The 54364-nt window shown below is 67.8% G+C and carries 60 protein-coding genes and 1 tRNA gene (1 of these 61 cut by a window edge); 34 read left to right on the top strand and 27 right to left on the bottom strand.

What is annotated here, in order from left to right; translation table 11 throughout:
* Together HMPREF0591_RS00655 and HMPREF0591_RS00650 are read right to left on the bottom strand one after the other, a co-directional pair.
* Positions 1–232: the beginning of an acyl-CoA dehydrogenase family protein gene (locus HMPREF0591_RS00655; RefSeq protein WP_007166444.1), read on the bottom strand. 866 nt of this gene lie to the left of the window's left edge; the window shows 232 of its 1098 coding nt (coding positions 1–232); the start codon lies at positions 230–232; its stop codon lies off the left edge, out of view.
* Positions 233–269: 37 nt separating this feature from the next.
* On the bottom strand, positions 270–1451 hold the full coding sequence (locus HMPREF0591_RS00650) for an acyl-CoA dehydrogenase (protein WP_007166443.1): 1182 nt from the start codon (positions 1449–1451) through the stop codon (positions 270–272).
* 201 nt (positions 1452–1652) lie between these two features.
* Between HMPREF0591_RS00650 and HMPREF0591_RS00645 the strand changes: the two genes are divergently transcribed.
* From HMPREF0591_RS00645 to HMPREF0591_RS00590, 12 genes are all read left to right on the top strand, one after another.
* Positions 1653–1844, top strand: a complete 192-nt coding sequence (locus tag HMPREF0591_RS00645; protein WP_007166442.1) for a ferredoxin — start codon at positions 1653–1655, stop codon at positions 1842–1844.
* Positions 1845–1879: 35 nt separating this feature from the next.
* A complete protein-coding gene (locus tag HMPREF0591_RS00640; protein WP_425270146.1) occupies positions 1880–2860 on the top strand; it encodes a 3-oxoacyl-ACP reductase in 981 nt (326 codons plus the stop codon).
* 234 nt (positions 2861–3094) lie between these two features.
* Positions 3095–3859 carry an MlaE family ABC transporter permease gene (locus HMPREF0591_RS00635; RefSeq protein ID WP_007166440.1) on the top strand — a complete coding sequence of 255 codons (765 nt, stop codon included), beginning with the start codon at positions 3095–3097 and terminating at the stop codon, positions 3857–3859.
* 7 nt (positions 3860–3866) lie between these two features.
* Entirely contained in the window at positions 3867–4709 is an 843-nt protein-coding gene (locus HMPREF0591_RS00630) for an MlaE family ABC transporter permease (protein ID WP_007166439.1), read from the top strand.
* 19 nt (positions 4710–4728) lie between these two features.
* A complete protein-coding gene (locus HMPREF0591_RS00625; protein ID WP_040620825.1) occupies positions 4729–5931 on the top strand; it encodes a virulence factor Mce family protein in 1203 nt (400 codons plus the stop codon).
* Entirely contained in the window at positions 5931–6983 is a 1053-nt protein-coding gene (locus HMPREF0591_RS00620; protein ID WP_007166437.1) for a virulence factor Mce family protein, read from the top strand. The genes HMPREF0591_RS00625 and HMPREF0591_RS00620 overlap by 1 nt, the downstream gene beginning before the upstream one ends.
* The gene (locus HMPREF0591_RS00615) at positions 6973–8037 is read left to right on the top strand and encodes a virulence factor Mce family protein (RefSeq protein ID WP_040620823.1); all 1065 of its coding nucleotides are present in this window, start codon (positions 6973–6975) and stop codon (positions 8035–8037) included. Before HMPREF0591_RS00620 ends, HMPREF0591_RS00615 begins: the two co-directional genes overlap by 11 nt.
* Positions 8034–9470 (top strand): virulence factor Mce family protein, encoded by a 1437-nt coding sequence (locus HMPREF0591_RS00610; RefSeq protein WP_007166435.1) that lies wholly within the window; start codon positions 8034–8036, stop codon positions 9468–9470. The genes HMPREF0591_RS00615 and HMPREF0591_RS00610 overlap by 4 nt, the downstream gene beginning before the upstream one ends.
* Positions 9471–10625, top strand: a complete 1155-nt coding sequence (locus HMPREF0591_RS00605) for a virulence factor Mce family protein (protein WP_040620820.1) — start codon at positions 9471–9473, stop codon at positions 10623–10625.
* Positions 10626–10637: 12 nt separating this feature from the next.
* Positions 10638–12362: a virulence factor Mce family protein gene (locus HMPREF0591_RS00600; RefSeq protein WP_007166433.1), complete on the top strand. Its 1725-nt coding sequence runs from the start codon at positions 10638–10640 to the stop codon at positions 12360–12362.
* Positions 12362–13057: a hypothetical protein gene (locus HMPREF0591_RS00595; RefSeq protein WP_040620818.1), complete on the top strand. Its 696-nt coding sequence runs from the start codon at positions 12362–12364 to the stop codon at positions 13055–13057. Before HMPREF0591_RS00600 ends, HMPREF0591_RS00595 begins: the two co-directional genes overlap by 1 nt.
* Entirely contained in the window at positions 13057–13548 is a 492-nt protein-coding gene (locus HMPREF0591_RS00590) for a hypothetical protein (protein ID WP_007166431.1), read from the top strand. Before HMPREF0591_RS00595 ends, HMPREF0591_RS00590 begins: the two co-directional genes overlap by 1 nt.
* 6 nt (positions 13549–13554) lie before the next feature.
* Here HMPREF0591_RS00590 and HMPREF0591_RS00585 read toward each other — a convergent pair whose 3' ends face one another.
* From HMPREF0591_RS00585 to HMPREF0591_RS31870, 3 genes are all read right to left on the bottom strand, one after another.
* Positions 13555–14133, bottom strand: coding sequence for a hypothetical protein (locus HMPREF0591_RS00585; RefSeq protein WP_007166430.1), 579 nt, complete (start codon positions 14131–14133; stop codon positions 13555–13557).
* Between the two features lie 68 nt (positions 14134–14201).
* Positions 14202–15683, bottom strand: a complete 1482-nt coding sequence (locus tag HMPREF0591_RS00580) for an alpha,alpha-trehalose-phosphate synthase (UDP-forming) (RefSeq protein WP_007166429.1) — start codon at positions 15681–15683, stop codon at positions 14202–14204.
* Positions 15684–15848, bottom strand: coding sequence for a hypothetical protein (locus HMPREF0591_RS31870; RefSeq protein ID WP_007166428.1), 165 nt, complete (start codon positions 15846–15848; stop codon positions 15684–15686).
* A gap of 16 nt (positions 15849–15864) precedes the next feature.
* Here HMPREF0591_RS31870 and HMPREF0591_RS00575 point away from each other — a divergent pair, with 16 nt between their 5' ends.
* From HMPREF0591_RS00575 to HMPREF0591_RS00560, 4 genes are all read left to right on the top strand, one after another.
* A complete protein-coding gene (locus tag HMPREF0591_RS00575) occupies positions 15865–16542 on the top strand; it encodes an ABC transporter ATP-binding protein (RefSeq protein ID WP_007166427.1) in 678 nt (225 codons plus the stop codon).
* On the top strand, positions 16542–17339 hold the full coding sequence (locus HMPREF0591_RS00570; RefSeq protein ID WP_007166426.1) for an ABC transporter permease: 798 nt from the start codon (positions 16542–16544) through the stop codon (positions 17337–17339). Before HMPREF0591_RS00575 ends, HMPREF0591_RS00570 begins: the two co-directional genes overlap by 1 nt.
* Before the next feature lie 64 nt (positions 17340–17403).
* Positions 17404–18327 carry an enoyl-CoA hydratase gene (locus HMPREF0591_RS00565; RefSeq protein WP_040620816.1) on the top strand — a complete coding sequence of 308 codons (924 nt, stop codon included), beginning with the start codon at positions 17404–17406 and terminating at the stop codon, positions 18325–18327.
* A gap of 206 nt (positions 18328–18533) precedes the next feature.
* On the top strand, positions 18534–19364 hold the full coding sequence (locus HMPREF0591_RS00560; RefSeq protein ID WP_007166424.1) for an SDR family oxidoreductase: 831 nt from the start codon (positions 18534–18536) through the stop codon (positions 19362–19364).
* Here the strand turns inward: HMPREF0591_RS00560 and HMPREF0591_RS00555 are convergent.
* The gene (locus tag HMPREF0591_RS00555; protein ID WP_007166423.1) at positions 19347–20240 is read right to left on the bottom strand and encodes an NAD(P)-dependent oxidoreductase; all 894 of its coding nucleotides are present in this window, start codon (positions 20238–20240) and stop codon (positions 19347–19349) included. The two genes, HMPREF0591_RS00560 and HMPREF0591_RS00555, sit on opposite strands and share 18 nt — an antisense overlap.
* 76 nt (positions 20241–20316) lie before the next feature.
* Here HMPREF0591_RS00555 and HMPREF0591_RS00550 point away from each other — a divergent pair, with 76 nt between their 5' ends.
* A complete protein-coding gene (locus HMPREF0591_RS00550) occupies positions 20317–21108 on the top strand; it encodes an SDR family NAD(P)-dependent oxidoreductase (RefSeq protein WP_007166422.1) in 792 nt (263 codons plus the stop codon).
* Positions 21109–21236: 128 nt separating this feature from the next.
* On the opposite strand, the gene HMPREF0591_RS00545 is transcribed toward HMPREF0591_RS00550, so the two are convergent.
* Together HMPREF0591_RS00545 and HMPREF0591_RS00540 are read right to left on the bottom strand one after the other, a co-directional pair.
* The gene (locus HMPREF0591_RS00545; RefSeq protein ID WP_085981505.1) at positions 21237–22793 is read right to left on the bottom strand and encodes an LCP family protein; all 1557 of its coding nucleotides are present in this window, start codon (positions 22791–22793) and stop codon (positions 21237–21239) included.
* A gap of 277 nt (positions 22794–23070) precedes the next feature.
* Positions 23071–23298 carry a hypothetical protein gene (locus HMPREF0591_RS00540; protein ID WP_007166420.1) on the bottom strand — a complete coding sequence of 76 codons (228 nt, stop codon included), beginning with the start codon at positions 23296–23298 and terminating at the stop codon, positions 23071–23073.
* A 105-nt stretch (positions 23299–23403) separates the two neighbouring features.
* Between HMPREF0591_RS00540 and HMPREF0591_RS00535 the strand changes: the two genes are divergently transcribed.
* Positions 23404–24552, top strand: coding sequence for a TDT family transporter (locus HMPREF0591_RS00535; RefSeq protein ID WP_007166419.1), 1149 nt, complete (start codon positions 23404–23406; stop codon positions 24550–24552).
* A 179-nt stretch (positions 24553–24731) separates the two neighbouring features.
* Entirely contained in the window at positions 24732–24908 is a 177-nt protein-coding gene (locus HMPREF0591_RS32845) for a hypothetical protein (protein ID WP_007166418.1), read from the top strand.
* Here the strand turns inward: HMPREF0591_RS32845 and HMPREF0591_RS00530 are convergent, their stop codons facing one another.
* Entirely contained in the window at positions 24909–26393 is a 1485-nt protein-coding gene (locus HMPREF0591_RS00530) for an amidase (protein ID WP_007166417.1), read from the bottom strand.
* A 62-nt stretch (positions 26394–26455) separates the two neighbouring features.
* Between HMPREF0591_RS00530 and HMPREF0591_RS00525 the strand changes: the two genes are divergently transcribed.
* The 5 genes from HMPREF0591_RS00525 (at position 26456) to HMPREF0591_RS00505 (ending at position 30039) form a co-directional block, all read left to right on the top strand.
* Positions 26456–27322, top strand: a complete 867-nt coding sequence (locus HMPREF0591_RS00525; RefSeq protein WP_208857741.1) for an alpha/beta fold hydrolase — start codon at positions 26456–26458, stop codon at positions 27320–27322.
* A gap of 170 nt (positions 27323–27492) precedes the next feature.
* Positions 27493–28140, top strand: a complete 648-nt coding sequence (locus HMPREF0591_RS00520; RefSeq protein WP_040620813.1) for a S1 family peptidase — start codon at positions 27493–27495, stop codon at positions 28138–28140.
* Positions 28141–28283: 143 nt separating this feature from the next.
* A complete protein-coding gene (locus tag HMPREF0591_RS00515; protein WP_007166414.1) occupies positions 28284–28751 on the top strand; it encodes a lipoprotein LpqH in 468 nt (155 codons plus the stop codon).
* A gap of 40 nt (positions 28752–28791) precedes the next feature.
* Positions 28792–29733 carry an MAP_0585 family protein gene (locus HMPREF0591_RS00510; protein ID WP_007166413.1) on the top strand — a complete coding sequence of 314 codons (942 nt, stop codon included), beginning with the start codon at positions 28792–28794 and terminating at the stop codon, positions 29731–29733.
* Positions 29734–29799: 66 nt separating this feature from the next.
* Positions 29800–30039, top strand: a complete 240-nt coding sequence (locus HMPREF0591_RS00505) for a hypothetical protein (RefSeq protein WP_007166412.1) — start codon at positions 29800–29802, stop codon at positions 30037–30039.
* 11 nt (positions 30040–30050) lie between these two features.
* On the opposite strand, the gene HMPREF0591_RS00500 is transcribed toward HMPREF0591_RS00505, so the two are convergent.
* Positions 30051–30959 (bottom strand): lytic transglycosylase domain-containing protein, encoded by a 909-nt coding sequence (locus tag HMPREF0591_RS00500; RefSeq protein ID WP_083212290.1) that lies wholly within the window; start codon positions 30957–30959, stop codon positions 30051–30053.
* 233 nt (positions 30960–31192) lie between these two features.
* Here HMPREF0591_RS00500 and HMPREF0591_RS00495 point away from each other — a divergent pair, with 233 nt between their 5' ends.
* Positions 31193–31483 (top strand): hypothetical protein, encoded by a 291-nt coding sequence (locus HMPREF0591_RS00495; RefSeq protein ID WP_040620811.1) that lies wholly within the window; start codon positions 31193–31195, stop codon positions 31481–31483.
* 38 nt (positions 31484–31521) lie between these two features.
* On the opposite strand, the gene HMPREF0591_RS32840 is transcribed toward HMPREF0591_RS00495, so the two are convergent.
* Both HMPREF0591_RS32840 and HMPREF0591_RS00490 read right to left on the bottom strand, forming a co-directional pair.
* The gene (locus HMPREF0591_RS32840; RefSeq protein ID WP_007166409.1) at positions 31522–31659 is read right to left on the bottom strand and encodes a hypothetical protein; all 138 of its coding nucleotides are present in this window, start codon (positions 31657–31659) and stop codon (positions 31522–31524) included.
* 298 nt (positions 31660–31957) lie between these two features.
* On the bottom strand, positions 31958–32161 hold the full coding sequence (locus tag HMPREF0591_RS00490) for a cold-shock protein (protein ID WP_007166408.1): 204 nt from the start codon (positions 32159–32161) through the stop codon (positions 31958–31960).
* Between the two features lie 339 nt (positions 32162–32500).
* On the opposite strand from HMPREF0591_RS00490, the gene HMPREF0591_RS00485 reads away from it, so the two are divergent.
* Positions 32501–33301, top strand: coding sequence for a DUF732 domain-containing protein (locus tag HMPREF0591_RS00485; RefSeq protein WP_007166407.1), 801 nt, complete (start codon positions 32501–32503; stop codon positions 33299–33301).
* Positions 33302–33350: 49 nt separating this feature from the next.
* Here HMPREF0591_RS00485 and HMPREF0591_RS00480 read toward each other — a convergent pair whose 3' ends face one another.
* The gene (locus HMPREF0591_RS00480; RefSeq protein ID WP_007166406.1) at positions 33351–34190 is read right to left on the bottom strand and encodes a DUF4383 domain-containing protein; all 840 of its coding nucleotides are present in this window, start codon (positions 34188–34190) and stop codon (positions 33351–33353) included.
* Between the two features lie 169 nt (positions 34191–34359).
* On the opposite strand from HMPREF0591_RS00480, the gene HMPREF0591_RS30605 reads away from it, so the two are divergent.
* A complete protein-coding gene (locus tag HMPREF0591_RS30605; protein WP_244268778.1) occupies positions 34360–34662 on the top strand; it encodes a hypothetical protein in 303 nt (100 codons plus the stop codon).
* Positions 34663–34680: 18 nt separating this feature from the next.
* Here the strand turns inward: HMPREF0591_RS30605 and HMPREF0591_RS00475 are convergent.
* A tRNA-Thr gene (locus HMPREF0591_RS00475) sits at positions 34681–34752 on the bottom strand.
* A 28-nt stretch (positions 34753–34780) separates the two neighbouring features.
* The gene (locus HMPREF0591_RS00470; protein WP_007166404.1) at positions 34781–35494 is read right to left on the bottom strand and encodes a hypothetical protein; all 714 of its coding nucleotides are present in this window, start codon (positions 35492–35494) and stop codon (positions 34781–34783) included.
* Positions 35495–35650: 156 nt separating this feature from the next.
* Between HMPREF0591_RS00470 and phoP the strand changes: the two genes are divergently transcribed.
* Positions 35651–36370, top strand: a complete 720-nt coding sequence (phoP, locus tag HMPREF0591_RS00465) for a two-component system response regulator PhoP (protein ID WP_007166403.1) — start codon at positions 35651–35653, stop codon at positions 36368–36370.
* Positions 36371–36411: 41 nt separating this feature from the next.
* Positions 36412–37854 carry a sensor histidine kinase gene (locus HMPREF0591_RS00460; RefSeq protein WP_007166402.1) on the top strand — a complete coding sequence of 481 codons (1443 nt, stop codon included), beginning with the start codon at positions 36412–36414 and terminating at the stop codon, positions 37852–37854.
* Here HMPREF0591_RS00460 and HMPREF0591_RS00455 read toward each other — a convergent pair.
* From HMPREF0591_RS00455 to HMPREF0591_RS00410, 10 genes are all read right to left on the bottom strand, one after another.
* On the bottom strand, positions 37842–38246 hold the full coding sequence (locus tag HMPREF0591_RS00455) for an HIT family protein (RefSeq protein ID WP_007166401.1): 405 nt from the start codon (positions 38244–38246) through the stop codon (positions 37842–37844). The genes HMPREF0591_RS00460 and HMPREF0591_RS00455 overlap by 13 nt on opposite strands.
* Positions 38247–38283: 37 nt before the next feature.
* Positions 38284–38703: a ketosteroid isomerase family protein gene (locus tag HMPREF0591_RS00450; RefSeq protein WP_007166400.1), complete on the bottom strand. Its 420-nt coding sequence runs from the start codon at positions 38701–38703 to the stop codon at positions 38284–38286.
* Between the two features lie 17 nt (positions 38704–38720).
* Positions 38721–40775, bottom strand: a complete 2055-nt coding sequence (locus HMPREF0591_RS00445) for an FAD-dependent oxidoreductase (protein ID WP_007166399.1) — start codon at positions 40773–40775, stop codon at positions 38721–38723.
* 21 nt (positions 40776–40796) lie between these two features.
* A complete protein-coding gene (locus HMPREF0591_RS00440; RefSeq protein WP_007166398.1) occupies positions 40797–41924 on the bottom strand; it encodes an NDMA-dependent alcohol dehydrogenase in 1128 nt (375 codons plus the stop codon).
* A 142-nt stretch (positions 41925–42066) separates the two neighbouring features.
* Positions 42067–42606, bottom strand: a complete 540-nt coding sequence (locus HMPREF0591_RS00435; protein WP_007166397.1) for a hypothetical protein — start codon at positions 42604–42606, stop codon at positions 42067–42069.
* Complete coding sequence (locus HMPREF0591_RS00430; protein WP_007166396.1) at positions 42606–42815, bottom strand: ferredoxin; 210 nt, start codon at positions 42813–42815, stop codon at positions 42606–42608. The genes HMPREF0591_RS00435 and HMPREF0591_RS00430 overlap by 1 nt, the downstream gene beginning before the upstream one ends.
* A 3-nt stretch (positions 42816–42818) precedes the next feature.
* On the bottom strand, positions 42819–44177 hold the full coding sequence (locus HMPREF0591_RS00425; protein WP_007166395.1) for a cytochrome P450: 1359 nt from the start codon (positions 44175–44177) through the stop codon (positions 42819–42821).
* Positions 44174–44998 carry an SDR family oxidoreductase gene (locus HMPREF0591_RS00420; RefSeq protein WP_007166394.1) on the bottom strand — a complete coding sequence of 275 codons (825 nt, stop codon included), beginning with the start codon at positions 44996–44998 and terminating at the stop codon, positions 44174–44176. The genes HMPREF0591_RS00425 and HMPREF0591_RS00420 overlap by 4 nt, the downstream gene beginning before the upstream one ends.
* The gene (locus tag HMPREF0591_RS00415) at positions 44999–46216 is read right to left on the bottom strand and encodes a cytochrome P450 (RefSeq protein WP_007166393.1); all 1218 of its coding nucleotides are present in this window, start codon (positions 46214–46216) and stop codon (positions 44999–45001) included.
* The gene (locus HMPREF0591_RS00410) at positions 46213–46851 is read right to left on the bottom strand and encodes a TetR/AcrR family transcriptional regulator (RefSeq protein ID WP_007166392.1); all 639 of its coding nucleotides are present in this window, start codon (positions 46849–46851) and stop codon (positions 46213–46215) included. The genes HMPREF0591_RS00415 and HMPREF0591_RS00410 overlap by 4 nt, the downstream gene beginning before the upstream one ends.
* Positions 46852–47061: 210 nt before the next feature.
* Here HMPREF0591_RS00410 and HMPREF0591_RS00405 point away from each other — a divergent pair, with 210 nt between their 5' ends.
* The 5 genes from HMPREF0591_RS00405 to purD all read left to right on the top strand — a co-directional run bounded on the left by HMPREF0591_RS00405 (position 47062) and on the right by purD (position 51953).
* Positions 47062–48528 (top strand): aldehyde dehydrogenase, encoded by a 1467-nt coding sequence (locus tag HMPREF0591_RS00405; RefSeq protein WP_007166391.1) that lies wholly within the window; start codon positions 47062–47064, stop codon positions 48526–48528.
* Between the two features lie 18 nt (positions 48529–48546).
* Positions 48547–49296 (top strand): SDR family oxidoreductase, encoded by a 750-nt coding sequence (locus tag HMPREF0591_RS00400; RefSeq protein WP_007166390.1) that lies wholly within the window; start codon positions 48547–48549, stop codon positions 49294–49296.
* On the top strand, positions 49293–50150 hold the full coding sequence (locus tag HMPREF0591_RS00395; protein ID WP_007166389.1) for an NAD(P)-dependent oxidoreductase: 858 nt from the start codon (positions 49293–49295) through the stop codon (positions 50148–50150). The genes HMPREF0591_RS00400 and HMPREF0591_RS00395 overlap by 4 nt, the downstream gene beginning before the upstream one ends.
* Positions 50150–50584, top strand: coding sequence for a carboxymuconolactone decarboxylase family protein (locus tag HMPREF0591_RS00390; protein ID WP_007166388.1), 435 nt, complete (start codon positions 50150–50152; stop codon positions 50582–50584). Before HMPREF0591_RS00395 ends, HMPREF0591_RS00390 begins: the two co-directional genes overlap by 1 nt.
* 100 nt (positions 50585–50684) lie before the next feature.
* Positions 50685–51953 (top strand): phosphoribosylamine--glycine ligase, encoded by a 1269-nt coding sequence (purD, locus tag HMPREF0591_RS00385; protein ID WP_007166387.1) that lies wholly within the window; start codon positions 50685–50687, stop codon positions 51951–51953.
* Here purD and HMPREF0591_RS00380 read toward each other — a convergent pair.
* Positions 51950–53533, bottom strand: a complete 1584-nt coding sequence (locus HMPREF0591_RS00380) for a gamma-glutamyltransferase family protein (RefSeq protein ID WP_040621563.1) — start codon at positions 53531–53533, stop codon at positions 51950–51952. The genes purD and HMPREF0591_RS00380 overlap by 4 nt on opposite strands.
* Positions 53534–53630: 97 nt before the next feature.
* On the bottom strand, positions 53631–54364 hold a 734-nt coding region (locus tag HMPREF0591_RS00375; RefSeq protein ID WP_007166385.1), incomplete at its 5' end, for an alpha/beta hydrolase-fold protein.

The raw sequence follows: 54364 nt of genomic DNA, 5'->3' as shown, positions 1-54364 counted from the left end.
GCGCCACCAGGATGGCCACCTGCTCGAGCACCCCGAACCCGTCACCGCCCACCGCGGTCGCCGACGCGCTGGACAGGATGCCGGCGTCGATCAGCTTGGCCCACAGGTCGCGGTCGAACCGTTGCTCGAGCTTGTCGAGCTCACGCTGGTGCTCGGGTGTGCACACCGAGTTCACGATGGTGTCGACGAGGCCGCCGAGGTCGTTTGCCGCTTCGGTTGTTGAAAAGTCCATCGATGTTCGTCCTTAGGGGGAGTGGCTTCAGCGATACTCAGCGGTTCCGGGGCAGACCCAGCGCGACCATGCCGATGATGTCGCGCTGCACCTCGTTGGTGCCGCCGCCGAAGGTCAGGATCAGGCACGCGCGGTGCATCCGCTCGACCCGCCCGCGCAGCAGCGCCCCCGGCGAATTCTGGCGCACCGTGGCCGCGGTCCCCAGCACCTCCATCAGCAGCCGGTAAGCCTCGGTGGCCAACTCGGTGCCGTACACCTTGGCCGCCGACGCGTCCGCCGGGTTGAGCGATTCGCCGTCCGACGACGCCAGCTCCCAGTTGATCAGCTTGAGCACCTCGGCCTTGGCGTGCACCCGGGCCAGGTTGATCTGCACCCATTCCCAGTCGATCAGCCGGGCGCCGCTGGAATCCTTGGTGTTCTGGGCCCACTCGCGAACCTCCTGCAGCGCGAGGAAGATCGGCTGCGCCGACACCAGGGCGACGCGTTCGTGGTTGAGCTGGTTGGTGACCAGCTTCCAGCCACCGTTCTCCTCACCGATCAGGCTGGTCACCGGGACCCGCACGTCGGAGTAATAGGTGGCGCTGGTGTCCACACCGGCCATGGTGTGCACCGGCGTCCACGAGAAGCCTTCGGCGGTCGTCGGCACGGTCAGCATCGAGATGCCGCGGTGCTTCTTGGCCTCGGGGTTGGTGCGCACCGCGAGCCAGACCCAGTCGGCGTAGGCGATCAGGCTGGTCCACATCTTCTGGCCGTTGATCACGTAGTCGTCGCCGTCGCGGACGGCGGTGGTGCGCAGGTTGGCCAGGTCCGTGCCGGCGCCGGGCTCGGAGTAGCCGATGGAGAAGTGCAGTTCGCCGGCGGCAATCTTGGGCAGGAAGAACTTCTTCTGTTCCTCGGTGCCGAACGCCATGATCGTCGGGGCCACGCTGTTGATCGTCAGGAACGGCACCGGCACGCCGGCGATGGCCGCCTCGTCGGTGAAGATCAGCGAATCCATCGGGGAGCGGTCCTGGCCGCCGTACTCCTTGGGCCAGTTCAGCGTCAGCCAGCCATCCTTGCCCATCTGCGCGACGGTGTCGCGGTACGCGGTGCCGGTCCCGACCTCGCCGTCGCCCGAGGAGGTCAGCGCCTCGCGGCGCTCCGGGGTCATGAGCTTGGTGAAGTACGACCGCAGTTCGCGACGCAGCTCCTCCTGTTCAGGGGTGTAACTGATGCGCATCCCAGCCGTCCTTTGTTAACGTGACTCGCCTCGATTAGCCGACGTTACTCGGCCGACGACTACCCGTTCATCTTCCCGGTTGTAACACGTTCTAGTCTGAGTTTCCAGCGACCGTTTTCCCAGCGGTATCCGGGACCTATGGTGGTCCTACATACTGATGGGGCGTGTCCTCGGGTGAAGGCCAGGTGCAAGGAGGGTGCTGTGCGGGTGATCGTCGACCACGACCGGTGTGAAGGTAACGCTGTGTGCATGGGAATCGCGCCGGATATCTTCGACCTGGACGACGAGGATTACGCCGTCGTTAAGCTCGACCCGATTCCCGCCGACCAGGAGCACCTGGCCGAGCAGGCGATCGCCGAATGCCCGCGCGCGGCGCTGCTGCGCGGCGACTAACCCGAGCCTGAACCGCGCCACCAGAAACTAGAGGTATTCATAAATTGACTAGGCCCAATGGCCCGACTCCTCCTCAGACCGCTGGGCGGTCTGCATCGTCGCCGGTCAGCAGCGCGAACGCGGCCGATCTCTCCGGAAAGGTCGCGGTGGTGACCGGTGCCGCCGCGGGGCTGGGGCGCGCCGAGGCTCTCGGCCTGGCCCGGGCCGGTGCCACCGTCGTCGTCAACGACATCGCGGCCGCACTGGATGCCTCCGACGTCATCGACGAAATCAACTCGGCCGGCTCGAAGGCCGTCGCGGTCGCCGGCGACATCAGCGAAAGCGCCACCGCCGACGAGTTGGTCGCCCAGGCCGACGGCCTGGGCGGGCTGGACATCGTGGTCAACAACGCGGGGATCACCCGAGACCGGATGCTGTTCAACATGTCCGACGAGGAATGGGACCTGGTCATCGCGGTGCACCTGCGCGGCCACTTTTTGCTGACCCGCAACGCGGCCACCTACTGGCGCTCGAAGGCCAAGGACGCGGGGGGAACCGTCTTCGGGCGCCTGGTCAACACCGCGTCGGAGGCGGGGCTGGTCGGCCCCGTGGGGCAGGCCAACTATGGCGCCGCCAAGGCCGGGATCATTTCGCTCACCCTGACCGCCGCCCGGGCGCTCGGCCGCTACGGCGTGTGCGCCAACGCGATCTGTCCGCGGGCAAGGACCGCTATGACGGCCGACGTGTTCGGCGCCGCCCCGGAAGTGGAGCCGGGCGGGATCGACCCGCTTTCGCCCGAGCACGTCGTCAGCTTGGTGAAGTTCCTGTCATCGCCGGCGGCCGCGGAAGTCAACGGTCAGGTGTTTATTGTTTACGGGCCGCGGGTGACACTGGTTTCGGCGCCGGCGGCCGAGCACCAATTCAGCGCCGAGGGGGCGGCCTGGGATCCCGCGCAACTGAGCGCGACGCTGCGCGAGTACTTTGCTGGGCGGGATCCGGAGCGGAACTTTTCCGCGGTCGGCCTGATGGAGCAATAGGCGTGTGAGGTTACTTTGTGGGGGGATTCGACGGGTAGAACCTGTGTCAGTTTGAGACATAACAACTGTGTTTGACCTGGCTAATTAACGTCTCGGACAAAGAAACGCTGTTCATTGACACCGTTAACTTGTTCTGAGTTAATTGATCCGGCTCACTGAGCCGCATGCGACGGAAGATACCGCGAAGGCGACGCACAGACTTCGCCGCGAGCAGCAAAAGGGGGGATTGCCGAGTTGAGAGAACAACTTGCGGTTCCCGCCCGCGCCGTCGGCGGGTTCTTCGAAATGATGATCGACACCGGCCGAGCGACTTTTCGTCGGCCGTTCCAATTGGGCGAGTTCCTGGAACAGACCTGGATGATCGCGCGGGTGTCGCTGGTCCCCACCCTGCTGGTGTCCATCCCCTTCACCGTGCTGGTGGCGTTCACCCTCAACATCCTGCTGCGCGAAATCGGTGCCGCCGACTTGTCCGGCGCGGGAACGGCGTTCGGGACCATCACCCAATTGGGTCCGGTGGTGACCGTGCTCGTCGTGGCGGGTGCCGGCGCCACCGCGATCTGCGCCGACCTCGGTGCGCGCACCATCCGCGAGGAGATCGACGCGATGCGCGTGCTCGGCATTGACCCGGTCCACCGGCTGGTGGTGCCGCGGGTGTTGGCCTCTACGGTCGTCGCGCTATTGCTCAACGGCCTGGTGTGCGCCATCGGGTTGTCTGGTGGCTACGTGTTCTCCGTCTTTCTGCAGGGCGTGAATCCGGGGGCGTTCATCAACGGGCTGACCGTCCTCACAGGGCTGCGCGAGCTGGTGCTCGCCGAGGTCAAGGCGCTGCTGTTTGGTGTGATGGCCGGGCTGGTCGGTTGCTACCGGGGGCTGACCGTCAAGGGTGGACCCAAGGGCGTCGGCAATGCGGTCAACGAAACCGTCGTCTACGCGTTCATCTGTCTGTTCGTCATCAACGTGGTGATGACCGCCATCGGCGTGCGGATCTCCGCGAAGTGAGCACTCGATGAGCTACGACGTCAACTATCGGCTGCGCAGCCTCGTCATGCGGTTGCAGGAGCCGGTCGACGACTTCGGTGAGCAGGCCTTGTTTTATGGCCAAACCGTGCGTCACGTCCCTCACGCGATCACCAAATACCGCAAAGAGACGATCCGGCTGATCGCCGAAATGACCATGGGCGCCGGGGCGCTCGTCATGATCGGCGGTACGGTGGGCGTCGCCGCCTTTCTTACACTGGCCTCGGGCGGAGTCATCGCGGTGCAGGGGTACTCCTCGCTGGGCAACATCGGCATCGAGGCGCTGACCGGCTTCCTGTCGGCATTTCTCAACGTCCGCGTTGTCGCGCCGGTGATCGCCGGAATCGCGTTGGCGGCCACCATCGGTGCCGGCGCCACCGCGCAGCTCGGCGCCATGCGGGTTTCCGAAGAGATCGACGCGGTCGAATGCATGGCGGTGGAATCGGTGTCTTACCTGGTGTCCACCCGACTGATCGCCGGACTGATCGCAATCATTCCGCTGTATTCGCTGTCGGTGCTCGCCGCGTTCTTTGCCGCCCGCTTCACCACGGTGTATATCAACGGGCAGTCCAAAGGTCTCTACGACCACTACTTCAATACCTTCCTCATCCCGTCGGACCTGCTGTGGTCGTTCCTGCAAGCGATCGTCATGTCCATCGCGGTGATGCTCGTCCATACCTATTACGGCTACAACGCCAGCGGCGGCCCGGTCGGCGTCGGCATCGCGGTCGGCCAGGCCGTGCGGACCTCGCTGATCGTCGTCGTCGTCATCACCCTGTTCATCTCACTCGCCGTCTACGGCGCGTCCGGTAACTTCAACCTCTCCGGGTAAGAGGAACGCTTAAAGGGACATGGCAGAAGCAGATTCGCGACGCACACACGTCCGGCTGGCAGCCGTGGTGCTAGCCGGCCTGATGGTGGCGTTCGCCGTTATCACTTACCTTTCTTACACAGCGGCTTTCGCGTCGATCGACAACGTCACCGTCTCGGCGCCCCGGGCCGGCCTGGTGATGGAGAAGGGCGCCAAGGTCAAATACCGCGGCATCCAGATCGGCAAGGTCGAGGCTATCGAGTACTCGGATGACCAGGCGCGGCTGACACTGGGCATCAACAGCGACGACATGCACTTCATCCCCTCCAACGCGACGGTGCATATCGGGGGGAACACCATCTTTGGTGCCAAGTCGGTGGAATTCCTCCCGCCGCAGTACCCTTCGCCGACCTCGCTACGCCCGGACGCGCACGTCACGGCCTCGGCGGTGCAGCTGGAAGTCAACACCTTGTTCCAGTCGCTGATGGACCTGCTGCACAAGATCGACCCCGTCGAGCTCAACGGCACGCTAAGTGCACTGTCCGAAGGTCTGCGTGGCCACGGCGACGACTTCGGCGGCATCTTGTCGGGCCTGAACACGTTGACGCGCCAGGCAAACCCGAAGCTACCCGCGCTGCAGGAGGACTTCCGCAAGGCGGCGGTCGCCACCAACATCTATGCCGACGCCGCGCCCAACCTCAACACCGTCCTCGACAACCTGCCGACGATCAGCAAGATTGTCGTCGATCAGCAGAACAACCTCAACGACACGTTGCTGGCGACGATCGGCCTGGCCAACAACGCCTACGAGACGTTGGCGCCGGCCGAACAGAATTTCATCGACGCCATCAATCGCCTGCGAGCCCCATTGAAGGTGGCCCATGACTACTCGCCCGAATTCGGTTGCTTGTTCAAGGGGGTGGCGCGAGGAGTGAAGGAGTTTGCTCCTTTGATCGGCACGGTAAAGGCCGGCCTGTTCACCTCATCGCTCTTCGTACTCGGCTCACCGTCGTATACGTACCCGGAATCTCTGCCGATCGTCAACGCCTCCGGTGGACCGAACTGTCGCGGTCTGCCCGACCTTCCGACGAAGCAGAACGGAGGCTCGTTTTATCGTTCGCCCTTTCTCGTCACCGATAACGCGAACGTCCCGTACGAGCCGTTCACGGAGGTGCAGGTCGACGCGCCGTCGACGCTGCAGTTCCTGTTCCACGGCGCCTTCGCGGAACGGGACGACTTCTGATGGCAGCCGGGAGCATGCCCTCGCACCGCTCGATGATGATCAAGGTCAGCATCTTCGCGGCTGCCATGCTGCTGGTGTCCGCCGCGCTTGTGGTGGTCTTCGGCGACTTCCGATTCGGTCCCGAAAATACTTACCACGCAACGTTTACCGATGTCTCAAGGCTGAAATCGGGCCAGAAGGTACGCATCGCCGGCGTGCCGGTCGGTGCGGTTTCCGGCGTTAAGCTTAACCCGGACAACACCATTGACGTGACGTTTGGGATCGACGAGCGCTACACGCTCTATTCGTCCACGCGGGCGGTGATCCGCTACGAAAACCTGGTCGGTGACCGGTATCTGGAGATCACCTCCGGCCCCGGTGAGTTGCGGAAGCTACCGCCGGGCGCGACCATCAACTCCCAACACACCCAGCCCGCACTGGATCTCGACGCGCTGCTGGGTGGCCTGCGCCCGGTCCTCAAGGGTCTGGACGCGGACAAGGTGAACACGATCAGCAGCGCCGTCATCGAATTACTGCAGGGCCAAGGGGGGGCGTTGTCCAATGTGTTGGCCGACGCCAGCGCGTTCTCCTCGGCGCTGGGCCAGCGCGACCAGCTCATCGGGGACGTGATCAACAACCTTAACACCGTGCTCAAGACCGTCGATCAGCGCAGCGCCCAGTTCTCGGCCAGCGTCGAACAGTTGCAGCAATTGATCAGCGGACTGGCCAAGAAAAAGGACGACATCGCCGGCGCCATCCCGCCGCTGGCCTCCACGACAACGGATCTGACCGAGCTGCTGAAGAATTCACGCCGGCCGCTGCAGGGTATCTTAGAAAACACCCGACCGCTGGCCACCGAACTGGACAACCGTAAAGCCGAGCTCAATAACGATATCGAGCAGCTGGGCGAAGACTATCTGCGATTAGCTGCGTTGGGGTCCTACGGTTCTTTCTTCAACATCTACTTCTGCTCGGTGACGATCAAGATCAACGGCCCAGCCGGGGGCGACATCTTAATTCCCTTCGGCGGCCCGGTCGATCCCAGCAAGGGGAGGTGCGCTTTTGTCAAGTGAGGCTGAACGAGTGCGCGATCCGCTGCGCACCGGCATCTTCGGCACGGTGCTGGTTGTGTGCGTCGTACTCATCGCATTCGGTTATGCGGCCCTACCGTTCTGGCCGCAGGGAAAGATCTACGACGCCTACTTCTCGGACGCCGGTGGCATCAACCCCGGCAACGCTGTGTACGTCTCGGGCCTGAAGGTCGGGAAGGTGACGTCGGTCGGGCTGGCCGGTGACAGCGCCAAGATCACCTTCAGCGTGGATCGCCACGTCGGCGTTGGTGATCAGTCGCTGGCCGCGATCCGCACCGACACCATCCTCGGTGAGCGTTCGATCTCGGTGACCCCGGCGGGCGGCGGGATGGGGACCACCATTCCGCTCAGCCGCACGACCACGCCGTACACCCTGGCCGGCGCGCTCGAGGATCTGGGTCAAAATGCGAACAACCTGAACAAGTCCCAGTTCGAGCAGGCCTTGGACGTGCTGACCGACACGCTGCATGACGCCACCCCCGAACTGCGCGGTGCGCTCGACGGTGTGACGACGCTGTCGCGCACGCTGAACCGCCGCGACGACGCGCTGCAAAGCCTCCTGGCACAGGCGAAGTCGGTCACCGGTGTGCTGGCCCAGCGCGCCGACCAAGTCAACAGGTTGGTCGACGACGGCAACCAACTGTTCGCCGCGCTCGACGAGCGCAGAGCCGCCCTCGGCCGGCTCATCTCGGGAATCCAAGGCCTATCGGCACAGATCTCCGGCTTCGTCGCCGACAACCGCAAGGAATTCGGCCCGTCGCTCAACAAGCTGAATCTGGTCCTCGACAACCTGAATGAACGCCGCGACTACATCACCGAGGCGCTAAAGCGCCTGCCGGCTTATGCAACGACACTGGGGGAGGTTGTGGGCTCGGGGCCGGGATTCAACGTAAACGTCTACGGTGTTCTACCCGCACCCCTGGTCGCTACAGTTTTCGACTTCTTCTATCAGCCCGGCAAGCTGCCGGCCAGCCTGGCCGACTATCTGCGCGGCCTCATCCAGGAGCGCTGGATCATCAGGCCGAAGTCGCCATGATCCGACGGATCGCCGCCAGCCGCGGGCTGCGCTACACCACCGCCATCGCGCTCGTCGCGGTGTTGGTGGGCGGCGTTTATGTGCTGTCGTCGACCGGCAATACGCGCAGCATCGTCGGCTACTTCACGTCCGCCGTCGGGCTCTATCCCGGTGACCAGGTCCGCGTTCTCGGCGTGCCGGTGGGTCAGGTCGACACGATCGAACCGCGGCCCTCCGACGTCAGGATCACCATGTCGGTGTCCAAGGACGTCAAGATCCCCAAGGACGCCAAGGCCATCATCATGTCGCCGAACCTGGTCGCGGCGCGCTTCATTCAGCTGACGCCGGCGTACACCGGCGGCGCGGTGCTGCCCGACGGCGGAAACATCGGCCTTGACCGGACCGGGGTTCCGGTCGAGTGGGACGAGGTCAAAGAATCGCTGACGCAACTGGCCGTGCAGCTCGGCCCCACCACCGGATCGATGCAGGGGCCACTGGGGCGGGCGATCAACCAGGCCGCGGACACCTTGAATGGCAACGGTGACTCTTTCCACAACGCGCTGCGGGAACTCTCGCAAGCCGCTGGGCGGCTGGGCGATTCGCGCAGTGACATCTTCGGCACGGTCAAAAACCTTCAGGTTCTGGTCAATGCGCTATCGGCAAGCAACGAACAGATCGTGCAGTTCGCCGGGAATGTCGCCTCGGTCTCCCAGGTGCTGGCCGACAGCTCGCGCCACCTCGACAACACCCTGGGCACGCTCAACCAGGCGTTGTCCGACATCCGCGGCTTCTTGCACGAGCACAACTCAACGATCATCGATACGGTGAATAACCTCAACGACTTTGCCAAGACTCTGAGCGACCAGAGCGACAACATCGAACAGGTGCTGCACGTTGCTGGCCCCGGCATCGCGAACTTCTACAACATCTACGACCCCGCGCAGGGCGCGCTCAACGGCCTGCTGTCCATCCCGGAATTCGCCAACCCGGTGCAGTTCATCTGCGGTGGATCCTTCGAAACCGCGGCCGGCCCGCGCGCGCCCGACTACTTCCGGCGCGCCGAGCTCTGCCGTGAGCGGCTCGGCCCGGTGCTGCGCCGGCTCACCGTGAACTACCCACCGATCATGTTCCATCCGCTCAACACGATCACCGCCTACAAAGGCCAGATCATCTATGACACTCCGGAGACGAAGGCGAAGTCGGAGACCCCAGTTCCGGATCTCACCTGGATTCCGGCCAACGGCGCCAAGACGCCGCCCGCCGCGCAGAACCCGGCGGACCTCCAGGCGCTGCTGGTTCCGACTGCCCCGCAGGCTGGCCCGACTCCCGGCCTCGCGCCGGCGCTGGGTAATGCCGGTCCGCCGCCCGGACCGGCCCCGGGCAGCGCCTTCCGGCCGCTACCCGGACCGGCGCCGGGCCCCGGGTCTGCACCGCCCAACCAAGGGGGCGGCTGAGTGAACCGAATATGGTTGCGTGGTGGTGCCTTGACGGTGGGCACCGTGCTGATGGCCGGTTGCCAGTACGGCGGTCTGAACTCGCTGTCGATGCCCGGTACGGCTGGCCATGGCGGCGGCGCCTACTCGATCACCGTCGACCTGCCCGACGTGGCAACCCTTCCCCAGAACTCGCCGGTCATGGTCGACGACGTCACCGTCGGCAGTGTCGCCGGCATTCAGGCGATGCAGCGCTCCGACGGATCCTTCTATGCGGCAGTCAAGTTGGCGCTGGACGAGAACGTCGTGCTGCCGGCCAATTCGACCGCTACCGTCGCGCAGACATCGCTCCTGGGTTCGATGCACATCGACCTGGCCCGGCCGAAGGACAAGCCGGCCGTCGGCCGGCTGACCGACGGGTCGAAGATCTCCGAGTCCCACACCGGCCGTTATCCCACCACCGAGGAAGTATTGTCGGCCCTCGGTGTCGTGGTGAACAAGGGCAATGTCGGTGCGCTGGAAGAGATCACCGACGAGACCTATCAGGCGGTCGCCGGGCGGCAGGACCAGTTCGTCGACCTGGTCCCGCGACTGGCGGAACTGACCGCGGGACTCAACCGACAAGTCAATGACATCATCGACGCGGTTGACGGATTGAACCGGTTCTCGGCGACCCTGGCGCACGATAGGGACAACCTGGGGCGCGCGCTAGACACTCTGCCCGAGGCGATTCGGGTCCTAAATAAGAATCGCGAGCACATTGTCGAGGCGTTCAACGCGCTTAAGAAGCTGGCTATGGTTACGTCGCGGGTGCTAGCGAAGACGAAGGTCGATTTCGCCGAGGATCTCAAAGGCCTTTATTCGGTCGTCAAGGCGCTCAATGACAGCCGAAGCGAATTCGTAACATCGCTGCAATTACTGCTTACCTTCCCATTCCCAAATTTCGGTATTAAGCAATCGGTGCGAGGCGATTACCTGAACGTGTTCACCACCTATGACCTTACGTTGCGGCGAATTGGAGAGACGTTCTTCACCACGGCCTACTTCGACCCGAACATGGCGCACATGAACGAGATCCTCAACCCCCCCGACTTTCTCGTGGGCGAACTCGCCAACCTGTCCGGACAGGCGGCCGACCCTTTCAAAATCCCGCCCGGCACGGCTTCGGGACAGTAGGGGCGGACGCACATGCACGACAAACTAACCAGAATCCAACTCTGGATATTCGCCGTGATTACCACGATCACCTTGACCGTGATGGCGATCTTCTACCTGCGACTGCCCGCCACGTTCGGCATCGGTACCTACGGCGTCAGCGCGGACTTCGTCGCCGGCGGCGGCCTGTACAAGAACGCCAACGTCACCTACCGGGGCGTCGCCGTCGGCCGGGTGGAATCGGTAGGCCTCAATCCCCATGGCGTCACCGCGGGAATGCGGCTGAACAGCGGCACCCCCATCCCGTCGAACGTCACCGCCACCGTCAAGAGCGTGTCGGCGGTCGGCGAGCAATACATCGACCTGGTGCCGCCGAGCGCACCGGCAACGACCAAGCTGCGCAACGGGTTTCGGATCGAGCGGCAGAACACCCGGATCGGCCAGGACGTCGCCGAGCTGTTGAAGCGGGCTGAGGCGCTGACCAACAGCCTGGGCGACACCCGCTTGCGCGAGGTGTTGCATGAGACGTTCATCGCGGCCAACGGGTCGGGACCGGAGCTGGCCCGGCTGTTCGAGTCCGCCCGGTTGCTGGTGGACGAGGCCAACGCCAATTATCCGGAGGTCTCCCAGCTGATCGACCAGGCCGGCCCGTTCCTGCAGTCGCAGATTCGCGCCGGCGCCGACATCAAGTCGCTGTCCGACGGGCTCGCGCGGTTCACCGCCGAGGTGCGCCAGGCCGATCCGCAACTCCGTGACACCCTGGCCACCGCGCCGGACGCGGCCGACGAGGCCAGCACCGCGTTCTCCGGCATTCGCCCGTCCTTCCCCGCGCTGGCGGCCAGCCTGGCCAACCTGGGCCGGGTGGGCGTGATCTATCACAAATCGATCGAGCAACTGCTGGTGGTGCTGCCCGCGCTTTTCGCCGCGATTATCACCTCGGCGGGAGGTGTGCCGCAGGACGAGGGCGCCAAGCTGGACTTCAAGCTCGACCTCAACGATCCGCCCCCGTGCGCCGTCGGTTTCCTCCCGCCGCCGTTGATGCGCACACCGGCCGATGTGTCGTTGCGGGAGCTGCCGAAAGACATGTACTGCAAGGTGGCGCAGAACGATCCGAGCACCGTGCGGGGCGCGCGCAACTATCCGTGCCAGGAGTTCCCCGGCAAACGGGCGCCCACCGTTCAGCTCTGCCGCGACCCGAAGGGCTACGTTCCCATTGGCCGCAACCCGTGGCGCGGTCCGCCGGTGCCCTACGACACCCCGGTGACCAACGGTTTGAACGTGTTGCCGCCCAACAAGTTCCCGTACATCCCGCCGGGTGCGGAACCGGACCCGGGCACTCCCATCGTGGGGCCACCGCCGCCCGGGGTGGTACCGGGGCCGGGGCCGCTGCCGAACAAGCAGCCGGCATACGATCCGCCGCCGCCGAACGACAACGGGCCGCCGCCGCCGTTCACGTCGTGGCAGCCGCCCGGGGTTCCGCCGGTGCCGCCGCAGCTGCCGTATCCCAAGTGGCTGCCGCCGCCGGCGCCGCCGGAAGGGATCAATCCTCCGCCGGCGGGTCCGGGGCCGGAGAAGCCGTGGGGGCCGCCGCCCGGTCCGCAGCCGCAGGCCAGCGGTCCGGCGTATGCCACCTACGACGAGAAAACCGGAGCATTCAAGGACCCGGCAGGTGGCACTGGTATTTTCGCGGCCGGTGCTAGCGGCGTATCCAGCGCCGAGAATTGGGTGGACCTGATGCTTGATCCGAGGCCGATGTAGTGCCAGAAGATCCAGCGACCAGTACCAGTACGCGCGTTCGTCGTCGGGCGTCCCGGGCGGCCGGTCCCGCGAAAGCCGAAGCGGCGCAGGCCGCCACGGTGCAGGTCGAAGCCGCGCCGACGCCGCCGGCGCAGGCCGCCAAGGCGCTGAAGTCGGTCAAGCCGCCGCCGCGGCGGCAGCCGAATCGCGCCCTGGTGGCCTGGATTTCGTTCGCCGCGGCGTTGCTGGCCATCGGCGCGCTGGCCGGTTGCCTGGCCGTGCTCGTCGTCCAGCAACGGCATGCGAACGCCCAGCAGGCCCGCGATCAGCGCTTCGTCGACACCGCCACCCAGACGGTGGTCAACATGTTCAGCTACAAGCAGGACAACATCGACGAAAGCGTGAACCGGTTCTTCAACGGCACCAGCGGGCCGCTGCACGCAATGCTCGGCGCCAACAACAACATCGAAAACCTCAAGGGCATCTTCCGCTCCACCGACGCGACGTCGGAAGCCGTCGTCAACGGCGCCGCCCTGGAGGGCATCGACGACGTCACCGACAACGCGTCGGTGCTCGTTTCGGTGCGCGTCACGGTCGCCGACATCGACGGGGTGAACAAGCCCTCCATGCCTTACCGCCTGCGGGTCATCGTGCACGAGGACGACCAGGGCCGGATGACGGGCTACGACCTGAAGTATCCCAACGGGGGCAATTGATGCGGTGGCGGCGCAGGCTGCTCGTCGTCACGGGCTGCCTCCTGGCTTTGGTGTTCATCGGGTTGTCCGCGGCGGGCGGCTGGTTCTACTGGGCGCGGGTGCAGGCCCGCGGGGAGCAGGCCGCCCGGGCGGTGCTGCCGGCCTTGGCTACCAAGGAGATTCCCCAGGTCTTCGCCTACGACTATCAGACGGTCGAGCGCAGCCTCAGCGACGCCTACCCGTTGTTGACCCCGGACTATCGCCAGGAGTTCCGTAAAAGCGCCAACGCGCAGATCATTCCGGAGGCGAAGAAGCGGGAGGTGGTCGTCCAAGCCAGCGTCGTCGGCGTGGGCGTCATGTCCGCCAAGCGCGATTCGGCATCGGTGATGGTCTACATGAACCGGACCGTGACCGACAAGTCGCGGCAGCCGCTCTACGACGGCAGCCGGCTGCGAGTGGACTTCAAGAAGATCGACAAACAGTGGCTGATCGCCTACATCACGCCGATCTAGCAAGTCCTAGTAACACATCGCAATGCCGTTGCAGTACAACGGGTAACGTTCGATCGGGCTGGGCGGTGGCCCGGCCAGCTGGAGCGAGAACGGTTGCTTCTTCATCTCCGGCTGCAGCCCGCAGACGGCGCCGTGCAGGCTGGTGTGGGTGCCGCTCATGTTCTCGTCGCTGAACGCGTAGGTGTCGGTGGACGGCGCGGTGCCGCCGCCGGGACACGAAACACCGTCCGACTTCTCCACTTTGAAGGTCCACAGCATGCTGGACATCCGGGCCCTGCCGCTGAAGTTCTGCAACTTGTCCGCCGGGGTGATCCGTTCGGGCGTCGAGCTCACGATGTTCAGGGCGCAGTTCATCGCGAAGACGATCGGGTCGGAATAGTCGTTCATGTTGCGGGTTCCCGACGGCTGGTCGCACAGCGCCGTGACCGTCCATGTCGCCCCGGACACACCGGCCTCGTTGTAGGTGTAGTTGCCGTCCGGCGGCGGACCGACGGCGTGCGCCGGGTCCCCGGAGTCCAGCGCGATCGCGACGGCGACTGCCGAGAAGATGCCGGCGCCAGCGGCCAGCCCGCGACGGAGCTTCATCGGACCCCTCCCTTCACGATGCATCGAGTATCACAGCGATTGCGCGCCAACACCATGGGTTCGGGGGCTTACCCGGCGTCCTGCGAACGCGGCTCCGCCAGAGCCTCCAGGAACGATCGCGCCCACCGGTCGACGTCGTGGGCGAGGACCTGGCGCCGCATCGCCCGCATCCGGCGCCGGCCCTCCTCGACGGGCTGGTTGAGCGCCGCTTCGATCGCGTCCTTGACGCCGTCGAGGTCGTGCGGGTTGACCAGATAGGCCTGCCGCAGTTCCGCGGCGGCGCCGGTGAATTCGGAGAGCACCAGCGCGCCGCCGAGGTCGCTGCGGCAGGCGACGTACTCCTTGGCCACCAGGTTCATGCCGTCGCGCAGGGGGGTGACCAGCATGACGTCGGCGGCGACGAAGTACGCGATCAACTCGTTGCGGGGGACCGGGCGGTGCAAGTAGTGCACGACCGGGTGGCCGACCTCCGCGTATTCGCCGTTGATGTGGCCCACCTGGCGCTCGATGTCGTTGCGCAGAATCTGGTAGCTCTCCACCCGTTCGCGGCTGGGCGTCGCGAGCTGGACCAGCACCGTGTCGTCGCGTTTCGCGCGCCCCTCGGCGAGCAGCTCCGAGAAGGCCTTCAGCCGCACGTCGATGCCCTTGGTGTAGTCGAGCCGGTCGACGCCGAGCAGCACCTTGCGGGGGTTGCCGAGCTCCGCACGGATCTCCCGGGCGCGCCGCCGCACGTCGCGGTCGCGAGCGGCGTGGTCGAGCGAGCCGGAGTCGATGGAGATCGGGAAGGCGCCCACCCGGACGACCCTGGATCCGAGATCGACTTCGCCGTACCGCGAGCGCACCCCGACCGATCCGCGGGATGTGTTGGCGCCGATCAGTCGGCGGGACAGGAACAGGAAGTTCTGGGCGCCCCCGGTCAGGTGGAAGCCGACCAGGTCGGCGCCGAGTAGGCCCTCGATGATCTCGGTGCGCCACGGCAACTGCATGAACAGCTCCACCGGCGGGAAGGGGATGTGCAGGAAGAAGCCGATCGTCAGGTCGGGCCGCAGCTCACGCAACATCTTGGGGACCAGTTGCAGCTGGTAGTCCTGCACCCACACGGTTGCGCCCCGGGCGGCGGCGCGGGACGTGGCCTCGGCGAAGCGCCGGTTGACCTCGACGTAGCGTTCCCACCATTCGCGGTGGTAGATCGGTTTGACGATGACGTCGTGGTACAGCGGCCAGAGCGTGGCGTTCGAGAACCCCTCGTAGTACTGGGCGATGTCGTCGGCGCTGAGCCGGACCGGGCGCAGCTCCAAGTCCTCCTGGACGATGGGCTCGTCATCGAACTCGGTCTCTTCTTCGGCGATCCCCGCCCATCCGACCCACGCGCCGCGCCGGCGGCGCAGCAGCGGCTCCAGCGCCGTCACGAGACCACCCGGACTGCGCTTCCACGACCTGGTGCCGTCGGGGAGCAGCTCCTGATCTACCGGCAGCCGGTTGGCGACCACCACGAAGTCGGAATGCCCGAACGTCGGCGTCTTCGAGTCGTGCCCGTTCCCGGGAGCCATTTACGCGTCGAGTTTTGCGGGCCCAATGCCGAGCATGGACAAGAAGACGCGGCACTCGTCGGCGTCGGTCGCATACGCCGCGACGACTCGCCTGGCCTGGCTGGCGGTGCTATCGGCGACCGGCTCGACGTCGCCGATCTCGCCAGGGTCAGATTTCGTAGCCATGACTTAACTGTAGGTGATGCACGATGGGCAGGTGGGTGAGGACTTGATGTTCGAGTTCCTCGACGTGGTCGTGGAGCGGGAGGGGGTGCGGGCGTTGGGGGGCCTGACGGCCGGCATTCCCGGGCGGGGCGTGACGGCCGTGTTCGGGCCGTCCGGATCGGGCAAATCGACCCTGCTTCGCCTGTGCAATCGCCTCGAGGTGCCGACGAGCGGCACGGTGCTGTTCCACGGCGAAGACGTCGCAGGCGTCGATCCGTTGTGGCTGCGACGCCGGGTGGGCATGTGTTTCCAGCGCCCGACACCGTTCCCGGGAACGGTGGCCGACAACCTGCGCGTGGCCGATCCCGACGCGTCCGACGCGCGGATGCGGGACACCCTGGCGAGGGTGGGGCTGACGGGGTCGTGGCTGGACCGCGACGCCACCGCGCTGTCGGGTGGGGAGGCGCAGCGCATGTGCCTGGCCCGCACGCTGATGGCCCAACCGCAGGTGCTGCTGCTCGACGAGCCGACCTCGGCCGTCGACGCCGAAGCCGCCCGCGTGATCGAGCGTGCGGTGCGTGACCTGGCCGCCGACGGCATCCCGGCGGTGTGGGTCACCCACGACGCGGCGCAGGTCGAGCGCGCCGCCGACCGGGTCCTGCGCATCGAGCGGGGCCGCAGCCTGGGGCTCGGCCCGGTCGGGTCGGTGGCGTGATGAACGGCCAGGTGGGCTGGCTGGGCCTGGCGGCGTCGCTGATCCTGGTGGCGTTCGCGGCGGCGGTGTCGCTGTGGCAGCGGTTGGGGCTGCAGGGGCAGCTGGTGTGGGCGGCGGCCCGCGCTCTGGTGCAGTTGCTGCTCGTCGGCGGCGCGCTGACGTTGCTGTTCGAGCCAGGCCGTTCCCTGTGGTGGTCGTGGGCCTGGGTGGCCGGGATGGTGGCGTACGCCGGGGACCTCGCCCGTCGCCGGGCGCCGGAGGTGCCGCGGCTGGGTCCGCTGGCGATCGCCGCGTTCGCCGCCGCGGCGGTCATCACCCTCGGCGTGATCTTCGGGCTGCGGGTGTTTCCCCTGCAGGCGCGGACGTTGGTGCCGGTGGCCGGGATGATGATCGGCAACTCGATGACCGCGACGGTTTTGGTGGCCCGGCGGCTGGTCGACGAGCTGCGCGACAAGCGCGACGAGGTGGAAGCCAGGCTCGCCCTCGGGCTGCCCTCCCGGCAGGCCGCGGCCCCCTACCTGCGGACCGCCTTGCGTTCGGCGATATCGCCGCAGATCGAGACCACCAAGGCCACCGGGTTGGTGTTCCTGCCGGGCGCCATGACGGGCCTCATCCTCGCCGGCGTCCCCCCGGTGCAGGCCGTGCTGGTCCAGGCCGTGGTGATGTTCCTGATCCTGGGTTCGGTCGCGGCCACCACGGTCATCGTCGCCCTGGGACTCGTCCGCCTGGCCTTCACCCGTGACCACCGCCTGCTGCCGCTCGGCGGGCGGCCGGGCGGCTCGGCCACCCACCGGTGACCCGCTTACACACTGGCCGTAATGTGTAAAGACGTCGGACCTGAAAACGAGTGAGGTGGGCCGAATGACACTCTCCGAGCAAGCCGGTTCCCAGACGGGTAACGCCGATGCTGAAGAGTTGGTGACCTATGAGACCCTCGACGAGGGCCGCATCGCGCGGATCTGGCTCAACCGGCCCGACGCCCACAACGCGCAAAGCCGCGGCCTGCTGGTCCAGCTCGACGAGGCGTTCCTGCGCGCCGAGGCCGACGACACCGTGCGCGTGGTGATCCTGGCGGCGCGGGGCCGCAACTTCTCCGCGGGTCACGACCTGGGTTCGGAGTTGGCGATCGCCGAGCGCAGCCAGCTGCCGAGCTTCCGCATCAACGGCGGGACCCGCGACCCGATCGCCGAGAAGATCTACCTGCAGGAGTGGCACTACTTCTTCCAGAACACTTGCCGCTGGCGGGATTTGCGGAAGATCACCATCGCCCAGGTTCAGGGCAACGCGATCTCGGCGGGCCTGATGCTGATCTGGGCGTGCGACCTGATCGTGGCCGCCGACAACGCGAAGTTCAGCGACGTGGTCGCGGTGCGTCTGGGGATGCCGGGCGTCGAATATTACGCTCACCCTTGGGAATTCGGTCCCCGCAAGGCCAAAGAGCTGCTGCTGACCGGCGATGCGCTCGACGCAGACGAGGCCTACCGGCTCGGCATGGTGTCCAAGGTGTTCCCGGTAGACGAGCTGGCCGAAAAGACACTGGAATTCGCCCGGCGCATCGCCGACCGTCCCACGATGGCGGCGCTGCTGGTCAAGGACTCGGTCAACGCCGCTTCCGACGCAATGGGATTCACCGAGGCGTTGCGGCACGCGTTCCACATCCACGAGTTGGGGCATGCGCACTGGGCGGCCCACAACGAGAACAGGTATGCGGTCGGCCTGCCGCCCGACGTGGAGGACTGGCGCAACGCCAAGCCGACGCAGGTGGCCCGCCGCGATACCCCGTAACGTCCGCTGGCACTTCCGTCGAGTGTGAAACCACGGCTTTCGGTGTGCGTCCAGGGTGCGATTTCGTCGAATTCCCGGCCCTGAGCGCACACGCGAAACCCTGAGCGCACACCCGAATTCCCGGCCCGCTTCGAGGCCCACGTGGGAGCTGTGACGGCTGGCCTATGCTAGAACCCGTTTCAGTTTCGGCATAAGGGGCGCGTCGCGTGCAGCTTTCTTTCGAGAACCGGACATACCTCGTCACCGGCGGTGGCAGCGGCATCGGCAAGGGCGTGGCCGCCGGGCTGGTCGCGGGCGGCGCCTCGGTGATGATCGCCGGCCGCAACCCCGACCGGCTGGCCGGGGCGGTCAGCGAGATCGAAGCGCTCGGGGGCCCCGGCTCCATTCGCTACGAGCCGACCGACGTCACCAACGAGGAGGAGGCCGCCCGCGCGGTCGACGCGGCGACGGCCTGGCACGGTCAACTCCACGGGGCGGTGCACTGTGCGGGTGGCTCGGAGACCATCGGGCCGATCACCCAGATCGACTCGGAAGGCTGGCGACGCACGGTCGACCTCAACGTCAACGGCACCATGTACGTGCTCAAGCACGCCGCCCGCGAGCTGGTCCGGGGCGGCGGCGGCTCGTTCGTGGGCATCTCGTCGATCGCGGCCAGCAACACCCACCGGTGGTTCGGCGCCTACGGGGTCAGCAAGTCCGCCGTCGACCACATGATGCAGTTGGCCGCCGACGAGCTCGGCCCGTCCTGGGTGCGCGTCAACAGCATTCGGCCCGGCCTGATCCGCACCGACCTGGTCGCCCCGGTGTTCGCCCTGCCAGAGGTGAGCGAGGACTACCGCGAGTGCACGCCGCTGCCGCGGCCCGGCGAGGTCGAGGACGTCGCCAACCTGGCGATGTTCTTGCTCAGTGACGCCGCCTGTTACATCACGGGGCAGGTCATCAACGTCGACGGCGGGCTCATGCTGCGGCGCGGCCCGGACTACTCCGCGATGCTGGAGCCGGCCTTCGGCGCCGACGGTCTACGCGGAGTCGTCTGACGGCAGGCCGGCGTCTCGGTCGGCGAGCGTGGCCAGCGCCGACCAGTCCAGGTCGGCGCCGCCCGTGGCCACCAGGGTCAGGAAGCGGTCGCGCAGCAGGCTCGCCACCGGCAGGGGTACCTGCAGCTGCTCCGCGGCGGCGAGCGCCAGCCGAACGTCTTTGAGGCCGAGCCGGGCGGCGAACCCGGCCGGCTCGAATTCCCGGCGCGCGATCAACCCGCCGTAGGTCTGGTAGACCGGCGCCGCGAACAACGTCGACGTGAGGATGTCGACGTACTGCTGCCTGTCGACCCCGGCCTTGGCCACCAGCGCTACGGCCTCGCTGACGCTTTCGATGACCGACGCGATCAGGAAATTGCCGCTCAGCTTCACCAGGTTGGCCGTGTGCGGTCGCTCGGACACCACGAAGGTCCGCTGCCCGACCGCGTCGAACACCGGAGTCAACGGCTGCAGGGTTTGCGGCCGGCCCGCCGCGACCACGAAAAGCTTTGCCGCCGCGGCCGCTTCGGGCCTGCCGAAGACCGGCGCAGCGGCGTACCCCTGACCGGCCTCGGCGTGCGCGGTCGCCAGGCGCTCCGCGAGGGCCACGCTGATGGTGCTCGACGACACGTGGGTGGCGCCCGCCGGCAGCGAAGCCACGATGCCGTCGTCGCCGAAGGTCACGGCCTCGACGGCGGCGTCGTCGGCCAGCATGGTGAACACCACCTCGCCGGTGCACGCCTCGGCGACGGTTGCCGCGGCGGCGGCGCCCCGCCTGACCAGGGACGCCGCCCTGCCGGGGGAGCGGTTGTAGACGGTGAGGTGATGGCCGGCCTGCAACAGGTTCGCGGCCATGGCCTGGCCCATCTTGCCCAAGCCGATGAATCCGATGTCCATGCGCCCACTCTGCCTTGTTCGGCGCCGTCCTTTGCGATGATGGGCGCCTAACGACGCGACGAGCACGGGAGCGGCAATGAAGCGACTCGAAGGCAAGCGGATCCTGGTGACCGGCGCCGCGTCGGGAATCGGCCAGGCGACCGCCCTGCGGCTGCTGGACGAGGGCGCCGCCGTGGTGGCCTCCGACGTCGCGGAGGACGGCCTGCAGGCCACCCGGGCCCGCGCGGACGAGGCCGCTACCGCCGGCCGCCTCACGACCATGCCGATGGACGTGGGCAACGAGGATTCGGTGGTCGACGGCGTGCGCCGGGCCGTCGAATCCCTCGGCGGCCTGGATTCGGTGGTCAACGCCGCCGGCATCCTGCGCGCCGCGCACACCCACCAGACCAGTCTGGACTTGTGGAACCAGATCGTCGGAGTCAACTTGACCGGGACGTTCCTCGTTGTGCGCGAAGCGCTTTCGGCGCTGCTGGCAAATCCGCGCAGTGCGATCGTCAACTTCAGCTCGACCTCGGCATCGTTCGCCCACCCCTACATGGCGGCGTACGCGGCGAGCAAGGGCGGCATCCAGGCCTTCACCCATTCGCTGGCGCTCGAATACGCGCGCGAGGGCCTGCGCGCGGTGTGCGTGGCGCCCGGCAGCATCAAGTCCGGCATCACCGATGCGACCGGCGGTTACATCCCGAAAGACGCGGACTGGGCGCTGTTTTCGAGGCTGATGCCGATCCTGCCCACCACGGTGGAGTCAAGCGGCACCGGGATGGCCGACCCGTCCGTGGTGGCCGGGGTGATCGCCATGCTGGTCTCCGAGGACGGCGCTTTCATCACCGGGACCGAAATCCGCATCGACGGCGGAACGCACGCCTAGCCCCAGCCCCCAGACCGTCTAGTCCAATGGCGGCGACCCGCTTCGCCCGGCTTCGTCGCGCTTGCGATCGCCGCGAGTTCGATGGCGGCGACCCGCTTCGCCCGGCTTCGCCGCGCTTGCGATCGCCGCTAGTTGACGCACGGCACGCCGCCGCCGTCGATCGGCTTACCCTGATCCGGCGTCGGATAGGTCGTGGTGGTGCCGTTGTAGTAGTACGTCTTGGCCTTGCTGGACGTCGTGGTCGTTGATGTGTCGTCCGTCGTGCCGTCGTCGACGATCGAGACCGAGAAGTTGGTATCCACGGTCACGCGGATGTGTCCGGGCTGCACGCTGGGATCCGGCCGACTGGGCGCGTCGAGGCCGAGCAGTTTGGCCACGTTGCCCGCGTCGGTCTGCGCGCCGACCCCGTACGCGACCGTGCTCGCGGTCGGTTCGCCCGATTTGCGGTCGCGGGTCTGCCCCGTGGTGTAGCCGTGGTTCTGCAGCGCGCGCGACACCTCGGTCGCGAGCCCGCTCGTATCGCCGGCGTTGATCACATCGACGACGGTCGACGGGCTCGGTTTGGCGGCCGTGGTGGCCGGGGTGGTGGTCGGGGGCGTGGCGCCGATGGCCGCGGCCACCTCGGCCTTGATCGCGGCCGGGTCGATGATGTTGACGTCCTGGCCGTCGATGTTGTCGTAACGCACCACCGGCAACGTCCGGAATTCGACGTTTCCGCTCGAGGCCAGCGAACCCAGCCGCTGGATCATCTCCTCGTCCCAACCGGCCGACAGCACCACGTCCTTGCGCGCCACCGCCATGAGGCTCTTGAGCTTGTCCAGGTTGGTGAAGGTGCCGGCGGCCTGCAACTCCTGCATGACCGACGAAATGAACGCCTGCTGGCGATGGGTGCGGTCCAGGTCCCCGTTTTCCAGGCCGTGGCGCTGCCGAACGAAAGCCAGGGCCTGCGAGGCGTCGAGGGTCTGCCGGCCGGCCGGGAAGTCGGCGCCGGAGTACGAGTCGTAGACGGGATGGTTGAGGCAGACCTCCACCCCGCCCAGGGTTTGCGTCAGGTCGTAGAACCCGGCCAGGTTGACCTCGGCGAAATAGTCGATCGGCACGCCCGTCAGGTTTCGCACCGCGCGCAGGGTCGCCGCCCGGCCGGCCTCGCGACCCTTGGTCTCGAGCTCCTTCTGGCTGCTGGCGCCCTGGTTGGCGAGTTTGTTCGCGACATACTGCTTGGTGAGGCCGTACGCCTCCTTGATCTTGATGTGGTTGTATCCGGGGACCCCGGTGAACGGCACCCAGTCGTCGCGCGGAATCGAAAACGCGACGACCTTGTTGTCGGCGCTCACGTGCACCAGGATCAGCGTGTTGGTGTTGTAGCCGCCGTCGTCGGAATCGCCCGCGTGCAGGTGCTTGAGGATCGACCAGGGCAGGTCGTTGCCGTCCTGATCTTTACGCGAGTCCAGGCCGATCAACAGGATGTTCATGTTGTCGCCGCTGGACCGCGGGTCGTCGGGCTGCAGGGCGTTCGAAACGGTGATCCCGCCCAGTGCCCCGTGCGCCACGTAGTACCCGGCCCCCGTCAGCCCCACCGCCGCCACGGAGACCAGCGCGCCCAGGGTGCGCGTCAGCCCTCTGCGGAAACGTGAGGGTTGACGGACGGCTCGATGGCGGCGATGGGCGCCGCCCGAGCGGGCCATCACAAACCTCTGCCCACACCCAGCGCATCACCAGCCACCGCAACGGCGGTTTGCGGCGATGTCGCTTCGAGCATGGGACAAGTATGCGTTAGCTCGCTGTGAAGCCCCCAATCGAGAACGCCTCCCGGGCCGCCCCCGTACGGCGCGCCGGCCCCGCGTGCACGGCGGTCATATGCCCGTGACCAGCGCGTTCTGCCTTCGGCATCGCGGCGTGGTTTCGACCGGGTCACACCGGCGGGCAGATCGCCTCGAAGTTGTTATCGCGCCGACACGGCGGCTACCGGGCGTTGACGAGGTCTTCGCCCGAATCGTAGTAAATGGTGATGTTCGAGCCGGTTATGACCTCGGCCACATACACGCCGAACGGTTCGACCTCGTAGTAGTAGTGAACGTTGCCCCGGGGGTCCACCGCCGTCGCGCACGACAGGCCCGGCGCCCCGCATCGTTGCTTGACGGGCACGGCGAGAACGGCGAGCAGCACCACCACAGCGATCGCGATCGTCATCGGGACTCTGCTGCGTGCCGGCCTCGTTGGCGTCGGATGCATCACCGTTGGAGTGTATGCGGCTGGCCTGCCCGGTTCGGCCCCACGCAGTAGGGTTTTGCAGCTATGGCCGTCGCAAACCCGGACGGGACACCGTCGCCGCACACCCGGGTCGAGGTATTGGGCAACATCGGGCCCAACTGGTTCGCGTCCGTCATGGGCACCGGGATCGTCGCCATCGCCGGCGCCACCCTGCCGGTGCACGTGGTGGGCCTGCGCGCATTCGCCCAAGTGGTGTGGGTGATCGCCGCCGTCCTGCTGGTGGCGCTGGTCGTCCTCGTCGGCGGGCACTGGCTGCGGCACCCCACCGTGGCGCGCACCCATGCGCGCAATCCGCAGATGGCGCACTTCTACGGCGCCGCGCCGATGGCGCTGATGACGGTCGGCGGGGGAGCGGTGCTCGTCGGCGGGGACCTGATCGGTGAGCGCATCGCCGTCGACCTGGATTGGGTGCTTTGGACGGGGGGCACGCTGGGCGGCCTGTTCACCGCGGTGAGCATCCCGTTCCTGATGTTCACCCAGCACAGTGTCGAGCCCGACGCGGCCTTCGGTGGCTGGCTGATGCCGGTGGTTCCGCCGATGGTGACCGCGGCCACGGGCGCCCTGCTGTTGCCGCACATGTCGGCGGGCACCGGGCGCGCCACCATGCTGTACGGCTGCTACGCGATGTTCGGGCTGTCGTTGCTGGCCTCGCTGAACATCATCGCGATGATCTGGGCGCGCCTGACCCTGTACGGCACCTCGGGCTCCGCGCGCGTGCCGACGCTGTGGATCGTGTTAGGACCGCTCGGCCAATCCATCACCGCCGCGGGGCTTTTGGGTGCCAGCGCGGGACTGGCCGTCGACGGCGAACTGGCCGAGGACTTGAATGCCTTTGCCGTCCTCTATGGCGTTCCGGTGTGGGGGTTCGCGGTGCTGTGGATCGCGTTGGCCACCGCGCTGACCGTGCGAACGCTGCGGCGCGGCATGCCGTTCGCCCTGACGTGGTGGAGCCTGACCTTCCCGGTGGGGACCTTCGTCACGGGGACCTCGCAGCTAGCCGGCCACACTCACCTGCCGGCGTTCCGGGTGGCGGCGGCCATCGCGTACGCCGGGCTGTTGTTCACCTGGTTGCTGGTGGCTGCGCGCACCGCGCGGGGGAGCCTGCGCGGCAACCTGCTCAAGCTGCCGCCGAGCACGGCGGCGGTCAAGGCCAGCAAGGAACCGGTGTCTTGAGCGGCGGGGGTCGGTGCCGCCGACGTTTCGGGCCCCGGGACCCGTGGGTAGGCCACCCTGAGCCCGATCGGGAGGCTGAACGATGAGCACGAGCGGCCCGCGGCGCTAACCACGCGCCGGGCGCCCGTCGCGGCGTCGGACATGGACACCGAAGACTTGACGAGGACCGGAGGTTGAGGATGCGTGCTGAGGAAGGCGACGAATCGGTCAACGATTACGCCGCGGAGGGCGAGCAGGCCCTCGGCAGGATCAAGGCGTCCCAACGGGTGGGGAATCGGCTCGGCGACGTCGCCAAGCGGTTCGCCCGGATGTGGCGGGGCGACCATGCCCCGCGAAACGAACACGGCCCGGGATAGTCACGCGGGCGCGGGATACCGGTGCGCCCACGGGCTGGCTTCCTCGAGTTGGGCCGCCAGCTGCAGGAGGTCCCCGTCGGCGCCCAGCCGCCCCACCAACTGCACGCCGAGCGGAAGCCCGCGATCCGTCCAATGCAGGGGCACGCTGATCGCGGGGCGCCCGGTGATGTTGGCGAGTTGCGTGTAGGGCACCCAGCCCAGGCTTTCCTGGATCAGTTGGTCGAGAACGCCGCTGAGCGCCATGACTTTTCCCGCGCGCAGCCGGCTGGCAAAGCGGGCCACCCGTTGCAGGGGGCGCGGTGTCGCCGTGGCGCCGACCCGCAGGGGCGGCGTGGCCAGCGTGGGGGTCAGCAGGCAATCGAAGGTCTGGTGGAAGGACGCCAGCGAGCGAATGTGGTTGTTCCTGTTTTCCAGCGCGAAGATGGGCGCCAGCACGCCGGCGGACCGGGCGAGTTCACTCACCGCCAGCGTGTCGGCCTCGAAATCACGGTCGCGTGCGCCGGTGCGTTGTCTGGCGTCGGCGACGTGCTGATAGAGCTGCGCGAACCAGATGGTCAGAAAGTCGCGGGCCAACGCGTCGTCGTCGTACGGCGGCGGAACCTCCTCGACCCGATGTCCCAGATCCCCCAGCAGCGCCACCGCCCGTTCCACCGCGGCGACGGCCTCCCGGTCGGGATGGGGGTTGATCGCCGAGGACCACGAGTATCCGATGCGCAGCTCGCCCGGACGACGGGTGATGTGCTCGGCGAAAGTCCCTCGCGGAAGGGCGACTTCGTAGGCGGCGTGCGGATCGCGGGCGATGATCGCGTCGCACAGTGCGGCGCTGTCGCGCACGGTGCGCGAAACGACGCCCTGGGTCACCATGCCGAACATCGGCTCGCCGGTCTGCGGGCCATAGGGTGACAGCCCCCGGCTGAGCTTGAGGCCGACGAGCCCGTTGCAGGCGGCGGGGATGCGGATCGATCCGCCCCCGTCGTTGGCCCCCGCCGCCGGAACGATTCCGGCCGCGACGGCGGCACCGGATCCGCCCGATGAGCCACCCGGAGTGTGGCCGGTGTTCCACGGGTTGCGCGCCGGTCCCCAATAGTCCGATTCCGTGATGCCCTTGGCCCCGAATTCCGGGGTGTTGGTCATGCCGAAGATCACCAGCCCCGCGTCCAAGAACCGCTGGGTGACCAGGGCGTGCCGGTCGGCCACGTCGTTGGCCAGCGACCGGGAACCGCTCGCGGTCGGGAAGCCGCGATACGCCTGGGCAAGGTCCTTGATCAGGAAGGGCACGCCGGTGAACGGGCCGCTCAGGTCCGGGTCGGCGGCCCGCCGGTCCGCCAGCTCGCCGAGGGGTCGGACGATCGCGTTCAGCCGCGGATTCACCGCGTCCGCGCGTTGCCGCGCCAACGCGAGCAGTTCGGGCGGCGTGACCTGCTTGCGCTCGACCAGTCCGGCCAGCGCGGTCGCATCCAAGGACATGTACTCGTCAAGCCGCATCGGTTTCTCCTCGGGACGCCCCGCTGCATCGTATTGACGCGGCTTAGTATCACCTGATGCCCATGGCAGTTGAATCGTTTTCGATCCAGGGCACCGGTGGCGTGCGTATCGTCGCGGACCGCCTGGGCGATCCGCAAGCGCGTGCCGTGGTGTTCCTGCATGGCGGTGGGCAGACCCGCCGCTCGTGGGGCAAGGCCGCTGCGGCCGTGGCGCAGCGCGGCTGGCAAGCGGTCACCGTCGACCTGCGTGGCCACGGCGAATCCGACTGGTCCGACGAGGGCGATTACCGCGTCGTCAGCTTCGCCGGTGACGTCCGGGAGGTACTGGCCGCGCTGCCCCCGCAGCCGGTGCTGGTCGGCGCGTCCCTGGGCGGGTTCACCTCGATGCTGCTTGCGGGAGAGCTCTCGCCGGGTATCGCCAGCGCGGTCGTGTTGGTGGACATCGTGCCGAACATGGACCAGTCCGGGGCCAACCGGATACACGCCTTCATGTCCGAGCGGGTGGAATCGGGATTCGCCTCCCTCGACGAGGTCGCTGACGCGATCGCGGAATACAACCCGCACCGGCCGCGCCCGACGGACCTCGACGGTCTGACGACGAACCTGCGCCGCCGGGGCGGTCGCTGGTATTGGCACTGGGATCCCCAGTTCATCAGCGGAACGGCCGCGTTTCCCCCGTTCGAGGTCACCGACCCCGACCGCATGCACGCGGCCGTGGACGCGATCCTGCGCGCCGGCGTGCCGATGCTGCTGATCCGGGGCCAGATGAGCGACCTGGTCAGCCAGGACCGCGCCGACGAATTCCTGGCGCGCTTCCCGCAGGTCGAATTCACCGATGTGCGCGGTGCCGGGCACATGGTCGCCGGTGACCGCAACGACGTCTTCGCCGACGCCATCATCGGGTTCCTCGCCCGCCATGCCGACGGCTGATCCTCGGCGTCACGGCTCGGACGAACCGCGTTGCGCGGCAAGCCATTTCCTAAAAGTTCTGTCGCTCACGTCAATTCGGCGACCTGGGCGGCTGCCCGGAACGTGGCGTCCAGGCGGCCGAAACGTGCGCGCGCTGTTAACATGCTGCCCGACACATGAAGAGAGGCGGCGTGGCCATGCGGCGGTTGCGAGGGTTGGTCCTGATCGGCGCCGTGTTCGTCGCCTCGACGACGCTGGCGTGTCCGGCGCGAGCGGACGCGGGCGTGACGCCGGGCATCAAGGTCGGATACGACAACAACTCGTGCACAGCGGGTTTCGCGGCCCAGGGCAATGACGGCAGCTATTACCTGATGACCAGCGGCCACTGCGACGGGCACGACGGCTCGTCGTGGACATACGGCAATGACGTCCCGCTCGGAAAGATCACCGCCAGCGAGAAGGAGGGCGACGCAAGGGACGCCGCGATCATCCTTCTGGACCCGAGCGTCGGAGTCCCCCTCGGGCATGTCGGTGGACGCTACGAGGTCCGGGATGTGTTGACCGCGGACCAGATTCGCGAGGGCATGCCCTTCTGCAAGATAGGCGCGGTGACCGGTGAAACCTGTGGTTTCGTGAAACATGTGGACGGCGGCGTCGTGGAAGCCAGCGTGTTCAGCCTCAACGGCGACAGCGGTAGTCCGGGTTTCGTCAAGAATCCCGACGGCACCGTGAGTGCGGTAGGTCTGCTGACGTCCTCGCCCGACGGTGACGACTACACGACCGATTTCACGCTCGTCCACCCGGTGCTGAACGAGTGGGGGCTACGCGTTCTGCCTTGACAAGCACGCCCGGCCAAGTTCACACAGCGTTTGCCACGTCCGGGTACCGGGTATCCCGGACCGCGGCATTGGCGGGGCTCGCTTGCGTTGACGAGGCCAATGAGTTGTGCAGTGCGACACCGGCGACACGAAGGAGAGCAGTAGTGAAGCATGGGATGGTCGTCGGCTTGGCGGGCGTGGCCGTAGTGGTCGCCGCGTGCGCCGGCTGTTCGAGCAACAAGTCAAGCACGGGATCGTCGGGTTCGTCATCACCGTCCGCGGCCGGCCCGCAGGTCATCGTCGACGGTCAGGCTCAGAACGTCAGCGGCCAGGTCACCTGCACACCGTCGGGCGACAACACCAACATCGGCATCGGTGACCCGACGGCGGGGGTCGGCGCCGTGGTCAGCAACGCGAACCCGCCCATCGTCCATTCGGTCGGACTGGGCACCGTCAACGGCATCACGCTCGGCTTTTCCGACGCCGCCCCCAACCAAGCCGGGAACGCCGGGGCCGCGGTGAACGGAAAGACCTACGCAATCAAGGGCACGGCGACAGGGCTCGACATGAGCAATCCGCAGCAACCGCAGCAGGTGACCAAGTCATTCGAGTTGGACGTGACCTGCCCGTAGCGCGGGCGGCCGACACCCAAGAGGGGACGCAGCTATGTCTATGAAACGTGTCGTCAGTGCGGCGGCGGTCGCAGCGGGCCTGAGCATCTCCGCGGTTACCTTGAGCACCGGTTCGGCCTTCGCGGCTCCGCTCGACCCCCCGCCGCCCTGCCCCGGTTGCCATGGCGGCGGCGGAGGCGGGGGCAACCCCGGTGGCGCCGGCGGTCAGCAAGGCGGCCCGGGCGGGCAGCAGAGCGGCCCCGGTGGTGGGCCGGGCGGACAAAACAACCCGCCGCCGGGCGGGCAGAACACCCCGCAGCAGGGCGGGCAGAACAACTCGCCGCAGCAGGGTGGGCAGAACAACCCGCCGCACGGTGGGCAGAACAACCCGCCGCACGGTGGGCAGAACAACCCGCCGCAGCAGGGCGGGCAGAACACCCCGCAGCAGGGCGAACCGAACGCGCCGGCACCTGACGAGCGCGGGCAGTCCCCCCAGCAGAACGGTCCGGACAACCAGCCGGGTGAGCACGGCCAGAACCCGCCGGGCGGACAATCCAACGAGCAAAACCCGCCCCCGCAAGGCAGGCAGGCCCTCAACCCGCCGAGCACCCAGCCGCCACACCCGCCCTACGTTCCGCGCGGTACCTATGCCAGCGGTAACGCCCAGATAGGCGGGCCCGGTGACGCGCGCGCGGGCTTCAGCGTCGTGGACCACGGCGCGCCGCCACCGCCGCCACCGCGAGGGCATGGCTGGAACGACGGCCCCGCTCCCGGCCACCCGCCGCCGCACTGGGTGGGCGCGCCCCCTCCGGGCGGCTGGGACGGCCCGCCGCCCCCCGGCGGCTGGAATCGCCCGTGGTCCGGTCCGCCGCGTGACGTCGCGCGCGCGCAGGCCGATTTCGGGCCGTTCCAGTACGACACCTACACCGCCATCCCCGTCTTCAACTGGCAGTTCGGCGGTTGGGGGTTCTGGTACATGGGGGTCTGGGTTCCGCTGTACTGACGGTCCGGCCGCCCGCCGCCGCTGTGTCGGCGGGCGGCCGTCCGATCGTCATGGCAGGCTCCGGGAATGGATGTGCGCGAGAACGTCCGGCGAGCCATCGATGTGATGACGGCTTGGACCTCCGACAGCGGCAACGAATTCGCCTGGAGCCGGCTCGTCGAGAACGTGATCGACGAGCCCGACGGGGAAATCATGCTGTTGATGGGCTTCGTCAACCTTGCGGGTGAGTTGGGCATCAAGCTGGAGAAGGCCACCGGCCAATGCGTGCGATCGCACCTGCAGGACATCGCCCTGAAGTACCTCTGAGCCGCCCGAAGCTACTGGGGGTGGGTCGCCAGATAATCCCCGACCGGGATGGGGGACGGTTCGGCGTAGCCGACCGGGAGCAACACGTCGCCGGCGGTGGTGACGTAATAGACGTCCCACCGGTAGTAGGTGGGGAACGTGGCGGGATCACTCGCAATCAGCGCCGCGTATTGGTCGACCGCCCGTACGTATTCGCGGGCGTGGTTGTAGCCGAAGACGGCGTGAGCGGGATCGTTGGCGAAGCCGTTGGCGGCGAGGAAGCGGCCCGCCGCCATGATGCTGTCGTGCGGGGAGTTGATGTCGCCGCCCTGGCCGTAGGTGGCGAACGTCGACGGCAGGAACTGCATGGGTCCCTGGGCGCCCGCCGTGCTTACGCCGTTGATGCTGCCGAACCGGGTCTCGATCAGGTTGATCGCCGCCAGGTAGTTCCAGCCGACCCCGGTCTCCGCCTCCGCCGCGTGGTAGTCGCTGATCAGTTCGTCGGCGGGGACCGGCGGTTGGACCCGCCAGGCGGGCAGCGTGTCCTTCGCCGGTGTCATCGCTTGGAGCTGGCGGCGGGCATCGAGGTTGCGGTCGTAGAGGTTCACCAGCTCGGGCGGGACACGCGGCCTGGCGATCGCGTCCCACTCGGGATGCCGCGCGATGGCGCGGTAGGCGGCCTGCTCGCGGTGCGCCGCGGCCACCAGCGCCGGGTCCGGCGTCGCCGGATCGCGCAGCGTCCGTTCGTCGGCGACCAGGTCGTCGGCCAGCTGTGCCGGATCCGACGCCAATTGGGGCTGCGCGCCGAGGGGCGGATTGGGCGCTGCGGCAACGGTTCTCGAAGCGAGCGGGGTGGCCGGCGCGCTTGCCGGGGTGGTCGCGATGACGGGCGTCGCCGTTTGCGACTGCGCTCGCGTCGCACAGCCCGCGCCGGCGAACATGACCGCGCCGAGCAAGAGCGGCGCGATAGCAGCGACTGCACTGTTACGGCTCACCGTGGTCAGTCTTTCGCATCTGCACGCCCGAGATCAATGCGGTGACCGAATGTCGTTCGGCGGCGGGGCTATCCGATCGCAGACCGGCCGGCGAAGCCCGCGAGCCACTCCCACGAGTTGCGACCGGCCACAAGCTATTTCACACTTGAGGATCATCTTCCCGGCAGAGTGGACACGAGATGCCCGACGGCGCGGCCGCACCGATCGCGAGGCGAACCAGGACCCGCGGGGCCGCGCGCCGGGCGGGATCGTGGCGCCGCGTCGCAGGTCAGGCATTGATCGCCGCATCGGTGGCGGCGCTGATCGCCGCACCCGATTCACCGCCGCAGTTGCCGCCGGGCTGCGCGATCGGCTGGACGATGGTCGGGCACGTGCTGATCTACGTGCCCGACTGCACGCATCGGTCCCCGTCTCCCCAACCCCCGCCGGAGGGGCCGCCGCCCGGTCCGGGTCCCCAACCGGGGCAGTAGCCGGGTGGACCGAACGCGTGCCGCGGCGGTCAGGTCAGCTACGACGGTGTCGCACCGGCGGAATCGTTATTGGGGCGGTCGGAAAACGTCGGAAGTTGCACCGGCTCGCCATCTCGGCTGGCGGGTGAGGTGACCTCGGGCTCGTAGCGATGCGAGAACAGGTCGGACGATGTCATGGAGCGGGTCCTCAAGTTAGTTCGGCTTCAGCCCGATGCCGTCGGCTGGGGTGAAGGCGATCGATTCGTAGCTGTGCTCATCTGCACGAGATATTTGACTACGGGGCAGTGCTAACACGAACTGCTCTCACCAATCTACACGCCAGCGTTCTCCGAGACGTCTCGCCGAGCGCCTGGCGGCGTCCACCAGCCGCTGAAGCCGCTACCGTGCGCGCACCTGCGGTAGCAAGCCCGGCCCCCATAACGCGTAGTGGGCTGGTGGGATCGACCCACCAGCCCACAGGGAGTACAACTCGCGCTAGACGGCCGTCACTCCGACCGCCTGCGGGCCCTTGGCGCCCTGCTCGACATTGAACTCGACTCGCTGGTTCTCCTCGAGCGACCGGTAGCCGTTGCCCTGGATTTCCGAGTAGTGGACGAACACATCTGCTGCGCCGCCATCCGGAGCGATAAAACCGAAGCCTTTTTCGCTGTTAAACCACTTCACAGTTCCCTGTGTCATACCTTCAACTTCTCTCATTGTGAACGGATGCCGACGGGCATCCGCGAAAAGCGTAGCACGTGCCGCCCTTTCGAACCGTAATCGACTGGGGCAGAGAGGGTTCGGCGCATTTTTGCGAGTCTGCGAGCAAGCGGTCGGCCCTGGGGTCTCCGAGGCCTCGGCGCTGTGTGCAATTCGATGCCGACGCAGCAGCCGGGCGGAGCGGGGACCCCGCGCCGAAGCGCCTGAACCCAAGCGCGGACCTCGATGGCCCCCCCGGATCCAACCCGCTAACCCACGTCTCGTGGCCGGCACGGCCGGGGGTTGTGACATCGTCGGGACGGGCTCAAACTGGTTGATATGCGCGACCGCGAGACGATCGATGCCGAATTGCGGCGCATCGCTTCTGGCCGTCGCTCGGTTCGCGAGCGAGGCGGTGAGTCGTCCCGAGAGCTCGACGAGCTGCTCGACGAGCTCCTGGCGCACACCTCGGGGTCGTCCCTGACGCATGCGGCGAACGCCTGCGAACCCGAGGTTCGCGCCGCCGGCACCTTGTCGCGCGGCGCAAAAACCGGCGGCAAACCCCGCCGGCGGCACGGTGTACCGCGTCAATTGGGCCTTGTCGCGGCGCTGCCGCTGTCTCTGGTCGCCGTCGCCGCCGCGGGGCTGGTGATGTTGGGGGCGCACAACCGGGATTCGTCGGCGCGGCCGGCGGAAATACCCCCGTCGGTTGCGCCGCCCAAACCGGTCGCGCCGCCCAAACCGGTCGCGCCGCAGGCGCCCGCTTCGCGGATTGCGGTTGCTGACGCTGCGTTCATCGCCGCGCTGAAGCACGAGGGTGTGCCCATGCCCAGCCAGGAATACGCGATGACCCAGGGCCACGCGGTCTGCGATTTCCTGGCGAACCGCCCCAATTTCGCCGACGCCGTCGATTTCGTGCAGCGATCGTCGATCTGGGACGCCAATCAGAGCGCCCAAGTCACCGCGGGATCGATCGTCGCGTATTGCCCCCAGTCCCAGCCCGCCACCCCGGCCGCCATCGAGCCGGCGTATCAGAACGCTCTCTCCGATCTGCAAGCCATCGAGGGCCAGTTGCAGGGCATCCAGGGGGACCTGCAAAACATCCGCGGTGATCTGCAGGGCATTCCCGGCCAGCCCTGACCCGCACGGGTCTTCCGCGGCGCGGCGACCTCGGGAACGGATGGGGATTTCAGCGGCAGCGCATCCAGATGATGGCGCCGACGACGGCCGCCAGGATGGTCAAGGCCAAGGGCACCGCACCGCGCGACCGCACCGCGGCGGCCGCCCGGGCGGCGAAGTGATTCCAGTGCGTCGGCCGCTCGAGTTGCGGGGCCGGGGACCCGTTCGTTTCTGGGCTGCCCGGCTGCTCGGGCAGGGTGCCAGGTGAGCGCCCGACCTCGACCGGCTGGCCGGCTTGCGACGACGTCGGACCGGCTCCCGGCGCCACCGGTGGTGATCCCTGCGGCGCCACCGGAGCCGGGTTCGACGGTCCGGCCTCGGGCTCGGGGACCGAGTCCGAGGGCTGCTGCCCGTCGCGGCCGCGTCCCCGTCGCGGCACCCAGGCCTCGTCCCCCAACTCGTCGGGAATCAGCCACATCAGCAGAGCGAAGTTGACCACGCCCAATAAGCCGTGCAGCACGATGCCGGCCGCGTGGAACCCGAAAAGGGTCGGGGTTGCGCGGGCCGAGGCAACGCTGCCGATGAACAACAACAGCGTGTAGGCCACCGCACTGAGCGCGGTGACCGTCACCGCCGCACGGCGCTTGCCGACCGCCGCGATGGCCGCCACCCCGAACGCCAGCAGCATCGCGCTGTGCGGCGCAGTCGATGTCAGGCCGAGGATGGGCGCGCCGGTGGGCCCGGCGTGCGGATGCAGGGCGGCCGAAACCAACCCGCCGATGGCGAAGGCGCTCACCAGCAGGCCCTCCGCCAACACCATCCAGCGCCCGCTGCGGAAACGCCCCGGGTCCGTCCGGACCCTGCGCAGATCCGACGTCACCCCGGGAACGGGCCCCGCCGTAACCGGCATCGCGCGACCTCCAGCCTGAAGAAGCAAATCTCGCCATAGGGCTACCCGTTGCCGTCAGTAGTATTCGCGCCGTTCGTGCCGCAAGCCGACCAACGTGTGTCGAATAGCCCTTTCACAGCAACGCTGTCGGAGCTAGGATTCGCCTGCACGGAGGTTTGTGATGCTCAGCATGGCTAATCGTCTCGCACTCATCGGCCCGGCCGGGATGGCGCTGGGCGTCACCGCCGCGTACTTCTCGCCGGCGGTGAGTGCAGCCGCCGAATGTGGCGCAGGCACCGTCTACGACGCGCCGTCCAACACGTGTGTCGTTCTCGCCCAAGCACCCCAACCGATGGCACCGTCGCCGCCAGCTGAAGCGCCGCCGCCACCACCGCCGGCGCCGCCACCCCCGGCGTGGAATGGCCCCAGGCCGCATGTCTGGGTCAGCGTCTGCGCGCCGATTCCGTTCGTCAATATCTGCGCGGGCATCTAATCGCGCCGGTCGTCAAAGAGCCCCCTGTCAGGATTGAACTGACGACCGCTCGCTTACAAGGCGAGTGCTCTACCACTGAGCTAAGGAGGCGGGGTCGAACCGGGTCAAGCCTAAACGGTCATTCGCCGCTGTCGATCAGGCGCGTTGAGCGCACCGCCCGCGACGCGGGACGCCGCCGGCCGGGCAGCGGGATGCGGTCGGCGATGTTGCTCAGCGGGTTGACCACCATGGTGAGCGCGACCACGGCGTCCTGCAGCGTGGCGATCGCGGGCTCCAGCGCCTCCATCCCGGGCGTCAGCCGCGCCAGGGTGTCGGCGACGTCCGCGAGCTGGTCCAGGGGTCCGTTCTTCGCCGTCAGCTTGTCGACCAGGCCGCCGTCGCTGAGCAGCCGATCGGCCAGCCCGTCCTCGGCCAGCAGCCGCTCGATCAGTCCGTCCTCCGCGACCAGCTGATCGGCCAGGCCGCCGGGCTGCAGGGTGCGGTGCAGGCCGCCGCCCTCCGCGGTGAGGCGATCCAGCAGACCGCCCTCCGACGTCAGCATGTCGACCACCCCGCCCGGGCGCAGCAACCGGTCGATCGGCCCGTCCGGCGCCACCGCCCGCCCCAGCGGTGCGTCGTCGTCCAGCAACCGGGCGAGCCGGTTGGCGCGCACGATCGCGTCGTCAATTCCCAGCATGGACGTCATGGCGGTCGTGCCGGTGGCGCCGTCCCCCAAAGCCCGCTTGGCCACCCCCACCGCGGCGCTCGCGACGGTCAAGCCGGCGTCCGCGGCGGCGAGCCCCGCGCGTGCCGGGGCGGTCGCGGCCGAGACGATCCGTGCGGCGAGGTTCATTCCACGAGTTTATTCGCGACGCGGCTACGTCAAGCCGCGCAGGTCCACGCCGCCGCCGCGATTCCTGGCAGACTATTATCAGAGTGTTGGCACTGAGCTTTCAGCAACCACACATATATCACATAGGAAACGTCCAACTAAAGGCAGAAGAACCTGATGACCGCGGCAACCCCAAACGAAACAAAACCGGAGGCTCGCGTCCTCGTTGTCGATGACGAGGCGAACATCGTCGAGTTGCTCTCGGTGAGCCTCAAGTTCCAGGGGTTCGAGGTCTACACCGCGACCAACGGCGCCCAGGCCCTCGACCGGGCCCGCGAAGCGCGCCCCGACGCGGTGATCCTCGACGTGATGATGCCCGGCATGGACGGGTTCGGGGTGCTGCGGCGCCTGCGGGCCGACGGCATCGACGCTCCGGCGTTGTTCCTGACGGCCCGCGACTCGCTGCAGGACAAGATCGCGGGCCTCACGCTGGGCGGCGACGACTACGTGACGAAGCCGTTCAGTCTCGAAGAGGTGGTCGCCCGGCTCCGGGTCATCCTCCGGCGGGCCGGCAAGGGCGGGGCGGAACCTCGCAGCGCCCGTCTGACCTTCGCCGACATCGAACTCGACGAGGAGACCCACGAGGTGTGGAAGGCCGGCCAACCGGTGTCGCTGTCGCCAACCGAGTTCACGCTGCTGCGTTACTTTGTGATCAACGCGGGCACGGTCTTGAGCAAGCCCAAGATCCTCGACCACGTGTGGCGCTATGACTTCGGAGGTGACGTCAATGTCGTCGAGTCCTACGTGTCCTACCTGCGGCGCAAGATCGACACGGGGGAAAAGCGGTTGCTGCATACCTTGCGCGGGGTGGGTTACGTCTTGCGGGAACCGCGCTGAGCGCGCCCCCGGTCACCAGCGCTAGCGAAGAAGCCCGCCCCATGGCCAAACAGCATCGACGTGGATTGCCGCTCCGGGTGGGCCTGGTCGCCGCCACCCTGGTGCTCGTGGCGTGCGGCCTGGCGGTCTCGGGCGTCGCGGTCACGTCGATCCTGCGGCACAGCCTGGTCAGCCGGATCGACCAGACGCTGCTCGACGCGTCGCGCGGCTGGGCGCAGAACCCGCGCCGGCAGTCACCGCCGCCGTACGAGGGGCCCGACCCGGGCCGGCCGCCGTCGAAGTTCTACGTTCGCGGCGTCGGCACCAACGGCACCCCGTTCACGGCCATCAACGACCGCAACTCCGAGCCCGCGTTGCCGCCCAACAACGATGTGGGCCCCAATCCGACGACACTGCCGTCAGTCAACGGGTCCGACATCCAATGGCGCGCGGTGTCGGTGCGCGGCCCCCACGGCCTGACGACCGTCGCCATCGACCTGTCCGACGTCCAACACACGGTCAGCGCTCTGGTCTGGTTGCAGATCGGCATCGGGGTCGCGGTGCTGGTGGTGGTCGGGATCGCCGGCTTCGCGGTGGTGCAGCGCAGCCTGCGGCCGCTGTCGGAGGTCGAACAGACCGCGGCGGCGATCGCGTCCGGCCAGCTGGATCGCCGTGTCCCGGAACGGGATCCGCGCACCGAGGTGGGCCGGCTGTCCCTCGCCCTCAACGGCATGCTCGCGCAGATCCAGGAGGCGCTCGCGTCCTCGGAGTCGTCCGCGGAGAAGGCGCGCGGGTCCGAGGAGCGGATGCGCCGGTTCATCACCGACGCCAGCCACGAGCTGCGCACCCCGCTGACCACCATCCGCGGCTTCGCCGAGTTGTACCGGCAGGGCGCGGCGCGCGATGTCGCCATGCTGTTGTCGCGGATCGAAAGCGAAGCCAGCCGGATGGGAATGCTGGTGGACGACCTGTTGCTGTTGGCCCGCCTGGACGTGCAACGGCCGCTCGAGCACAACCGGGTCGACCTGCTGGCGCTGGCCAGCGACGCCGTGCACGATGCGCAGGCGATGGATCCGGGACGCACGATCACGCTGGAAGTGCTCGACGGTCCGGGCATCCCGGAGGTGCTCGGCGACGAACCGCGGATCCGGCAGGTGCTGAGCAACCTCGTCGCCAATGCCCTGCAGCACACCCCGGAGGCCGCCGACGTCACGGTCCGCGTCGGCACCGAGGGTGACGACGCGGTGCTCGAGGTGGCCGACAAGGGGCCCGGCATGACGGAGCAGGACGCGTCGCGGGTGTTCGAGCGGTTCTATCGCACCGACTCGTCCCGGGCGCGCGCGAGCGGCGGCACGGGGTTGGGACTATCGATCGTCGACTCGCTGGTGCGGGCGCACGGCGGCGCCGTCACGGTGACGACCGCGCCGGGCGAGGGCTGCCGTTTCCGCGTCACGCTGCCGCGCGTCAGCGAAGTGCCGGCGCAGGAGCCGGCTCACGCCAATTGAGCGAGCGCCGCCTTGATCTTGGCCTGCGCCTCGTCCAGTGATTCCGGTGACGGGTTGCGGTCGACGTTGGCGAAGCCGAAGTCGCTCAGTCGGCGGGTGGGGAAGACGTGCACATGCAGGTGGGGCACCTCCAGGCCGGCGATGATCACCCCCGCCCGCTCGGTCTTGAAGGCCTTGCAGACGGCCTTGCCGATCAGCTGACTCACGCCCATGATCCGCGCGAACGTCGCGGCGTCGACGTCCTGCCACTGATCGATTTCGGCCCGCGGCACAACGAGCGTGTGCCCCTGAGTCATGGGCTCGATCGTCAAGAACGCGACGACGTCGTCGTCCTCGTAGACGAAGCGGCCGGGAAGTTCACGGTTGATGATCTTGGTGAAGATCGACGCCATGGCCCCAGCATAGGGGCGACGGCCGGGAGAGCCGGCGTCAGTCCTCCTGGCCGAATTCCATGACGTCGAGGTTCCAGTAGCCACGCATGTTGGTGATGAGCCCCGCTTCGTTGACCTTATAGGTGAACACCCCACGCACCTTGCTGGTTACGCCGCCCTCAAACTTGCTCTGCAGCACCAGGATATGCGCGATCTCGTCGGGTGAGCTCGACGGGAAAGTCTCTTCGCACGTGATGGTCAGCTGATTCTTGGCGATGTTGTTGTCGAAGAACTCGCCGACGGCTGCCTTGCCGCGCACGCCGGTGCCGTCGGGGTTGGTGACCGACTTGCCGATGGGGTCTTCGATCACGACATCGTCGGTCATCAGCGCCAGCCAGCCATCGCGGTCTTTGCCTTGCGCGCAGCGCCAGGACGACTGCGACGCGGTTAGTGCCGGGGATTGAGCGGTTTGGGTCATGGTTATCTCTCCTGTCACTAGATCGCGCACGCGGCGCGCGCGCCTTCCTCGGTGGCTTTGCGGATCAGCCCCAGCCCGGTGCAGTCGCCGGCGGCGTAGACCTCGGCGCCGGTCAGGGCGGCGACCAGCGCGTCGAACAAGGTGGTGTCGGGCTCGACCGTGCCGGCCAGCACGACGCTGTCGGCCCGCAGTTGCCGGGTGGTACCGCCGACGGGGGTGAACACCACCGCTTCGGTGGTGAGCCGTTCCACGGTCGCCCGGACGTGCACCGTGACGCCCAGCCGATCGAGGCGATCCATGTGTTCAGTCTTGCGCTTGTTGCCCACTTCCGGGGCAATGTCCTTGCCAGACTCGAGGATCGACACCAGCCGGCCCCGGCTCGCCAGGAATTCGGCCAGTTCCAGGGCGACCAGGTCGCCGCCGACGATCGCGACCCGGCGCCCGACCGGCATCCAGGCGCGGCTGGCCAGCCGGACCGCGGCCGGGCGTACCAGCCGCTGCCGCCACCCGGCGAGCGCGGACGCGCCCAGTCGCTGCCAGGCCGGTGCGCCGGAGTCCGCTCGGCCGCCCAGCATTTCGCGGAGCCCGTGCCCGGTGCGCACGTGCGGCAGGTCCGACCCGGGGATCGCCGGCAGGGTGACCCGGCCGCCGGTGGCCACCACCACCGCGTCCGGGGCGGCGTCGACGATGTCCCGAGCCGAGACGGCATGGCCCAGATGTACCTGCGCGCCACTGAGCTTGACCTCGTCGCGCAGGTAGCGCAGGAAGGGCTGGTTCTCCGGGTGCAGGACCGCCGCCCAGCGCAGGGCGCCACCCAGCGCGGCGCCGCGCTCGAAAAGCGTGACGCGGTGGCCTCGTTCGGCGGCGACCCGGGCCGCCTCCAGCCCGGCGGGTCCGCCGCCGATCACCACCACCCGTTTGGAGCGCGCGGCGCGAGCCGCCGACAACTCCCGCTCCTTTCCCGTGCGGGGATTGACGGCGCAGTCGACGGAGAAGCGCTGTTCCATTGCGTCGATGCAGTTTTCGCAGGATATGCACCGGCGGATCCGGTGTGCCTGCCCATCGCGCAACTTGCGCGGCAGGTCGGGGTCGGCCAGCAGCGGGCGCCCCATGGCGATGAAGTCGGCGCGTCCGTCGGCCAGGATCCGTTCGGCCCGGGCCGGATCGTGGATGCGGCCGACGGCTATCACCGGCACGTCGACAACCTGCTTGACCGCCGCCGCGGCCCCGACGTTGAGCTCGTCGCCGTCGTCGGCGCCGTTGACCATCCCGGTCACCAGCCGATCGATGACCCCGCCGCTGACGTGGAACGCATTGACGCCCGCGGCGACGAAAGCCGGCGCCAACTGCGCGGTGTCGAAGATGGGCCGGCCGCCGGCGACCCGCTCGTAGCCGGAGATGCGCAACGTGATCGGCAAGGTGTCGCCGATCTCGGAGCGGATCGCGGCCAGCGCGTCGAGTACCACCCGCGCCCGGCCGCGCGCCGAGTCGCCGCGGTAGTCGTCGGTGCGCCGATTGCGTTGCGGCGCCAGGAAAGAGCCCAACAACATGTAACCGTGGGCAGCGTGCAACTCGATGCCGTCGTAGCCGGCCGCGACGGCCCGCCGCGCGGCGGCCTTGAACAGATCGAGCACCTCGCACAGCTGTTGCTTGCTGATCTCGACCGACGGGCGCCCGGTGAGGTAGGAGGGGATCACCGACGGGCCCACCGACGGCAGGCCGAAGATCTCGGGTCCCAGCCCGTCGGGCCCCGCGTGCACGATCTGAGGCTGGATCTTGGCGCCGTGCTCGTGGACCACTTCCACGAGCGCCCGGTGGGCGCCGACCGACTCGTCGGTGGCCAGGTGCAGCCCCCCGGGCGTCTCGGGGTGATGGTGGTCGATCCCCGTGGCGCCCAGCGTAATCAGGCCGACGCCGCCCCTGGCGCGGGCGGCGAAGTAATCGCGGGTGCGCTCCGACGGCAGCCCCTCCGGCGTGCCGTACATGGTCTCCATCGGAGACATGACGACGCGATTGCGCACCGACATGGCGCCGATGCGTCCCGGCGCCATCAGGTGACCGAACCCGGTCACTCGCGACTCAGCGGGTGGGGGCTACCGGTCGGCGTCCGTGTACCGGATGACGCCGCGAATGTTCTTGCCGTCCAGCATGTCCTGGTAACCCTCGTTGATCTGTTCCAGGCGGTACTGGGTGGTGACCATGTCGTCCAGATTCAGCTTGCCGGCCTTGTACATCGACAGCAGCTGCGGGATGTCGTACTGCGGGTTGCCGCCACCGAAGATGGTGCCCTGCAGGTTCTTCTGCATCAGGGTGAGCATCGCCAGGTTCAGGTTGACGTTGGTGTCCAGCAGGCTGCCGATGGCGGTCAGCACGCAGGTGCCGCCCTTCTGGGTGATGTTGAGGTAGTTGTCGACGTCGGCGCCGTGCAGCTCACCGACCGTGACGACGACCTTGTGGGCCATCAGGCCGTAGGTGACCTCCATGATGCCCATCAGCGCCGCGTTGATGTCGGGATAGACGTGGGTGGCACCGAATTTCAGCGCCTGGTCCCGCTTCCACTCGACCGGGTCGATCGCGAAGATGTAGCGGGCACCGGCGTTGACCGCGCCCTGCAGCGCCGCCATGCCGACCCCACCGACACCGACGATGGCGACGTCTTGGCCCGGGCGGATGTCGGCGGTGCGGACCGCCGAGCCGTAGCCGGTGGTGACGCCGCAGCCGACCAGGGCGGCCACCTCGAAGGGAACGGACGGGTCGATCTTCACGACCGAACTGCGGTGCACCACCATGTACGGGGAGAACGTGCCCAGCAGCGTCATGGGGAAGACGTCCTGGCCGCGGGCCTGGATGCGGAACGTGCCGTCCGATACCGCGGCGCCGCCGAGTAGGCCGGCCCCCAGGTCACAAAGGTTGCGCATGCCGGCCTGACACGTCGGGCATTGCCCGCAGGACGGAATGAAGGAGAGCACCACGTGGTCGCCCGGGGCGATGTCCTCGACGCCCGGACCCACCTCGGTGACGATGCCGGCGCCCTCATGCCCGCCGAGCACCGGGAAGCCGGCCATCGGGATTCCGCCGGTGACGAGGTGATGATCGGAGTGGCACATGCCCGCCGCTTCCATCTGGATCTTGACCTCGTGCGCTTGCGGGTCGCCGATCTCGATTTCCTCGATGGACCAGGGCTGGTTGAACTCCCAGATCAGTGCGCCTTTTGTCTTCACGATGGACCTGACCCCATTTCGTCTTTGAATCGATCAGAGCTGCCCGGCCCCTTCATGCCGGCCAACTTGGTGACGGGCGCCACAGGCACCCTTGTCGCGTCAGCATAGCGCGTGCAACAAATCAAATGCTTGGTTGGTCCGATCACCAGATAGGAACAGGGGCCTGGCCAAGCGGGTAGTAGCCGGGCAGCTTCTCGCCGGCGATGCTGCGCTCGATGCGCCTCTGCATGCCGGCGGACAGGTCACCCGACTCGATGAGCGTCGCGAACATCTTCGCGACGTGACCGAAGTCGAAGAAGTCCCGCTGCCACTCGATGAGGTTGTCGGCGTTGAGGCGGAACCAGCTGCCCCCGATGCCGTAGATCTCGTCCTGGGTGCCGTCGGACTTGTTGACGATCTGCTTCCAGAAACCGACGATCTCGCCCTGCTTCTCGTCGATGAGCACCTTCTGGTACTCGTACACCCAGTTCTCCAGGCCCTCCATCTCCAGGCCGAGCGCGATGTCGCGGATCTCGTCGACGCCGACACACATCACGTCTTCCTTGGGACCGATGTTCCAGCCATAGGTGGCGTCCCGGGCGTAGAAGTCCGCCAACGGCCGCCAGTCACCGGCCTTCTCGCAGTCCTTGTTGGCTTGCAGCCACCGATCGACCCATGCCTCGAGTTCCTCGCGAGACGCCATTATTGGTCTTCTTTCTCTCTGATGAACAGTGCTTGCGTTGGGCACATATCGACCGCGCGTTCGATTTCCTCGCGGGCGTCTTCGGGCGGTTCGGGGTCGAGGATCTCGACCTTGCCCCGCTTGGGCACCCGGAAGTAGTCGGGCGCCTCCAGTTCGCACATGGCGTGGCCCTGGCACAGGTCCAGGTCGGCTTCGACTCGAAAACCCATGAGTTATCCGGCTTTCCGCTTGCGGTAGCGCACCTTGGCCGGCCGGGCAAGCTGGACGACCATCTTGGAGTGGTCGTTGTGATAGCTGTCGGCCGGCTGAGCCATCTCGAATTCATACTCCCGCAACAAGACTGAGAAGATCGCCTTGATCTGCATCTGGGCGAACGCCGCGCCGACACAGCGGTGGCGGCCCGCGCCGAACGGGATCCAGGTCCACCGGTTGACGATGTCGGCCTGCTCGGGCTTGTTGTAGCGATCGGGCTTGAAAGCGTCGGGGTCGGGGAAGTCCTCGGGAATCCGGTTCGAGATCGCCGGCGACGCCGCGACGTAGTCGCCGGCGTGGATCGGGAAGCCCTCGACCTCGAACTCGCCCTTGGCGACCCGCATCAGGATGATCAGCGGCGGGTGCAGGCGCAGGGTCTCCTTGACCACGTTGTCCAGCTTCGGAATCGACCGCAGCGCATGGAAGCTCACCTCCTGGCCGTCGGCGTAGAGCTCCTCGAGCTCGGTCAGCACCTCGGCGTAGACATCCGGATGCCGGATCAGCTCGATCAACGTCCACGCCGAGGTCCCCGAACTGGTGTGGTGCCCCGCGAACATCAGCGAGATGAACATGCCGGTGACTTCGTCGGCGGAAAAGCGCGGATTGCCGTCCTCGTCCTTGATCGAGACCAACACGTCGAGCATGTCGCGGTCGGCCTTGTCCTTCGGTGGATTGGCCAGCCGCTGGTCCATGATCTCCTGCACCAGCGCGACGAGCTTGACGCGCGCCTCGTCACGCCGCTTGAAGCTCTCGATCGGCAGGTAGGGATCGACGTAGCACAGCGGGTCGGTGCCGCGTTCCAGCTCGTGGTAGTACTCGGCGAACCGGTGGTCGAGCTGTTCACGGAACTTCAGCCCGATCAGGCACGCCGTCGAGGTGTAGATGGTCAGCTCCGCGAAGAAGTCGAGCAGCTCGATCTCGCCTTCGTCGCCCCAGTCGGCGATCATCTTCTTGACCTCGCCCTCGATGGTGGTGGCGTGGCCCTTCATCTGCTCGCCGCGCAGCGCCGAGTTGTGCAACATCTCCTTGCGCCGCTCGGGGCTGGCGTCGAACACGACGCCCTTGCCGAAGATCGGCGTCATGAACGGGTACGCCTCGGCCTGGTCCAGATCCTCGTCCGCGGAGCGGAAGAAGAATTCGTTCGCGCCCGCGCCGGACAGCAGGATGACGTGTTTGTCGACCAGCTGGAACCAACCGACATCGCCGCACTCCTCGCGGACGCGCTTCATCAAACCGATTGGGTCGGTGCGAAATTCTTCGAGGTGACCGTGCTCTTCCTCGCCGCCGGAAACCCGCGGCACGACAGCGGTGGAAGTCATGACGGCATCCCCTCTTCGCCGAGTGCGAGCTTCTGGCGATCTTTCTTGTCGGCCAACGGGGCTTCGGGCTGCAGCTCCATGCTCGCGATGAAGCCGCCGCGCGGCGTCTCGGCGACGAACGTGATGGCGCGCGCCAGGTCCGCCGCGCGCAGGAAGTAGTCGTGGCGGGCCTGGCCCCATTTGGCCCAGTCCTCCAGCGCGGGACCGATCTTCTCCGCCGGCAGGCTCCAGCCCATCGACGTCTTGGTCGGGCCGGGGTGCACGATCGAGGCCCGCACGCCGCTGCCCTCGAGCTCCATCTGGAAGTTGGTGACCATCGCAACGAGCGCGGCCTTGGCGGCGCCGTAGGCGCCCATGTGGGGGCGCTGGCGCAGGGCGACGTCGGAGCCGACGAAGATCAGATCGCCGCGCCGGCGCTCGAGCATGCCGGGCAGCACGGTTGAGGCCAACCGGAAGGCGCCGACGAGGTGGATCTGCAGCTGGGACTCGAACTCGTCGCCTGCGATCTCGGCGAGCTTGCCGAAGTAGGTGTCGCCCGCACCGGCAACCAGCACCTCGATCTCGCCGAGCGCATCGACCGATTGCGCGACAAAGGATTTCACCGAGTTGGGGTCGGTGACGTCGAGGTGGAAGCCGACCGCCTCGCCGCCCTCGGCGTTGATCTTGCCGACGATGTCGTTGAGCTTCTCGACCCGGCGGGCGCCGAGGGCGACGGGAAAGCCGTGCGCCGCGAGTTCGATCGCGGTGGCCTCGCCGATGCCGGACGAGGCGCCGGCCACAATCACCGGGCGGCGTTCGGGCAGGGGGTCAAAGCGGGGCATTCAGCGGACCTCCACGGTCATCGGTAGGTGAGCGAATCCGCGGACATTGCTGGAGTGGACGCGGACGGCGTTGGCCTCGTCCACCTCATATCCGCGGATTCGCTTGAACAACTCGGTGAGCGCGACCCGGGCCTCCATCCGCGCCAGGTGCGCGCCCAGGCAGAAGTGTGCGCCGCTACCGAAACTCAATAGCTTGGGGCCGATTTCGCGCCCGATGACGTAGTCGTCGGGGTTTTCGAAGACCCGCTCGTCGCGATGGCCCGAACCGGGCAACAGCAGCAGCACGTCGCCCTCGGGAAGGATGGTGTCGTAGAGGGTGAGCTCCCCGACCACGGTCCGGGCGAGGATCTGGCTGGAGGTGTCGTAGCGCAGCGTCTCCTCGACCCACAACGGCACCCGGGACAGCTCGTCGTAGACGGGGGCCAGTTGGTCCGGATTCTTGTGCCCCCAAAAGGCGGCGTTCGCAAGCAGTTTGGTGGTCGTCTCGTTCCCGGCGATCACCATCAGGAACATGAACCCGAGCACCTCGTCGTCGGTGAGACGGTCACCGTCGATCTCGGCCTCCAGCAGGGCAGAGGTCAGGTCGTCGGTCAGCTTCTTGCGGCGCTCGGCCACCATCCCCTGGTAGTAGACGATCAGGTTGATCGAGGCCTCGACGGCCTCCGGCGGCACGTCGGTGACGCCTTCCGCACGGTGCATGACCCCGTCCGCCCAGGCCCGGACCTGATCGCGATCCGGTTCGGGGACACCCATCAACTCCGAGATCACGTCCATGGGCAGCTTGCCGGCGAACTCGTCGACATAGTCGACCGCGGCGCCCTCCGCCTTTGCCAGCATGGCATCGAGATGCCGGGTCGCGATCTCGGTGACGCGGGGCTCCAGTTCACGAATCCGCCTGGGTGTGAAGCCTTTCGACACCAGCGTCCGCAGCCGCAAATGAGCGGGATCGTCCATCGCCAGGAAGGACATCGTCTTGGACGCGTGCGGGCCGCGCGACGCCGGATCCAGCGAGACGCCGTACTTGTTGGACAGCGTGGTGCTGTTGCGGAACCCTTGCAGCACGTCCTGGTGCCGCGACAGCGCCCAGAACTTCAGCTCGTCGTTGCGATACAGCGGGGCCTCGTCGCGCAGCCGCTTGTAGTAGGGGTACGGGTCCTCGTGGAAGTCGTAGTCGTAGGGATCCAGGACAAGTTCGTGGTCGCCAACGTGAACGGTCATTCGGTGGTCGTCTCCTGGCTCGTCTCTTTCGCGCCGGTGAGGATCAGCCGCACCACGTAGGCCAGGCGGTCGGCGATCTCGCGGTAGGTGAATTCGCCGCTGCCGGCCTGAACCAGCGCCCCGAAGAAGGACATCTCCAGCGCGGACACGGCGGTCGGGTCGGCGTCGGGGCCCATGGCCGAGGTGATGCGGCGGTGGATCTCCGCGCCGATCCGGTCGCGCGCGGCCCGCACGGCGGGCTCGGCGCCACCGCTGAGCAACGCCGTGGTGCATGCGGCGCTGACCTCGGGCTCGTCGGCGACCACCACGGCCAGGTGGCGCAACACCTGCTCCACCCGGGTGGGCATCGGGTCGTTGACATCGGTGAAGTAGGGGACCTGGCGCACCAGGTCGAGGTAGACCTCGGCGATCAGGTGGTTCTTGGACGAGAAGTAGGTGTACGCCGTCGCCGGGGCTACCTTGGCGCGGGCTGCCACAACACGCACCGTCAGGTCGGCGTACGACTTCTCGCGCAGTGTCTCGATGCCGGCCGCGAGCACCTTGCGGAAGGTCTCCTCCTGCCGGCGGTTGCGCGCCGGCCGACCGGTCTGTTCCTCGGCGTGAGACGTCGTCGCCACCAGTGCATCGCTGGACACATGTCCAAGCTATCGGACCCCAGCGGGTGGAAGCAAGCCCGATCGCTGTATCTGCCGGTTAAGGTGCTGATTTCCGGCGCGCGGCGCGACCGGGCAGGATCGGCCCTTGCACCGCCGACGGCGCGGCGGCTATGGTTCCATCGGGCAATATCGGACAACTGTCCATTGTTTTCGCGGGCTCGATTCGGTGCGTGTAGACGGGAGCGGAAGATGGCCTTACTGGCCGACGGCGTAAGTGCTCTGTTCATCGACGGCAAGATGTCGCCCGGGGCGGCCGGTACCTTTCCGACGATCAACCCCGCGACCGAGGAAGTCCTCGGGGCGGCGGCCGACGCCGACGCCGACGACATGGGCCGCGCCATCGACGCCGCGCGGCGGGCGTTCGACGAAACGGACTGGTCGCGCAACACCGAGCTGCGGGTGCGGTGCGTGCGCCAGCTGCGCGAGGCGATGCAGCAGCACCTCGAGGAGCTGCGCGACCTGACCATCGCCGAAGTGGGGGCGCCGCGAATGCTCACGGCGATCGCCCAGCTGGAGGTCCCGGTCAACGACCTGGCCTTCGCCGCCGACACCGCCGAATCCTACGAATACAACCAGGATCTCGGCGAGGCGGCGCCGATGGGGATACCCACCCGGCGCACCATCGCCCGCGAGGCCGTCGGCGTCGTCGGCGCGATCACCCCGTGGAACTTCCCCCACCAGATCAACCTGGCCAAGATCGGGCCCGCGCTGGCCGCCGGGAACACCGTCGTCCTCAAGCCGGCCCCCGACACGCCGTGGTGCGCCGCCGTATTGGGCGAACTCATCGCCGAACACACCGACTTCCCGCCCGGCGTGATCAACATCGTCACGTCCAGCGACCACGGAGTGGGCGCGCTGTTGGCCAAAGACCCTCGGGTGGACATGGTTTCGTTCACCGGCTCGACCGCCACCGGCCGCAGCGTGATGGCCGACGGCGCCGCCACGATCAAAAAGGTCTTCCTCGAGCTGGGCGGCAAGTCGGCGTTCATCGTCCTCGACGACGCCGACCTGGGGGGCGCGGTCGGCGTGGCAGGATTCTCGGTCTGCATGCACGCCGGGCAAGGGTGCGCGATCACCACCCGGCTGGTGGTGCCCCGGGCGCGCTACGACGAAGCCGTCGCCATCGCGGCCGCAACGATGGGGGGCATCAAGGCCGGCGACCCCACCGACCCCGGAACCATCTGCGGCCCGGTGATTTCCGCCCGCCAGCGCGACCGCATACAGGGCTATCTCGACTCGGCCATCGCCGAGGGCGGGACGTTCGCCTGCGGCGGCGGGCGGCCGGCCGACCGCGACGTCGGATTCTTCATCGAGCCCACCGTGATCGCGGGGCTGGGCAACGACGCCCGCTGCGCGCGCGAGGAGATCTTCGGTCCCGTCCTGACGGTGATCCCGCACGACGGCGACGACGACGCCGTGCGCATCGCCAACGACTCGCCATACGGGTTGTCGGGCACCGTGTTCGGCGCCGACCGCGACAGGGCGGCGCGGGTCGCCGCGCGGGTGCGCGCGGGCACGATCAATGTCAACGGCGGCGTGTGGTACTCGGCCGACGCACCCTTCGGCGGCTACAAGCAGTCCGGAAACGGGCGCGAGATGGGCCTGGCCGGATTCGAGGAGTACCTGGAAATCAAGACCATCGCGACAGCGGTTTAACCGAAGGAGCTGCGGAGCATGAGATTCGAGAACAAGGTCGCCATCGTCACCGGCTCCGGTGGCGGCATCGGCCAGGCGTACGCCGAGGCGCTGGCCCGCGAGGGTGCCGCGGTCGTCGTGGCCGACATCAATGCGGAGGCGGCCGAGGGGGTGGCCAAGCAGATCGCCGCGGACGGCGGCACGGCCATCAGCGTCCCGGTCGACGTGTCCGACCCGGCGTCGGCCAAGGCGATGGCCGATCGCACGCTGGCGGAGTTCGGCGGCATCGACTACCTCGTGAACAACGCCGCCATCTTCGGTGGCATGAAACTGGACTTCCTGCTCACCATCGATCCCGAGTACTACAAGAAGTTCATGAGCGTCAACCTCGACGGCGCGTTGTGGTGCACGCGCGCCGTTTACAAAAAGATGGTTAAGCGCGGCGGCGGGGCGATCGTGAACCAGTCGTCGACCGCGGCGTGGTTGTACTCGAACTACTACGGCCTGGCCAAGGTCGGCATCAACGGCCTGACGCAGCAGCTATCCCGTGAGCTGGGCGGCCAGAACATCCGGATCAACGCGATCGCGCCGGGGCCGATCGACACCGAGGCCAACCGCACCACCACCCCGCAAGAGATGGTTGCCGACATCGTCAAAGGACTTCCCCTGTCGCGCATGGGAACTCCCGAAGACCTGGTGGGAATGTGCCTGTTCTTGCTCTCCGATGAGGCGTCGTGGATCACGGGGCAGATCTTCAACGTTGACGGCGGGCAGATAATCCGGTCATGAGTCAAGACTTGAAGCTGGGCTACATCGGTTTGGGCAACATGGGCGCGCCGATGGCCACGAAGATGACCGAGTGGCCGGGCGGGGTGACGGTTTACGACATCCGCACGGAGGCGATGACGCCGCTGGCCGAGAAGGGCGCCGGCCTGGCCGACAGCGTCGCCGACGTCGCCGCCGCCGACATCATCCACATCACCGTGCTCAACGACGCCCAGGTGCGGGAGGTCGTCGGTGAGCTGGCGGCCCACGCCAAGCCCGGCACCGTCATCGCGATCCATTCGACCATCAGCGACACCACCGCCGTCGAGCTGGCGGCCGAACACAAACCACATGGCATCCACGTCGTCGATGCACCCGTCAGCGGCGGTGCGGCCGCTGCCGCGAAAGGTGAGCTGGCCACGATGGTCGGAGCCGATCGCGAGGTGTACGAGCGGATCAAGCCGGCGTTCAAACACTGGGCCGCCGTGGTCATCCACGCCGGCGGGCCGGGGGCGGGGACGCGAATGAAGCTGGCCCGCAACATGTTGACGTTCACGTCGTACGTGGCGGCGTGCGAAGCCATGAAACTGGCCGAGGCCGCGGGGCTGGATCTGCAGGCGCTGGGCCGGGTGGTGCGCCACACCGACGCCCTCACCGGCGGGCCGGGAGCGATCATGGTCCGCGACGACATGAAAGACCTTGACCCGGGGCATTTCCTGTATCAGCCGTTCCTGCACACCCGGGGCCTCGGCGAGAAGGACCTGAGCCTGGCCCTGGCGCTGGGCGGGGCGGTGTCCGTCGACTTGCCGCTGGCGCGGCTGGCGTACGAGGGGCTGGCGGCCGGCCTCGGGGTACCACACACAGAGAAAGAGGCGTGATGGACGAGATTCGCCGCAGGGGCCTCGAGAAGATGAACGAGGTCTACGGCTGGGAGATGCCCAACATCGAGGGCGACGCGTACTTCGACCTGACCGTCGACCACCTGTTCGGCAGCATCTGGACGCGACCGGGATTGTCGATGCGCGACAAGCGCATCATGACGCTGACGGCGGTGACGGCGGTCGGGAATCGCGACCTGGCCGAGATCCAGATCAACGCCGCGTTGCTCAACGGGGAGCTCACCGAGACCGAGCTGAAGGAGATGGCGGTCTTCCTCACCCACTACCTCGGGTTCCCGCTGGGCTCGGCGCTCAACGGGGCCGTCGACGCCGTCGTCGCCAAGCGCAAGAAGGCCGCGGCCAAGGGCGCCGGTGAGGACAAGAAGGCCAACGTGGACGCCGCCGTCAACATGCACAGGGGCAAGGCCGACTAGCTTCGGCGAGCAGACGCAAAATCGCACGTTCCGAGTCGAAACCGTGCGATTTTGCGACTGCTCGCGGTGATGACGGACCGCCCGGCTACTCTGACGTGTCGTGCGAGTCCTGGTGATCGGTTCCGGTGCCCGAGAGCACGCGCTGCTGCTGGCGCTCCGGAAAGACCCGCAGGTCACGGCCCTATGGGTGGCTCCCGGCAACGCCGGCACCGCCCGAGTGGCCGAGCAGCACGACGTCGACGTCACCTCGGGCGCCGACGTCGTCGCCCTCGCCCGAGAGGTCCGGGCCGACCTGGTGGTGATCGGTCCCGAGGTGCCGTTGGTGCTCGGGGTGGCCGACGCGCTGCGCGCCGCCGGCATCGTCTGCTTCGGCCCCAGCAAGGATGCCGCCCGCATCGAGGGGTCGAAGGCGTTCGCCAAGGAGGTCATGGCCGCGGCCGGCGTGCGTACCGCGGCCAGCGAAACCGTGGACAGTCCGGCCCATTTGGACGCCGCGCTGGACCGGTTCGGCCCTCCGGCCGGTGACCCGGCCTGGGTGGTCAAGGACGACCGTTTGGCCGCCGGCAAGGGCGTGGTGGTGACCGCGGATCGCGGCATCGCCCGGGCGCACGCCGCCGAACTGCTCGAGGCGGGCCACCCGGTGCTGCTGGAGTCCTATCTGGACGGCCCCGAGGTCTCGCTGTTCTGCGTGGTCGACGGCGAGACCGTGGTGCCGTTGCTGCCGGCGCAGGACTTCAAGCGCGTCGGCGAGGGCGACACCGGTCCCAACACCGGCGGCATGGGCGCCTACGCGCCCCTGCCCTGGCTTCCCGACGAGGTGTACCGCGACATCGTCGCCAACATCGTGGAACCCGTTGCGGCTGAGTTGGTCCGGCGCGACAGCCCGTTCTGCGGGTTGCTGTACGTCGGCCTGGCGATCACCGCCGGCGGCCCGGCCGTGGTCGAATTCAACTGCCGGTTCGGCGATCCCGAAACCCAGGCCGTCCTGGCGCTGCTGGAATCGCCGCTCGGACAGCTGCTGTACGCGGCGGGCACCGGCAAACTGGCCGAGTTGGGCGAGTTGCGCTGGCGGGAGGGGGCGGCCGTCACGGTGGTGCTGGCGGCGGAGAACTATCCCGGACGGCCCCGGGTCGGGGATGTGGTCACCGGCGCCGAGGCCGAGGGAGTGCTGCACGCGGGCACGGCGCGTCGTGACGACGGCGAGGTGGTGTCGTCGGGGGGCCGCGTCCTGTCGGTGGTGGGCACCGGCGCCGACCTCGCCGCCGCGCGGGCGCAGGCATACGAGCTCATGCGGTCGATCCGCTTGCCGGGCAGCCACTTTCGAGGCGACATCGCGCTGCTGGCCGCGGAGGGCAGGATCAGCGTCTAGATACCGGCGGCCTGGCCGTCGCGGCGGGGATCGCTCGCGGCACAATAGCCGCCGTCCAGACGCCAGATCGCCTGGCAGCTGCCGAACTGGTTGTAGTCGTCGACCGCCACCAGGTCGTGACCGCGGCGCCGAAGCTCGTCGAGCGTCGCGACCGGAAAACCCCTCTCGCAGGCGACCTGCAAACCCTGCACCCACCGGAACCGGGGGCCGTCGCACGCGGCCTGCGGATTCTGTCCGTAATCGGCGATGCGCACCATCACCTGCGTGTGGCCCTGGGGTTGCATCGTTCCGCCCATCACGCCGAAGCTCATCACCGGGGCGCCGTCTTTGGTGACGAAGCCCGGGATGATGGTGTGGTAGGGGCGTTTGGCGGGGCCCACCCGATTCGGATGACCTTCCGCCGCGACGAAATTGGCGCCGCGGTTCTGCAGCGAGATCCCAGTGCCCGGCACCACGACGCCGGATCCGAACCCCATGTAGTTCGACTGGATCATCGACACCATCATGCCCGCGGCGTCCGCGGCGGTCAGGTACACCGTTCCGCCGCCCGGCGTGCCCGCGGACGCCGGCTTCGCCCGCCGGTGATCGATCAGGGCGGCGCGTTGCCGCAGGTATTCGGTGTCCAGCAGCTCCTCCGGGCGCAGCGGCATGTGCTCGATGTCGGCGACGTAGGCCTCCGCGTCGGCGAACGCCAGCTTCACCGCTTCGATCTGCAGGTGCACACTGTCCGCGGAATCGACTGGGAACGAGGCGATGTCGAAGTGCTCCAGGATCCCCAGGGCGATCAGGGCCACGATGCCGTGGCCGTTGGGCGGGATCTCGTGGACGGTATACCCGCGGTAGCCGGCGGCGATGGTGTCCACCCAGTCGGCGCGATGAGCGGCGAGGTCGCTGGCCCGCATGACGCCCGCGCTGGCGAGTGAGTGCGCCTCGAGCCGGGCGGCCAGCTCTCCCCGGTAGAACGCCTCGCCGTTGGTCGCGGCGATCATCTCCAGGGATGCGGCCTGCTCGGTCAACCGGAACAGCTCACCGGGTTTCGGCGCCCGCCCGGCGGGCATGAACGCGGCGGCGAAGCCGGGCTGCTTTTCGAACAGCGGAATCTGCGCCGCCCACTGCCCGGCGACGATGGGCGAGACTAGGAAACCGTTGTGCGCATAGTGAATTGCCGGCTCAAACAGTGTTTCGAACGGCAGCTTGCCGAACTTGGCGTGTAGTTCGGACCATGCGGACACCGCGCCGGGCACCGTGACCGCGTTCCAGCCGACCAAGGGAATGGCGTTGCCGCCGAAGTACTCCGGTGTCCAAGCGGCGGGCGAACGCCCGGACGCGTTCAGCCCATGCAGTTGCCGGCCGTCCCACACGATGGCGAAGGCATCCGAGCCGATACCGTTGGAGACGGGCTCTACCACCGTGAGGGCGATGGCGGTGGCGATTGCGGCGTCCACGGCGCTTCCGCCCTCGGCGAGCATCCGAAGGCCCGCCTGGGCGGCCAGCGGTTGTGACGTGCACACGACGTTTTCGGCCAGGACGGGCTTTCGTGGCCAGGCATACGGGAAGGTCCAGTCGAAAGGTGCGGTCACCTTCGCGAGGGTAGCGCTGGCGTGACGCTCGGTGCCCGGCGCCGCGCTAGCGTGACGCTCGATGGCCAAGGCGCGTGACGCTCGATGCCAAGCGCAGTCAGGCCGTCAGCAGCGGCGCCATCCAGGTCAGCTCGGCCGGCAGTTGCGAACTCCAGAACTGCCCGTTGTGCCCCCCGGGCGAGAAGCCGCCCGCGGGCGGATGGGGCAGTTGCGCAACGAACTGCTTGGTCGCGGCGTAGAACGGATCGCTGTCGCCGCAATCGACCCGGATGGGAATCGATGCCAGCGCCGGCATCCCGAACACCGAATTCGCCGCGAAGTCGTCGGGCCCGTCGAACGCGCCGGGTGCCGCCGCCCCCAGGGAGAGCCACAGTGCGGGGCTGACCGCGCAGATCGCCGCGGTGCGTGCCGGACCCAGCCGGCCGCCGAGCAGCAACGCGCCGTAGCCGCCCATCGACCAGCCGAGGAACGCCACCCGCGAGGTGTCCAGGTTCTGCCCGCCCAGCATCGGGATGAGCTCGTCGAGCACCATCGCCCCGCTGTCCTCGCCGGACGCCCGCTTGTGCCAATAACTGCCGCCGCCGTCGACCGCGACGACCGCAAACGGTGGCAGACCCGCGTCGACGGCCTGGGCAAGACCTTGCTCGACGCCGCCGGCCATCACCGTGGATGCGTCGCTGCCCTTGCCGTGCAGCGCGATCACCGGTCGCAGCGCCTTGGTTTGGCCCGGCGGACGCGCGATGGCCCAGTTGGTGTTGATGCCGCCGCGCGCCGCCGAGACGAACGAACCCGTCACCATCGTGGGCGCGGGCTGGCCGGGGGGAGCCGGCT

The organism is Mycobacterium parascrofulaceum ATCC BAA-614, from assembly GCF_000164135.1.
In the GTDB taxonomy this organism is placed as follows: domain Bacteria; phylum Actinomycetota; class Actinomycetes; order Mycobacteriales; family Mycobacteriaceae; genus Mycobacterium; species Mycobacterium parascrofulaceum.
The sequence above is the reverse complement of the archived record's forward strand: the minus strand, read 5'-3'. Positions and strand labels throughout refer to the sequence as shown.

What these genes read in the sequence shown, in the direction of transcription:
- HMPREF0591_RS00650 (WP_007166443.1), bottom strand. Translation starts at nt 1,451, where the DNA reads ATGCGCATCAGTTACACCCCTGAACAGGAGGAGCTGCGTCGCGAACTG.
- HMPREF0591_RS00630 (WP_007166439.1), top strand. Translation starts at nt 3,867, where the DNA reads ATGAGCTACGACGTCAACTATCGGCTGCGCAGCCTCGTCATGCGGTTG.
- HMPREF0591_RS00625 (WP_040620825.1), top strand. Translation starts at nt 4,729, where the DNA reads ATGGCAGAAGCAGATTCGCGACGCACACACGTCCGGCTGGCAGCCGTG.
- HMPREF0591_RS00620 (WP_007166437.1), top strand. Translation starts at nt 5,931, where the DNA reads ATGGCAGCCGGGAGCATGCCCTCGCACCGCTCGATGATGATCAAGGTC.
- HMPREF0591_RS00610 (WP_007166435.1), top strand. Translation starts at nt 8,034, where the DNA reads ATGATCCGACGGATCGCCGCCAGCCGCGGGCTGCGCTACACCACCGCC.
- HMPREF0591_RS00600 (WP_007166433.1), top strand. Translation starts at nt 10,638, where the DNA reads ATGCACGACAAACTAACCAGAATCCAACTCTGGATATTCGCCGTGATT.
- HMPREF0591_RS00590 (WP_007166431.1), top strand. Translation starts at nt 13,057, where the DNA reads ATGCGGTGGCGGCGCAGGCTGCTCGTCGTCACGGGCTGCCTCCTGGCT.
- HMPREF0591_RS00585 (WP_007166430.1), bottom strand. Translation starts at nt 14,133, where the DNA reads ATGAAGCTCCGTCGCGGGCTGGCCGCTGGCGCCGGCATCTTCTCGGCA.
- HMPREF0591_RS00580 (WP_007166429.1), bottom strand. Translation starts at nt 15,683, where the DNA reads ATGGCTCCCGGGAACGGGCACGACTCGAAGACGCCGACGTTCGGGCAT.
- HMPREF0591_RS31870 (WP_007166428.1), bottom strand. Translation starts at nt 15,848, where the DNA reads ATGGCTACGAAATCTGACCCTGGCGAGATCGGCGACGTCGAGCCGGTC.
- HMPREF0591_RS00575 (WP_007166427.1), top strand. Translation starts at nt 15,865, where the DNA reads ATGCACGATGGGCAGGTGGGTGAGGACTTGATGTTCGAGTTCCTCGAC.
- HMPREF0591_RS00570 (WP_007166426.1), top strand. Translation starts at nt 16,542, where the DNA reads ATGAACGGCCAGGTGGGCTGGCTGGGCCTGGCGGCGTCGCTGATCCTG.
- HMPREF0591_RS00565 (WP_040620816.1), top strand. Translation starts at nt 17,404, where the DNA reads ATGACACTCTCCGAGCAAGCCGGTTCCCAGACGGGTAACGCCGATGCT.
- HMPREF0591_RS00555 (WP_007166423.1), bottom strand. Translation starts at nt 20,240, where the DNA reads ATGGACATCGGATTCATCGGCTTGGGCAAGATGGGCCAGGCCATGGCC.
- HMPREF0591_RS00550 (WP_007166422.1), top strand. Translation starts at nt 20,317, where the DNA reads ATGAAGCGACTCGAAGGCAAGCGGATCCTGGTGACCGGCGCCGCGTCG.
- HMPREF0591_RS00545 (WP_085981505.1), bottom strand. Translation starts at nt 22,793, where the DNA reads ATGGCCCGCTCGGGCGGCGCCCATCGCCGCCATCGAGCCGTCCGTCAA.
- HMPREF0591_RS00540 (WP_007166420.1), bottom strand. Translation starts at nt 23,298, where the DNA reads ATGACGATCGCGATCGCTGTGGTGGTGCTGCTCGCCGTTCTCGCCGTG.
- HMPREF0591_RS00535 (WP_007166419.1), top strand. Translation starts at nt 23,404, where the DNA reads ATGGCCGTCGCAAACCCGGACGGGACACCGTCGCCGCACACCCGGGTC.
- HMPREF0591_RS32845 (WP_007166418.1), top strand. Translation starts at nt 24,732, where the DNA reads ATGCGTGCTGAGGAAGGCGACGAATCGGTCAACGATTACGCCGCGGAG.
- HMPREF0591_RS00530 (WP_007166417.1), bottom strand. Translation starts at nt 26,393, where the DNA reads ATGCGGCTTGACGAGTACATGTCCTTGGATGCGACCGCGCTGGCCGGA.
- HMPREF0591_RS00525 (WP_208857741.1), top strand. Translation starts at nt 26,456, where the DNA reads ATGGCAGTTGAATCGTTTTCGATCCAGGGCACCGGTGGCGTGCGTATC.
- HMPREF0591_RS00510 (WP_007166413.1), top strand. Translation starts at nt 28,792, where the DNA reads ATGAAACGTGTCGTCAGTGCGGCGGCGGTCGCAGCGGGCCTGAGCATC.
- HMPREF0591_RS00505 (WP_007166412.1), top strand. Translation starts at nt 29,800, where the DNA reads ATGGATGTGCGCGAGAACGTCCGGCGAGCCATCGATGTGATGACGGCT.
- HMPREF0591_RS00500 (WP_083212290.1), bottom strand. Translation starts at nt 30,959, where the DNA reads ATGTTCGCCGGCGCGGGCTGTGCGACGCGAGCGCAGTCGCAAACGGCG.
- HMPREF0591_RS00495 (WP_040620811.1), top strand. Translation starts at nt 31,193, where the DNA reads ATGCCCGACGGCGCGGCCGCACCGATCGCGAGGCGAACCAGGACCCGC.
- HMPREF0591_RS32840 (WP_007166409.1), bottom strand. Translation starts at nt 31,659, where the DNA reads ATGACATCGTCCGACCTGTTCTCGCATCGCTACGAGCCCGAGGTCACC.
- HMPREF0591_RS00490 (WP_007166408.1), bottom strand. Translation starts at nt 32,161, where the DNA reads ATGACACAGGGAACTGTGAAGTGGTTTAACAGCGAAAAAGGCTTCGGT.
- HMPREF0591_RS00485 (WP_007166407.1), top strand. Translation starts at nt 32,501, where the DNA reads ATGCGCGACCGCGAGACGATCGATGCCGAATTGCGGCGCATCGCTTCT.
- HMPREF0591_RS00480 (WP_007166406.1), bottom strand. Translation starts at nt 34,190, where the DNA reads ATGCCGGTTACGGCGGGGCCCGTTCCCGGGGTGACGTCGGATCTGCGC.
- HMPREF0591_RS30605 (WP_244268778.1), top strand. Translation starts at nt 34,360, where the DNA reads ATGGCTAATCGTCTCGCACTCATCGGCCCGGCCGGGATGGCGCTGGGC.
- HMPREF0591_RS00470 (WP_007166404.1), bottom strand. Translation starts at nt 35,494, where the DNA reads ATGAACCTCGCCGCACGGATCGTCTCGGCCGCGACCGCCCCGGCACGC.
- phoP (WP_007166403.1), top strand. Translation starts at nt 35,651, where the DNA reads ATGACCGCGGCAACCCCAAACGAAACAAAACCGGAGGCTCGCGTCCTC.
- HMPREF0591_RS00460 (WP_007166402.1), top strand. Translation starts at nt 36,412, where the DNA reads ATGGCCAAACAGCATCGACGTGGATTGCCGCTCCGGGTGGGCCTGGTC.
- HMPREF0591_RS00455 (WP_007166401.1), bottom strand. Translation starts at nt 38,246, where the DNA reads ATGGCGTCGATCTTCACCAAGATCATCAACCGTGAACTTCCCGGCCGC.
- HMPREF0591_RS00450 (WP_007166400.1), bottom strand. Translation starts at nt 38,703, where the DNA reads ATGACCCAAACCGCTCAATCCCCGGCACTAACCGCGTCGCAGTCGTCC.
- HMPREF0591_RS00435 (WP_007166397.1), bottom strand. Translation starts at nt 42,606, where the DNA reads ATGGCGTCTCGCGAGGAACTCGAGGCATGGGTCGATCGGTGGCTGCAA.
- HMPREF0591_RS00430 (WP_007166396.1), bottom strand. Translation starts at nt 42,815, where the DNA reads ATGGGTTTTCGAGTCGAAGCCGACCTGGACCTGTGCCAGGGCCACGCC.
- HMPREF0591_RS00425 (WP_007166395.1), bottom strand. Translation starts at nt 44,177, where the DNA reads ATGACTTCCACCGCTGTCGTGCCGCGGGTTTCCGGCGGCGAGGAAGAG.
- HMPREF0591_RS00420 (WP_007166394.1), bottom strand. Translation starts at nt 44,998, where the DNA reads ATGCCCCGCTTTGACCCCCTGCCCGAACGCCGCCCGGTGATTGTGGCC.
- HMPREF0591_RS00415 (WP_007166393.1), bottom strand. Translation starts at nt 46,216, where the DNA reads ATGACCGTTCACGTTGGCGACCACGAACTTGTCCTGGATCCCTACGAC.
- HMPREF0591_RS00405 (WP_007166391.1), top strand. Translation starts at nt 47,062, where the DNA reads ATGGCCTTACTGGCCGACGGCGTAAGTGCTCTGTTCATCGACGGCAAG.
- HMPREF0591_RS00400 (WP_007166390.1), top strand. Translation starts at nt 48,547, where the DNA reads ATGAGATTCGAGAACAAGGTCGCCATCGTCACCGGCTCCGGTGGCGGC.
- HMPREF0591_RS00395 (WP_007166389.1), top strand. Translation starts at nt 49,293, where the DNA reads ATGAGTCAAGACTTGAAGCTGGGCTACATCGGTTTGGGCAACATGGGC.
- HMPREF0591_RS00390 (WP_007166388.1), top strand. Translation starts at nt 50,150, where the DNA reads ATGGACGAGATTCGCCGCAGGGGCCTCGAGAAGATGAACGAGGTCTAC.